The following is a 57,671-nucleotide window of genomic DNA, read 5'->3' as shown; positions in this document are numbered from 1 at the left end:
CCAAGTGGGAGGTGCTGGAGCGGCTGAACGCGCACAACATCCCGTGCGGGCCGATCCTGTCCACCAGGGAGATCATCGAGGACCGGTCGCTGGTCGCCAACGACATGGTCGTCACCGTGCCCCATCCGCAGCGGGGCGAGTTCGTGACCGTGGGCAGCCCCCTCAAGCTCTCCGACTCCCCCGTCGACGTGACCACCTCGCCGCTGCTCGGTGAGCACAACGAGGAGATCTACGTCGGCGAGCTCGGCCTCGGCGACGAGGAGCTGCGCCTGCTGAAGTCGAACGGAGTGATCTGACGTGATGGCCGAAGACCGGGTGCTGAGGGTGCGGTCGCTTCTCGAGGCCGTACGGGCCGAGGGGCGGACGGCGCTGACCGCTCCCGAGGGCAAGGTGGTCGCCGACGCGTACGGGATCGCCGTACCGGGCGAGGAGTTGGCGCGGGACGTCGAGGAGGCGGTGTCGTACGCGGCGCGTTTCGGCGGGCCCGTCGTGATGAAGATCGTCTCGCCGGACATCCTGCACAAGACCGATGCCGGCGGGGTGATCGTCGGAGTCGAGGGAGCGGCTGACGTGCGGGCCGCGTTCCACGGAATCATCGAGAACGCGCGCGCGTACGACGCGGGGGCCCGCATCGAGGGCGTGCAGGTGCAGGAGTTGCTGCCGAAGGGGCAGGAGGTCATCGTCGGCGCGGTCACCGACCCGACGTTCGGGAAGGTCGTGGCGTTCGGGCTCGGCGGGGTGCTCGTCGAGGTGCTCAAGGACGTCACCTTCCGGCTCGCTCCCGTCTCCGCCGACGAGGCCCTTTCGATGCTGGACTCGATCCGGGCGGCCGAGGTGCTGCGCGGGGTGCGCGGGCAGGCCGGCGTGGACCGGTGGGCGGTCGTCGAACAGATCCGGCGCGTGTCGCAACTGGTCGCCGACTTCCCGGAGATCGCCGAGGTGGACCTCAACCCGGTGATCGCCACGGCGGAGGGGGCCGTCGCCGCCGACATCCGCGTGATCCTCTCCGAGACTCCCGTCAAGCCGCGCCGCCGCTACACGCGCGAGGAGATACTCACCTCGATGCGCCGGTTGATGAAGCCGAGTTCGGTCGCCGTGATCGGCGCGTCCAACGAGCAGGGCAAGATCGGCAACTCGGTGATGCGCAACCTCGTCGACGGCGGTTTCGCCGGGGACATCCATCCGGTGAACCCCCGGGCCGATGACATTCTGGGCCGCAAGGCGTACAAGAATGTCACGGACGTTCCCGGAGAGGTGGATGTGGCGGTCTTCGCGATCCCCGCCAAGTTCGTGGCCGCGGCCCTGGAGGAGGTGGGACGCAAGAAGATCCCCAACGCGGTGCTGATCCCCTCCGGGTTCGCGGAGACCGGCGAGCACGCCCTCCAGGAGGAGATCGTGGCGATCGCCGAGCGGCACGGCGTCCGTCTGCTCGGGCCGAACATCTACGGCTACTACTCGACCTGGCAGGACCTGTGCGCCACGTTCTGCACGCCGTACGACGTCAAGGGCGGGGTGGCGCTCACCTCGCAGTCCGGCGGCATCGGGATGGCCATCCTGGGCTTCGCGCGGGCCACGAAGACCGGCGTTTCGGCGATCGTCGGCCTCGGCAACAAGTCGGACCTGGACGAGGACGACCTGCTGACGTGGTTCGGTGAGGACCCGCACACCGAGTGCATCGCGATGCACCTGGAGGACCTCAAGGACGGGCGCGCCTTCGTGGAGGCCGCGCGCGCGACCGTGCCGAAGAAGCCGGTCGTCGTGCTGAAGGCGGGGCGTACGGCGGCGGGCGCCAAGGCGGCAGGTTCGCACACCGGTGCCCTCGCGGGCGACGACGCGGTGTACGACGACATCCTCCGGCAGGCCGGTGTCATCAGGGCGCCGGGTCTGAACGACATGCTGGAGTACGCGCGCGCGTTGCCGGTGCTGCCCACCCCGCGCGGGGACAACGTCGTGATCATCACCGGGGCCGGCGGCAGCGGTGTGCTGCTGTCCGACGCGGTCACCGACAACGGCCTGTCCCTGATGGAGATCCCGGCCGACCTGGACGAGGCCTTCCGGAAGTTCATCCCGCCGTTCGGGGCCGCGGGCAACCCGGTGGACATCACCGGGGGTGAGCCGCCGTCGACGTACGAGGCGACGATCCGGCTCGGTCTGGAGGATCCTCGCATCCACGCGCTCGTCCTCGGCTACTGGCACACCATCGTGACCCCTCCCATGGTCTTCGCCGAGCTCACCGCGCGCGTGGTGGCCGATTTCCGCGAACGCGGCATCGAGAAGCCCGTGGTGGCGTCCCTCGCGGGTGACGTCGAGGTCGAGGAGGCCTGCCAGTACCTGTTCGAGCGGGGGGTCGTGGCGTACCCGTACACGACGGAGAAGCCGGTGGCCGTGCTCGGCGCGAAGTACCGCTGGGCGCGGGCGGCCGGGGTGTTGGGGGGCGGCTCATGAGGTGAGCCCGAGCGCGCACGAAAGGCACGGGACAGGGGGCGCTGGCCAGTTCTTTCGACGCAAGGGGTGCGACACGACATGACAACCACCGACTACTCCACGTCCGTCCCCTACCGGGAGGTGACGGACCGCAACGGCCGCGTGTACCGGATCGGCGAGTCCGACTTGGACGTCATGGGCCGCAAACGCAGGTGGATGGTCATCCTGCCCTGGGTGGGCATGATGGGCATCAGCTCCGCCGAGTACGCGTTCACGTCGGCGGAGGACACGCTCCACGAGGCTCACCTGTGGAGCGACGGACACATCTTCTGGCTGATGGGCGTCTGGGTGTTCTTCCAGGCGGCCGTGGCCTTCCCGGCCGGACAGCTGCGGGAGAGCGGCAGGCTGCCCGCCCGTACGGCCATGCTGATCGGCGCGGTGGGCACGCTGCTGGGCTATCTGTCACTGGCGTACGCGCCGAACGTGCTCGTCGCGTACTTCGGCTTCGGCATGTGCAGCGGCATCGGGGCCGGTCTCGTCTACGCGACCTGCGTGAACATGGTCGGCAAGTGGTATCCGGAGCGCAAGGGCGGCAAGACGGGCTTCGTCAACGGAGGGTTCGCCTACGGCTCCGTGCCCTTCGTGTTCCTGTTCACCTCGTACATGGACCTGGGCAACTACCAGGGCGTCCTGGTGACGGTGGGCGTCGGGCTGTGCGTGGTGGTGGCCACGGCGGGCTGGTTCTTCAGGGACCCGCCCAAGAACTGGTGGCCCGCGCACGTGGATCCGCTCACGGCGGCCGACGACCCGAAGGTCCGCCGGGCGCTGGAGAAGAACCCGCCTGCGGTCCAGCAGTACACCCCGGGAGAGGCCGCGCGGACGCCCGTCCTGTGGCTGATGTGGTTCTGTCTGCTGTGCACGGCCGGCATCAACATCTTCGGCATCGCCTTCCAGGTGCCGTTCGGCAAGGACATGGGCTTCGCGGGCGGCATCGTGGCCACGGCGATGTCCCTGAAGGCCATCGTCAACGGCACCGGGCGCGGTGTGATCGGCTGGATATCCGACCGCTGCGGACGTCGCAACACGCTGATCATCGTCTGCCTCGTGCTGGGCACCGCGCAGTTCGGCGTGCTGGTCTCCGGCCGGATGGGCAGCATGCCGTTCTTCCTGTTCTGCTCGATGGTCTCCGGATTCGGCGGCGGGGCGATCTTCCCGCTGTTCGCCGCCATGACGGCGGACTACTTCGGCGAGAACAACAACGCCAGCAACTACGGCATCGTCTACAGCTCGAAGCTGATCTCGGGGCTCGTGGGATCAGGCGTGGGGAAGGTCGTGGTCGACGCGTGGGACTACGAGGGCGCCTTCGTCATGGCGGGCTCCATAGGGCTGGCCTCCGCGGTGCTGGCGCTCTTCCTGAAGGCTCCGGGCAGGCCGAAGGCCCGGGGAGTCGTCCCCAACCCACAGCCCTTCGGTGAGGAGATGGCGTGACATGACGGCCGGCTGATCCGGTCGCGCCCCGTTCATGAGGCGGCCCTCCCCGGAATCCGACGCGGGGAGGGCCGCCTCACGCGCGCGTGCGGCTCAGCACCTCTCGCGCAGCGAGTGCAGGTGCTCACTCGAACGCCGCGCGAAGGTGAACGACTCGGTCGGGTTGTCGTGCTCGGCCTGCCAGTGGTGCGCCATGCGCTCGCCGCGCAGCCGGGTGACAGCGGAGATGAACCGCTGGTAGTCGATGTCGCCGTCGCCGACGTCGGTCATGCGGTAGCCGTACTGGTTCGCCGGATCGCTCACGCCGTCCTTCACGTGGAAGAGCGGGTAACGGTGCGGCTGCCTGAGGACGTAGTTCAGCGGTTCGAAGGGCGCGGGCGTGCCGTCGGGCCGCTTCGAGAAGCGGAACTGGCCCGAGTACGCCCAGAAGATGTCCATCTCCAGGAAGACCAGGTCGGGGTCGGTCTCGGCGAGCAGCACGTCGTACAGCCGCACCTTGGGGTTGTCGGTGGCGAAGGAGAACTCCTCGGAGTGGTTGTGCTGGTAGAACTTCATGCCGCGCGCCCGGGCCGCCGCGCCGTAGGTGTTGAACTCCTCGGCCGCGCGCTTCCACGCGTCGACGGTCGAGCCGTAGCGGAACGGTCCGGAGGCGGTGCCGATGTGCTTGAGGCCGAGCGCCTCGGCGTCGTCGAGGACCTTGGTGAGGTTCTGCGCGAAGGTGTAGGCGGCCGGGTCGCTGGAGTAGTAGCCGACGTGGCTGCCGATCGGGTTCAGGCCGTGATTCCTCGCCAGCCGCTTGAGCTGGGCGAGGGTGATGGGGCCCGCGGAGCCCTGGGTGTAGCCGGCGAACTCCACCTCGTCGTAGCCGTACTTCTCCAGTTCGGCGAAGACGGGGGCGAAGCCGAGCGTGGAGACCTTGTCGCGCAGGCTGTAGAGCTGGATGCCGAGCCGGCCGGATGGCAGGACGGGGCGGCCGCGGCCCGCCGGCGCGCTCGCGGTGTCCGTGCCGTCGGCGGCGGTGGCGGGGCTCGCGGCGGCGCCCAGCAGGGCGGCGGCGGAGGCGCCGGCGGCCACGCCGAGCATGCCTCGTCTGGTGAGCCGGTGGGTGAGTTCGGGGTCGGACCGGAAGGTGCGGCTCATGCTGGAACTCCTCGGGATCTGGGGCCGTTGTCAGTGGTGAGTGCTTCACTTGTGACCAGTCAGGACAGACCGGCCAGTCGGAGCAGGAGAGACTTCACGTCGGTGGCCGCGACACGGCCGCCGACAGCACGGGGGGTGGAGCAGATGAGGAGCGGACCGTCGTCGTCGCTCGCCGGAAGGCGGCCGTGGCTGCCGCGAATAGGTGAGGCGTCCAGGGGCACGACCGCCATGCGGTAACGCATGCCGAGCTTCTTGCGCGCGAGCGCCGCGGCCGCCTTGACCTTCACATACGGGTCGAGCGGATCCATGAAGAGCTCGACCGGGTCGTAGCCGGGTTTGCGGTGGATCTCGACGAGCCGCGCGAAGTCGGGCGCGTGGGCGTCGTCGAGCCAGTAGTAGTACGTGAACCAGGCGTCCGGTTCCGCGACGGCGACCAGTTCGCCGGAGCGCGGGTGGTCGAGATGGTGCTCCTTCTTGCCCTCGTCGTCGAGGAGTCGCTCGATGCCGGGCAGGTCGGCGAGCGCGGCCCGGGTGGCGTCGAGGTCCTCGGGGCGGCGCACATAGACGTGGGCGATCTGGTGGTCGGCGACCGCGAAGGCGCGGGACGCCATCGGGTCCAGGTACTCCATGCCGTCCTGCGTGTGCACCTCGAGCAGTCCGGCGCGGCGCAGGGCCCGGTTGATGTCCACGGGCCTGCTCACACGGGTGATGCCGTACTCGGACAGCGCGACGACGGTACGGCCCTCGGTGCGGGCGTCGTCGAGGAGCGGGGCGAGGGCCGCGTCCAGGTCGGCCGCCGCCTTCAGGGAGCGCGGGTCGTCGGGGCCGAAGCGCTGCAGGTCGTAGTCGAGGTGAGGGAGGTAGCAGAGCGTCAGGTCGGGGTGGCGGGTGCGGATGATGTGCCGGGTCGCGTCGATGATCCAGCTACTGGAGACGAGGTCGGCCCCAGGGCCCCAGAAGTGGAAGAGCGGAAAGGTGCCGAGCCGCGCGATGAGTTCGTCGTGCAGGGCCGGGGGCCTGGTGTAGCAGTCGGGTTCCTTGCGGCCGTCGGCGTAGTAGATCGGACGGGGGGTGACGGTGATGTCGGTGTCGGCGCCCATGGCGTACCACCAGCAGATGTTGGCGACCGTGTAGCCGGGGTGCGCCCGATGGGCCGCGTCCCACAGCTTGTCGCCGGTGACCAGGCCGTTGTGCTGCCGCCACAGCAGTACGTCGCCGAGCTCGCGGAAGTACCAGCCGTTGCCGACGATGCCGTGCTCCGACGGGAGGGTGCCGGTGAGGAAGGTCGACTGGGCGGCACAGGTGACGGCGGGCAGGACGGTGCCGAGCGGTGCCTGGGAGCCAGACCGGGCGAGGGCCTTGAGGTGAGGCATGTGGTCGAGGAGACGGGGGGTGAGGCCGACGACGTCCATGACGAGGAGAGGGGTGGGGCCCGGGGTGGGACTCATGGCAGCTCCTTCAGGCCGAGGTCGGTCAACAGGTCGCGGGCCAGGGAGAGTTCGGCGGCGATGCCGTCGGTCAGCTGAGCGCGGGCACGGGGGCGCAGCTCGGGTGGGAGTGCCTGCCAGGTGTAGGTCTCGACCTCCAGATGGCGGGTGAGCGGGTGCGGGCCGCCGACGAGCCGGGTCAGCGCGGCCTGCAGCACGGGGAGCGTGGAGGTGAGGGGCGCGGCGGGGGCCGCGTGCAGTGGGACGTGGAAATGGGCGCGCCAGGGTGTGGCGTCGGGCAGGGCGTCACCCTTGAGCGCCTCGCCCAGGTCGTCGGTGCCGCGCAGACCGGCGGCGATGGGGGCCCCTCCCGCTCGAACGGGGTTGAGAGCGGGGGACGCGCGGGTCTGGTGCAGGAAGCGGGGTTCGTCGAAGGTGGCGAGGGCCTCGCGGACATCGGGGAGGTGAGGGTGCTCGGCGTGCAGGGCGGCCGAGAGCTGGGACTTGACGATGGGGACGTCGGCTCGGGTGAGCGCGTCCAGGGCGGTGTGCGGATCTTCGAAGGAGGTGGCGAGGTGGCAGGTGTCGACACAGACGCCGATGCGGTCGTGGTCGATCGCGGTGAGCGGGGCGATGGCGTCGCCGGTGGTCTCGACGACACAGCCGGGTTCCGGTTCCAGGCCGACCCGGATGGAACGGCCGGTCAGCTCGGCGAGGGCGTCGAGGCGTTCGGCGAGGGCGCGCAGCGCGGCGAGTGCGGCGTCGGCGCGGCTGGGGTCCTGGGCGGTGCGCCAGGCGAGGGGCAGGGTGGAGACGCTGCCCTCGGTGACGTCGTCCGGGAGGAGCCCGGCGAGGACACGGGCCAGGGAGGTGGTGTGGTCGAGGCGTTCCGGGTCGGCCCAGTCCGGCTTGTACACGCGGTACTTGACCTTCTCGGCGCCGAATCCCTCGTAGGGGAAGCCGTTGAGGGTGACGACCTCCAGGCCGCGCCGGTCGAGCTCGGTGCGCAGACCGCGCAGCGCGGACGGGTCGCTGACGAGGGTGTGGGCCGCGTCCCTGGCGAGCCACAGGCCGATGCCGAGGCGGTCGCGGCCCAGGCGCCGGCGGACCGGCTCGCAGTGGTCGCGGAGCTGGGCGAGAACGCCGTCGAGGGTTTCGGCGGGGTGCACGTTGGTGCAGTAGGCGAGGTGGACGGTGGTGCCGTCGGGGTGGCGGAAGCGCATCGCTCACTCCACTCCGCGCAGAAGGGAGTTGCCCTCGTGGGTGGCGTCGGGGGCGCCGACGTCCAGGTGGAGACGGCCACTGAGGCCGTAGAAGGCGACGGGGTTGCGCCACAGCACCTGGTCCACGTCGTCGTCGCTGAAGCCCTCCGCCAGCATCAGGTCACCGACCTTGCGGGTCTTGAGGGGATCGCTCCTGCCCCAGTCGGCGGCGGAATTCACCAGGACCCGTTCCGACCCGAAGGCCTGGAGGATCGCCACCATCCGCCGCTCGTCCATCTTGGTGTCGGGATAGACGGAGAAGCCCAGCCAGCAGCCGCTGTCCCTGGCCTCCTTGACGGTGGTCTCGTTGAGGTGGTCGACCAGCACCCGCTCCGGGGGCAGCGCGGACTCGCGGACGACGTCGAGGGTGCGGCGCAGTCCCGCGAGCTTGTCGCGGTGCGGGGTGTGGACGAGCGCGGGCAGGCCGTGGTCGGCGGCGAGCTGGAGCTGGGTGGCGAGCGCCGTGTCCTCGGCGGGCGTCATCGAGTCGTAGCCGATCTCGCCGACGGCCACGACGTGGTCCTTGACGAGATACCGGGGCAGTTCGTCGAGGACGGGGACGCAGCGCGGGTCGTTGGCCTCCTTCGGGTTGAGGGCGAGCGTGCAGTGGTGGGCGATGCCGTGCTGGGCGGCGCGGAACGGCTCCCAGCCCAGGAGGGAGTCGAAGTAGTCGAGGAAGGAGGCGGGCGAGGTGCGTGGCTGGCCGAGCCAGAAGGAGGGCTCGACCACGGCGCGGACGCCCGCGGCGTGCATGGCCTCGTAGTCGTCGGTGGTCCGGGACGTCATGTGGATGTGGGGGTCGAAGATGCGCATCAGGACTCCTCGCCGTGGGAGCGGTCCGTGCGGGGCTCGGCCGGCGCGGACCGGGTGAGGGTGAGGACGCGGTGCAGGTCCGCGGGGACGGGGCGGTCGGCGGCGGTGCGTTCGGCGGCATAGTCGTCGAGCATGCGGGCCAGTTCGGGGTCGGCGCGGGCGCGGCGGTCGAGGTCGGTCACCTCGCCGACGGGGACACCGGTGAAGAGGCACTTCAGAACGGCATGACGCCAGGCGTGGGCGTCGAGGTGCCGGGCGCCGTAGGGGCCGAGGGCGGCGGCCACGAGGCGGGTGTCGTTGGTGCGCAGGGCGTCCTCGACGAGCGGGAGGGCGTCGGGGCCCGGCACCAGGTGGGGCAGGGCCTGGAGGACGGCGCGGCGTTCGGCCGCGGTGCCCTGGAAGTAGACCCGGGTCAGCGCGGTCGGATCGGCCCGGGCGGCGTGCAGGATGAGGACGCGCACGGCGTCGGCGTGTTCCGCACCGCATCGGCGCCCTGCCTCGGCGAGACGCAGCTCCCACACGGAGATGGGCCCGTGGAGACCGGGGTGGGCGGCGGCCTCGTCGAGAGCCCGGCCGAGCCAGGTGCGGGCGGGGGCGCCGAGGGTGGCGTCCAGGTGGGCGCGCACCTTGGGGAGGGGGGTGTGGGCGAGGGCGGGTGCGGAAGCTGGGGCGGGGGCATCGACGCCGGGGGCGGGTGTGGGCGCTCCGGAGGTGGACGCCTGGGAGGAGGGTGACCCGGGGTTCGGGTCCGTCGAGTCGGCCGGGCGGCAGGCCGGGTGGGCCGCGTGCGGGCGCGTCATGAGGGGTTCCCTTCTGGGGTGGCGGAGGGCTCGCCTGGGGGTGGGGCGGGCGGTGCTGCCGGTGGTCCGGTCGGTGCGGTGGTCCCTGGGGGCGTAGGCGGGGTGTCCGTCTGTGCCCGGGGGCGGGGAGGTGCGGTGGGTGGGGCGGCCGCCTGTCGGAGGAAGGGGAGGGAGAGTTCGGCGAAGTGAGGTCCGGCGTGGGAGTGGCGGGGCAGTTCGACGACGGTCAGGCCCTGGTAGCCGACGGCGACGAGGGCGGCCAGGACAGGTGGGAAGTCGATGTCCCCGTCTCCGAAAGGGAGGTGTTCGTGCACGCCACGGCGCATGTCCTCGATCTGGACGTGGCGCAGCCAAGGCGCGGCGGCGCGTACACAGGCGGCGGGAGAGAGGGGTTCGAGGCACCGGCAGTGGCCGATGTCGAGTGTGAGACCGAGGTGGTCCGGGTCGCCGAGGGCTCGGCGCAGGCGGTGGAAGTCGGCGAGGGAGGCGAGGAGGTGACCCGGTTCGGGTTCGACGGCGAGCGGGATGCCGGCGCTGGTGGCGGCGTCCAGGACAGGGGTCAGGGACTCGGCCAGCCGCTTCCAGGCCGTGTCCTCGTCGGTGTCCGGCGGAACGGCGCCGCTGAAGCAGTGCACGGCGTGCGCGCCGAGGTCGGCGGCGACCTGGACGGCACGGGTCAACAGGTCGACGCGGCGGCCTCGGTCGTCCGGGTCGGGGTCGAGGAGGGAGGGTCCGTGTTTGCGGCGCGGATCCAGGACATAGCGGGCGCCTGTCTCGACGGTGACCTCGAGACCGAGCTCGTCCAGCCGGTGGGCGAGACGCCGCGTGCGGGTGGCGAGGTCCGGGGCGAGCGGGTCGAGGTGCATGTGGTCGAGGGTCAGACCGACACCGTCGTAGCCGAGGTCGGCGAGGAGGGCGAGGGCGTCGTCGAGGCGGACGTCGGCGAGGCCGTTGGTGCCGTAGCCGAAGCGAAGGGGGCTGTTCAGGGGGACGGCCCGGCTGGAGGACCGAGGGCTCATGTGACGCTCACCTTCCTCGCGTATCGGCCGGCGACCGGGCCGAGGGCCGCGACGAGCAGAGCGGTGACGCCGGCCCCGGAGCGCGCGGCGAGCGCCGCCTGGAACGGGATCGTGGCGCGGATGCCGCCGCCCACGGCCCGTTGGGTGAGAGGCGGTGACGGGTTGAGGGCGGCGTGGAAGTACGGGCGCCCGGCTGTCGTGGCGTAGACGGCACCGAGGGCCGCGCCCAGGGCGCCGGCGACGGGCTGTGCGAGACGGCTGCCGGGCCCCGGCGGTCGGCGTACGGAGGCTCGTCGGCTCAGCCGGGGCAGGAGTCCGGTCAGCAGGGCGGTCGCGGTGAGGGCCGCCAACGGGGTCTGTGCCGAGCCGCCTCGGGTCTCGTGCCGGGAGACGGCGGTGACCGCGAGGGTGTGGGTGCCCAGGAGGCCGGCCGACGGGAGTGCCTCGCGGGTGTGGCCGGTGGTGGCCGCCGCGCCGAGGAGGAGGTCCAGGGCGCGCGCGGCGGCCATGGCCGCCGGGCCGGCGGGCGTGTGCTTCAGGGCGAGGTCGTACGCCCAGACGGTGGCCGCGAGCGGTGCGGCGACCGCGAGTGCCGGGCGTCCGGCGCGGGCCGCGAGGGCCAGTCCGCTCACCGTGAGGGCACAGGCCGCCGTCAGGGCCGCGGAGGGACGGACACGACCGGACGGGAGGGGGCGGTGTGGGCGCTCGGCGGCGTCCTCCGCACGGTCGGCCCAGTCGTTGAGGGCCATACCGGCCTCGTAGAGACACAGGGAGGAACCGATGGCGAGCAGGGTACGGGAATTGGGGCGCGTGGCGGTCGCCGCGGCGCCTGCCAGTGCGTCGCCGGGGACGGTGAACAGTGCGGGGAGACGGAGGAGTTCGGCCCAGGCGCGACGGCGGTGTCGCCTGCGGTCGCCCCGCGCCGGGGACACGTCGACGCCCCTGCTGTCCCGCCTCACTCCTCCTCCCCCGCGCCGGCGTCCCTCAGCCGGCGCGCGAGGCCGACCAGTGCCGCGTACTGCTCTCCCAGGGCCGCCGGACCGTCCCCCACCGGGTCCTTGAAGAAGAAGCCCAGGTCGGTGAGGGGGCCGGAGAGGCCTGCCTCGTGGGCGCGGGAGGTCAGGCGGGCGAGGTCGAGGACGAGGGGCGCGGCCAGGGACGAGTCGCAGCCCTGCCAGGTGGTCTGGAGGATCATGCGGGTGCCGAGGAAGCCGTCGAAGGCGATGTGGTCCCAGGCCGTCTTCCACTCGCCGAGCGCCGGTACGTCGTCGATGTGGACCTGGCCCTCGGGGGCGACGGCGAGGGTGTCGGTGAGGACACGTTCCTTGCCCGCGTTCTTCGCGGCCGCGGCGGCCGGGTCGGCCAGGGCCGCGCCGTCGCCGCCGCCCAGCAGGTTGGTGCCGGACCAGGCCCGGACCGCGAGGGCGCGGTGGGTGAACATCGGGCCGAGGACGGAGCGCAGCAGCGTCTGGCCGGTCTTGCCGTCGCGGCCGGCGTACGGCAGGCCGCTCGATGCGACGGCGGACGCGAGGGCGGGGTGGTGCAGGCCCGTCGAGGGGGTGAAGTTGATGTACGGACAGCCGACGCGCAGGGCTGCCGCCGCGTACAGCGAGCTCGGTGGGAGCGCGCCCGAGGTCGGCGACGGCTCGGTGGAGGCCACGTTCACCACCACCGCTCGCGCCAGACCCCGCCGTCGTACGAAGTCCCGTAGGTCGGACGCGAAGGTGGTGATCAGCTCCTCCGCGCCCCGGGTGTCGCCCGGGGCGGGTCCTCCCGGCCTGATCTCCCGCTCCGCCGCGTCGAGTTCGGCGGCGACGGCGGACGGCAGGCCGGGTGGCAGCACGCCGCCGGCCGCCAGTTCCTCCGCCCGTTTGGGCAGGGGGCAGTCCACCGTGTCGTGGCCGCCGAAGACTAGGGACGACAGCGCCGGAAGGCCGCTCTCCGCGAACTCGGGTGTCTCGGTGACCAGGCCGGTCGGCGCGTGCAGACCCGCGGTGACGGCCGCGCATCCCGCGACGACGGTGGTGGCGACGGAACCGCGCGCCCCGATCAGCCAGACACCGACGCGCGGTGCGGAAACGGACGCGGAAAGGGACACGGACACGGGCACGGACATGAGCAGCCTCCTTGTCGAGGGCACCGACACGGTCGGGAAGGGGACGGCGGGCGGGGGTCCGGCGTCCCCCGCCCGCCGCCGCTCAGTTGCCCCTGACGGGCAGTTCCTTGATCCGGACGTTGCGGAAGGACACCTGGTCGCCGGCCCCGTGGTTCTGGATGCCGAGGTGTCCGTCGCGCAGGCTCCGGGCCGGATCGGTGTTCGTGAAGTCGTTGATCTTCACACCGTTGAGCCAGACGCGGAGCCGTTCGCCCTCCACGCGGATCTCGTACGTGTTCCACTCCCCCGGCGGGTTCAGCGCGCGGTCGCGCTTGTCGAGGTCGGCGGACTGGAAGCCGTAGACGGATCCGGTGGTCTTCTCGGGCACGTCCGTGGCGTCGATCTGGATCTCGTAGCCGTTGTTCACAGCCGACCACGGGTCGTTCGAGGGCGGGAAGCCCACGAACACACCGGAGTTGTCGTCACCGGACGCACCGGACGCCCTCCAGTCGAGCTTCAGGGAATACCCCCCGAAGCTCCGGTCGGCGTACCACAGCAGGCCCATGCCGCCCGACGACGTCAGCGTGCCGTCGTCGCCGAGGGTGAAAGAGCCCGGCCCGGCCTGCTTCCAGCCGTCGAGCGAAGCGGCCGTGCCGTCGAAGAGCGGCCGATAGCCGTTCTCCGGGCGGCAGTCGGCCTGCGTGTCACCGATCGCCCAGCGGATTCCGCCCCACAGGTGGTCGAGGACGGCGGGTTCGGCGTACGACTCGACGGTGTGGCCGACGCCCGTGTAGAAGGCGCGGCCGCCCCGGTAGTTCTGGCACCAGGCGATCGGGTGATCGCCGTTCATGGTGCCGCCGGTGTACGAGGACTCGTCGAGCGAGGCCAGGACGTGGGCCCGGTCCCGGGGATTGGAGCGGTAGTTGTACCACTCGTCGGTGCGTTCCCAGGTCAGCGGCAGCCTCGAGGTCGCCGGGTGGGCCCGGTCCTCGACGTTGATTTGGGCCTGCTGGATCGCCGGGTGCGACTGGAAGTAGGCGCCGACGACGCCGCCGTAGAACGCCCAGTCGTACTCGGTGTCGGCGGCGGCGTGGACGCCGACGTAACCGCCGCCATGGCGGATGTAGCGCTCGAAGGCGGTCTGCTGGACCGCGTCGAGGACGTCTCCCGTCGTCGACAGGAACACGACCGCGTCATAGCGGCGCAGGTTGGCGGGCGTGAACGCGCTCGCGTCCTCAGTGGCCTCGACGGTGAAGCCGCCGCGTTCGCCGAGTTGCCGTACCGCGGCGATGCCGGCCGGGATCGAGTCGTGGCGGAAGCCGGCCGTCTTGGAGAAGACGAGCACGCGCCTGCCGTCGTGATCGGTCTGGGAGACGGCCGGGTGCGAGACGGCTCCGAGGAGCAGCGCCGCTCCCGCGACCGCGGTGGTCAGGTGGCCTCTTCGGGGCATGGGAGCCTCCTCTCAGCCGGTCGTGAAGGTGAAGTCGTCCACGTCGAACAAGGCGCCCGAGCCGCCCTTGAAGACCAGGTGGAGCGTGGTCGTGCCCCTCGGTGCGCGGGACAGGGCGGCAGTGACGTCCTGGAAGTTCTCCCAGCCGCCGGTCGACGGTACGGTCGCCTTCCCGAGCAGGGTGCCCTTCGGGGATCCGGCCCGGATCTCCAGCGTGCCGCCCGCGCCGCCGGAGGAGACGCGCGCGGTGATCCGCGTGGCGTTGTTCAGGACGTACGGCGTGAAGGAGATCCAGTCGCCGTTGTCGATGTCGCCGACGGTACGCCCGCCGTGCGCGGTGTCCTTCGTGACCACGGTGACGCCGGAGGAGGCGCCGAAGTGCTCGGCCTGGCGGTGGCGGGGCTGGGCGACGTTCTGGTCGTGCGCGGTGAGCGGGGCCTGGCCGCCGCCCCCGCCGTCGGTGTACTCGGCGTCGAGGACTCCGAAGATGTTGGCGTCCTCGTCGTGGCCGCCGTCGGCGCTGGTCTGGAGGGTGCCGGTGCAGCCCTGGGCGGAGGTCACCGGGTGGCCGTGGCTGTCGTGACCGAGGACGAAGGTGACCGTGACCTTGGAGCAGTCGATGCGTCGGTCCTCCGGGTCGGTGACCTTCACCTTGAAGGGGATCGCGTCGCCGAAGCTGAACAGCTGCCCGTCCTTCGGTGTCTCCAGCACGACCGTGGGCGCGGTGTTGCCGACGACGATCTGCACGCTGGCGCTGCCGGTGCGGCCGGTCGCGTCCCTCGTGGTCAGGGTCGCGGTGTACGTGCCGTTCTTGCGGTACGTGTACGTGGGGTCGGTGCGGGTCGACTTGCCGCCGTCGCCGAAGTCCCAGCTGTACGTGAGCGTGTCGCCGTCCTGGTCGCTGGTGCCCTCGGAGGAGAACCTCACCTTCAGCGGGGCCTGCCCGGAGGTGCGGCTGGCCGCCGCCTGCGGTACCGGGGAGTGGCCGTCGGTGGCGTTCTCGATGCGGTACAGGGCCGAGTGCTCGTCGCCGCCGAACCAGGAGACGCCGTAGTCGAGGACGTACAGCGCGCCGTCGGGGCCGAAGGCCATGTCCATGATCTGGGTGCCGGTCCACGGGATGTCGTTGATCGACTGCACGGTGCCGTTCGCGTCGCTGGTGATCCGCTTGATCCAGCGGCGGCCGAACTCCCCGGCGAAGAAGTCCCCGTCGTAGGCCTCGGGGAATTTCACGGGCGAGTCCAGTGCGGCGTCGTAGTGGTAGACCGGGCCGCCCATCGGGGACTCGGAGCCGCTGCCGAACTCGGGCACGGATGCTCCGTCGTACGGGATCCAGGCGGCCTGGGCCGGCGGCAGGTCGGTGAGGCCGGTGTTGTTCGGCGAGGTGTTCTTCGGGGCGGCGCAGTCGAAGGCGGCCCCCGAGGCGCCGGTGGCGAAGTCGTAGTCCACGTAGGGGTCGTTGGCGCCGGTGCAGTACGGCCAGCCGAAGTTGCCGGGGCCGGTCACGCGGGCGAACTCGACCTGGCCGGCGGGGCCTCGGGCCGGGTCGGCGGCACCCGCGTCGGGGCCGTAGTCGCCGACGTAGAGGATGCCGGTCTTCTTGTCGACACTGAAGCGGAAGGGGTTGCGGAAGCCCATCGCGTAGATCTCGGGACGGGTCTTCTCGGTGCCGGGTGCGAAGAGGTTGCCGTCGGGGACGGAGTACGAGCCGTCGGCGTTCACCTTGATGCGCAGGATCTTGCCGCGCAGGTCGTTGGTGTTGCCGGAGGAGCGCTGGGCGTCGAAGGCCGGGTTGCGGTTCGCGCGTTCGTCGATCGGGGTGAAGCCGTCCGACTGGAAGGGGTTGGTGTCGTCGCCGGTCGACAGGTAGAGGTTGCCCGCCGCGTCGAAGTCGATGTCGCCGCCGACGTGGCAGCACAGGCCGCGGGAGGCCGGCACGTCGAGGATCTTCGTCTCGCTGGCGGTGTCGAGCGTCCCGTCCGTCTTCAGGACGAACCGGGAGAGGCGGTTGACGCCGTCGAAGGGCGCGAAGTCCGCCGCGCTGCCGGTCTCGGGGGCGTCGCCGGCGGGGGTGTTGAGCGGGGGTGCGTAGTAGAGATAGATGAAACGGTTCTCCGCGAAGGCCGGGTCGACGCCGATGCCCTGGAGGCCCTCCTCGTCGTGGGAGTAGACGTCGAGCTTGCCGGCGAGCCGGGTGTTTCCGGCGGCGTCGGTGAGGCGGAGTTCGCCGTCGCGTGAGGTGTGCAGGACGGAGCGGTCGGGGAGGACGGCGAGCGACATGGGCTCGCCGACCTCCGCCTCGCCCTTGGCGAGGGTGACCTGCTGGAAGTCCTCGGCCGCGGCGGCGGACCCCTGGTCGGCGACGGCTGCGCCGGCCGGGGGTGAGGTGAGGGTGAGGGACGCGCCCGCCAGCAGCGCGCCGCTGATCAGCGCGGCCGCCTTGCGCCAGGACAGACGTCGTCGTCTGGGGGTCTTCGTTCGGTCGGTGCGGGTGGTGCGGTCGTTCCCGTGCACGGATGCCTCCAGGAAGGGGCCGGTTGTACGGGCGGGTGCGTGCGCCGGGATGCGCCGTCATCCCGGAGAGCTGAGAAACAGGAGAGTTGAGAGACAGGAGAGCTGAGACAGGAGAGTTGCGAGACAGTCAGTTCCCGAACGCCGCGTCGAAGGAGGCCGACGGCGGCTCGAAGTCGTACGCCTTGAGGCGGGTCAGGGCCTCCGGGGCGCCCTGGAGCCGGTCCATGCCGGCGTCCTCCCACTCCACGGAGACGGGGCCCTGGTAGTCGATGGAGCGCAGCATCCGGAAGACGTCCTCCCAGGGGACGTCGCCATGGCCGGCCGACACGAAGTCCCAGCCGCGGCGCGGGTCGCCCCAGGGCAGGTGGGAGCCGAGGCGGCCGTTGCGGCCGTCGAGGCGCTTGCGGGCCTCCTTGCAGTCCACGTGGTAGACGCGGTCGCGGAAGTCCCACAGGAAGCCGACCGGGTCGAGGTCCTGCCACACGAAGTGGCTGGGGTCGAAGTTGAGGCCGAAGGCCGGTCGACGGTCGACAGCATCCAGTGTGCGTACGGTCGTCCAGTAGTCGTATGCGATCTCGCTCGGGTGCACCTCGTGGGCGAACCGCACGCCCTCCGCGTCGAAGACGTCGAGGATCGGGTTCCAGCGTTCGGCGAAGTCCTCGTACCCGCGTTCGATCATCGACTCGGGCACGGGTGGGAACATGGCGACCAGGTGCCAGATCGCGGAGCCGGTGAAGCCGACCACGGTCTCGACGCCGAAGGCGGCCGCGGCGCGGGCGGTGTCGGCGATCTCGGCGGCGGCCCGCTGTCGGACGCCTTCCGGCTCGCCGTCGCCCCAGATGCGCTCGGGCAGGATCGCCCGGTGCCGCTCGTCGATGATGGCGTCACAGACCGCCTGGCCGACCAGGTGGTTGGAGATCGCCCAGCACTTCAGGCCGTACTTGTCGAGGAGTTGCTGGCGGGAGGTCAGGTACGAGGGGTCGGCGAGGGCCTTGTCGACCTCGAAGTGGTCGCCCCAGCAGGCGAGTTCGAGTCCGTCGTAGCCGAAGTCGCGGGCGAGGCGGCAGACCTCTTCGAGGGGAAGGTCGGCCCACTGGCCGGTGAAGAGCGTGAACTGGCGCGGCATGCGTGGGGCCTCCTCAGACCGCTATCGGGGTGTAGACGGAGTTCTTCTCGGCGCTCTCCTCCACCGCCGCGAGGACGCGCTGGACCTGGAGTCCGTCGGCGAAGGAGGGTTCGGGGCGGCGCCCCTCGGCGATGGCGTGCACCAGGTCGCGGGCCTGGTGGACGAAGGTGTGCTCGTAGCCGAGTCCGTGCCCCGGGGGCCACCAGGCGTCGAGGTAGGGGTGTTCGGGCTCGGTGACGAGGATGCGCCGGAAGCCGGCCTGTGCGGCGGGCTCCGAACCGTCGTGGAACCAGAGCTCGTTGAGACGCTCCAGGTCGAACGCCAACGAGCCGTGCTCGCCGTTGAGTTCGATGCGCAGGGCGTTCTTGCGACCGGTGGCGTACCGGGTGGCCTCGAAGGAGGCGAGGGCGCCGGAGGCGAAGCGGCCGGTGAACAGGGCGGCGTCGTCGACGGTGACCGTGCCGGTACCGGCGGTCGACACGGCGGCCAGTCCGCCGCTCGCACCCCCGCCGGGCAGCGGCCGCTGCCGTACGAAGGTCTCGGTGAGCGCGGAGACACCGGCCAGCCTCTCCCCGGCAAGGCACTGCGCCAGGTCGACGATGTGTGCGCCCAGGTCACCGAGTGAGCCGGATCCGGCGAGTTCCTTGCGCAGGCGCCAGGTCAGTGGGAAGTCCCGGTCCACCAGCCAGTCCTGAAGGTACGTCACCCGTACGTGCCGCAGGGTGCCGAGCCTGCCCTCGGCGACCATCCGGCGGGCCAGCGCGGTGGCGGGGACCCGGCGGTAGTTGAAGCCGACCATGGCCACCTGGCCGCGCGCGTAGGCCTCTTCGGCGGCGTACGTCATGCGCTCGGCCTCTTCGACGGTGTTCGCCAGGGGCTTCTCGCACAGGACGTGCTTGCCGGCCGCCAGGGCGGCGAGGGCGATTTCGGCGTGACTGTCGCCGGGGGTGCAGATGTCGACGACGTCGATGTCGTCCCGTGCGATCAGGGCGCGCCAGTCGGTCTCGGCAGCCGCCCAGCCGTGCCGGTCGGCCGCCGCGCGCACGGCCGCCGCGTCCCGGCCGCAGATCGCGGCGAGGACCGGGCGGCGGGGCAGCTCGAAGACACGGCCCGCGGTGCGCCAGCCCTGGGAGTGGGCGGCGCCCATGAAGGCGTAGCCGACCATGCCGACGCGCAACGGTGGCTTCTCGGCCTCCGGTCCTGCTGACTGCTGCGGCTGTTCCATGCAGAGGTCCTCCTCGTCGTCGTGGCGCGGTGGGGGGTGCGGGCGCCTCGGGGGAAGCCGGTCGCTTCAAGCCCGTGGACGGGCTCTCGGGGAGCGGCCGTAGGAGTCGAAGGCGGGGCTCACCGGAAGCCGGTGGACATGTACTGGTCGACGTTGTCCTTGTCGACGACGGCCGAGTACAGGGTGATCGAGGCGGGGATCTCGTACTCGGCGAGGCCGCCGACGCCCTTGCCCTGGCCGAGGGCGCGGGCGAGGTCGATGGCGGAGGCGGCCATGGTCGGCGGGTAGAGGACGGTCGCCTTGAGGACGCCGTTGTCCTGTTTGATGGCCTGGAAGGCGGAGAGCGCGCCGGCGCCGCCGACCATCAGGAAGTCGTCGCGCCCGGCCTGCGCCACGGCGCGCAGCGCGCCCACGCCCTGGTCGTCGTCGTGGTTCCACACCGCGTCGAACTGGGACTGGGCCTGGAGGAGCTGGGCCATCTTGGCCTGTCCGGACTCGACCGTGAAGTCGGCGGCCTGGCGGGCCACCTTCCTGATGTTGGGATAGTTCTTCAGCGCGTCGTCGAAGCCCTGGGTGCGCTGTTTGGTCAGCTCCAGGTTGTCGAGGCCGGCCAGCTCGATGACCTTGGCGTTCGACTTGCCCTTGAGTTTCTCGCCGATGTAGCGGCCGGCGTTGAGCCCCATGCCGTAGTTGTCGCCACCGATCCAACACCGGTAGGCCTGCGGGGTGTTGAAGATGCGGTCGAGGTTGACGACGGGGATGCCGGCGCGCATCGCCTTCAGGCCGACCTGGGTGAGTGCCTTGCCGTCGGCGGGCAGGACGACCAGGACGTCGACCTTCTTGTTGATGAGGGTCTCGATCTGGCCGATCTGTGTGGCGGTGTCGTTGGAGCCCTCGGTGATCTCCAGGGTGACGTCCGTGTACTTCTTCGCCCGGTTCTTGGCGTTGTCGTTGATGGCGTTCAGCCAGCCGTGGTCGGCCTGCGGACCGGCGAAGCCGATGGTGACCTGCTTGCCGGGCTTGTCGTCGGCCGCGGGCCGGTCGTCGGCGGCCGGCTTCTCGTCGCTGGGCTCGTTACTCGTGCAACCTGCGAGCAGGGCACCCGCGGACACGGCGGCGGTGCCGAAGAGCAGCCCTCTGCGACTGGTGAGGTGTGACATGGCGGTGAACCCTTTCCTCAGGTCGTGCTCGCGGTACGGCGCTGGACCAGCACGGCGGCGACGATGATCGCGCCCTTGGCGATCTGCTGGACGTCGCTCTGCAGGTTGTTCAGGGCGAAGATGTTGGTGATCGTGGTGAAGATCAGGACGCCGAGTACGGAGCCGGTGATGGTGCCGCGGCCGCCGCTGAGCAGCGTGCCGCCGATGATCGCGGCGGCGATGGCGTCGAGTTCGTAGAGGTTGCCGTTGGTGTTCTGGCCCGAGCCGGACAGGACGATCAGCAGGAAGGCGGCGATGCCGCAGCACAGCCCGGACAGCAGGTAGAGGTAGAGCCGCTGGCGGCGGACGTCGATGCCGGCGAGCCGGGCGGCCTCCGCGTTGCCGCCGACGGCGACCGTGCGGCGCCCGAAGGTGGTCCGGTTGAGCAGCAGCCAGCCGATGACCGTCACGGCCGCGAAGACCAGGACGAGCGGCGGGATCCCGAGCACGTAGGAGTCGCGCTCGCCCAGTTCGAGGATCCCGTCGACGGTGACGATCTGCGTCCTGCCGTCGGTGATCTGCAACGCCAGGCCGCGCGCCGAGGCCAGCATGGCGAGCGTGGCGATGAACGGGACCATCGCGCCGTAGGCGATGAGCAGTCCGTTCACCAGGCCGCAGCCGAGCCCCACGAGCACCGCGGTGAAGAGGATGCCCGCGAAGCCGAACTCCTGCGTGGCGACGGTGGTCGCCCACACCGAGGCGAGGGCGACGATCGCGCCGACGGACAGGTCGATGCCTCCGGAGGTGATCACGAAGGTCATGCCGACGGTGACGACACCGATCACCGAGGCCTGGGTGAGGACGAGTTGGAGGTTGCGGGTGTCGAGGAACTCGTCGGGCTTGGTGATCCCGCCGATGACGACCAGGACGGCGAGCACGCCGAGAAGGGACAGGGTGCGGACGTCGGCGCGGGCCATGAGGCCGCGCCAGGTGGGGATTTCGCCGACCGACGGCACCTTGTCGGTGCTGTCCCGGGGCGGGGAGACGGGCTGCGTCATGACGCCGGGCTTCCTTCCATGACGAGGTCGAGTACGCGGTGTTCGTCGAGCTCCCGGGCGGGCGCCGTGTGGACGACGCGGCCCTCGCGGAGCACCAGCACACGGTCGGCGAGGCCGAGCACCTCCGGCACCTCGCTGGACACCAGCAGCACGGCGAGCCCTTCGTCCGCCAGTCGTCGGACGACCGCGTACAGTTCGGCGCGGGCGCCGACGTCGACACCGCGGGTGGGTTCGTCCAGCAGCAGGACACGGCAGCCGCGCAGCAGCCAGCGGGCCAGGACGGCCTTCTGCTGGTTGCCGCCGGACAGCGTGCGCACGGGGACGGCCGGGTTGTCGGGGCGCAGCGACAGTTCCCGTGTCGCGGCCCACGCCGCGCCGAGTTCGGCGCTCCGGTCGATCCAACCCCCGCGTGAGAAGCGGGACATGGAGGAGACGGAGACGTTGCGGGTGACGGACTCCAGCATCAGCAGTGCCTGCGCCTTGCGTTCCTCCGGTGCGAGACCGAGACCGGCGCGTACGGCCGCGCGTACGCTGCCGGGTCGCAACGGCCGTCCGTCGACGAGGACTTGACCGGCGGTCGGCTTGCGGGCGCCGTAGACGGTCTCCAGGATCTCGGACCGCCCGGAGCCGACCAGCCCCGCGAGTCCGACGATCTCCCCGGGATGCAGGTCGAGGTCGAGGGGCGCGAACTCGCCCTCCCGGGCCAGGCCCCGCACCTGGAGGACCGGCGCCCCGGTCGGCACCGAGCCCGCTGCCGCCGGCCGCTCGGGGAAGACGTACTCCACGTTCCGTCCCGTCATCAGCGCCACGACCTCACGGGTCGGCGTCGACTTGGCGGGCAGCCCGCCCGCCACCGCGCGGCCGTCCTTCAGTACCGTCACGCGGTCGCCGATGCGGCGGATCTCCTCCAGGCGGTGCGAGATGTACACGACGGCGACGCCCGCGGCGGTGAGGTCTGCGACGATCCGGAAGAGGTTGTCGACCTCGTCGGGGTCGAGCGCCGCCGACGGCTCGTCCATGACGATGAGGCGTACGTCGTGGGAGAGCGCCCGCGCCATGGAGACGATCTGCTGCTGTGCCGCCGACAGCGCGCCGACGAGCCGAGACGGGTCGATCTCCGGGTGCCCGAGTCGCTTCAGCAGAGCGGCCGTCGACGCGCGCGCCGCCTTTCCCCGTACGACGAAGCCGGCGGCCGTGGGTTCGTGGCCGAGGTGCACGTTCTCAGCGACGGACAGGTGCTCGACCAGGTCGAGTTCCTGGTAGATGGTGGCGATGCCGAGGCGCATGGCGGCGATGGGCGAGCGGAGCGTGACGGGCTCACCGCGCCAGTGGATCGTGCCGGTGTCGGGCTGGTGGGCGCCGGCCAGGACCTTGATGAGGGTGGACTTCCCGGCACCGTTCTGACCGAGCAGACAGTGCACTTCTCCGGCCTGGACGTCCAGGTCGACGCCGTCGAGGGCGCGGACGCCGGGGAAGGACTTGGTGATGCCGGACATGGTGAGCAGCGGTGGTTCTGGTGCCATGTGGGTTCCCCTCGGCGGACGTGCGGGCCGGTTCCAGGGTGATTCGCCTGCCGCGCGGGCCTCTTGAGGCAGAGCAGACGTTCTTGTACAAACAGGGCAGAGCAGGGCGGAGCGACGCGCTGTACTGGTGAGCCGAACCGAAGTCGGGGTCTAGGCGGGCGAGAAGAGGTGGTCGCTGATGAGCCGGGCCGCGCCGATGACTCCGGCGGTCGGCCCCAACTCGCCGAGGACGATGGGCAGGTTGCCCGTCGCCAGGGGCAGTGACTGGCGGTAGACCTGCGTGCGGATCGCGGCGAGCAGGGTGTGGCCGAGTCCGGTCACGCCGCCGCCGATCAGCACCAGGCCGGGGTTGAAGAACGAGACGAGTCCGGCGATGACCTGGCCGACGCGGTCGCCGCCCTCACGGATCAGGTCGAGGGCGGTCGCGTCGCCCGCGGCGGCCGCGGCGGCGACGTCCACGGCGGTCAGGACGCCGTTGGTCTCCAGCCGGGTCGCGAGTTCGACGCTGAGGCCCTGCTGGGCCGCCTCCAGCGCGTCGCGGGCCAGGGCCGCTCCGCTGAAGTGGGCTTCCAGACAACCCCGGTTGCCGCAGGCGCAGGGGCGTCCGTCGGGCACGGCCTGGATGTGCCCGATGTCGCCCGCGCTGCCCGTCGCACCGCGGTGGACCTCACCGCCGACGACGATGCCGCAGCCGATGCCGGTGCCGATCTTGACGCAGAGGAAGTCGCCCACGGAGCGGGCGACGCCCGCGTGCTGCTCCCCCATCGCCATGAGGTTCACGTCGTTGTCGACCATGACCGGGCAGCCGAGTTCCTGGCTGAGCGCCTCCCGCACGGGGAAACCGTCCCAGCCCGGCATGATCGGCGGCGCGACCGGTACGCCCTCGGGGAAGCGGACCGGGCCGGGGACGCCGATGCCGGCGCCGTCGAAGCCCTCCGCGAGCCCCGATGCCCGCAACTTGGCGGCCATGGCCAGGACTTGCTCGAAGACCGCGACCGGTCCCTCGCGCACGTCCATGGGTTGGTTGATGTGGCCCAGGATCTCCAGTTCCGCGTTGGTGACCGCGACGTCGACGGAGGTGGCGCCGATGTCGATGCCGAGGAAGCGGAGGCCCGGCGCGAGCCGGATGTTGTGGGAGCGGCGCCCGCCGCGCGAGGCGGCGAGTCCGTCGGCCACGACGAGACCCGTCTCCAGCAGCCGGTCGACCTCCACGGCCAGCTTGGACCGCGACAGGTCGACCTGGTCACCCAGTTGGGCACGGGAGTTGGGCCCGGAATCACGCAACAGCTTGAGCAGCCGGGCCTGGTGCGCGTTGGCGGGGCGTGCCGTCATACGTCTCACGAACCCCTCCCCGCCTCGATCGGGCCACCCGTGTCGGGCTTTCGAGGGGAACGTAGCAGCGACTGCCGGGGCTGGGAAGAAGCCGTGCATGGATTGCTGCGAACTTTCTCCACTGACAGGACAAAGAAAGCGGCAGACAAGGGTGAGCCCGAGGTGAGGGGTCACGCAGGGTGAAGGGCCCGGCCGGACTCAGGACTTGGCGCGCTCGTGATACGACTTCCGCGTGTGCTCGGTGTGTTCGCGCATGAGGCGGGCGGCCTCCTGCTGGTCGCCGGCCACGATCGCGGTGATGAGTTCCGCGTGCTCCGCCCAGGACTTGTGTCCGCGCCGGCGGGCGACCGGTGTGTAGTACCAGCGGACGCGGCGGTCGACCTGGGCGGCGAGTTCGGCGAGGACGGCGTTGCCGGCCAGCTCCATGATCTTCGCGTGGAAGCGGGCGTTGAGGACGACGGCCGCGTCCACGTCGTCCTTGGCGACGGCCAACCGTCCCTGCGCGCACAGTTCGTCCAACGCGGCGATGCCGGCGCTGTCCGCGTTCACCGCGGCGAGCCGGGCGGCCTCGCCCTCCAGGAGCGTACGCACGGTGAGGAGTTGGTCGGCCTCCTCCTCGGTCGGCTCGTGCACGAACGCGCCCTGGGCGGGCCGCAGATCGACCCAGCCCTCGGTGTTCAGCCGCTGCAGTGCCTCACGCACCGGCTGGCGGGAGACTCCGAGGTGCCCGGCGAGTTCGCTCTCGACCAGGTGCTGGCCGGGCTGGAGAGCGCGGGTGGTGATGAGTTCGAGCAGCGCCTCGTAGACACGGTCGCGCAGCGGGCCGGGGCGTTCGAGTTTGGGCACCGCGCCCTGCGGCAGTCCTGTCGACAACATCGGTCGCTCCCCCTCCTGGACGGCGCCGGGCCGACCACGGCCGGACAATCAGTATCGATTGTCTTTCGTCTACAGTCTACGGCGCACAGTTACCAGAGCAGGGCGCGGTCGACCTCGTCACACGCCCCCTCACGGGCAGCGCACCACCTGCCCCGCATACGACAGGTTGCCGCCGAACCCGAACAGCAGCACCGGGTCGCCCGTGGAGATCCCGCCCTGCTCCACCAGCTTGGAGAGCGCCAGCGGGATGCTGGCGGCCGAGGTGTTCCCGGACTCGCACACGTCCCGCGCGACCACGGCGTTGACCGCGCCGATCTTCTCCGCGAGGGGCTCGATGATGCGCAGGTTCGCCTGGTGCAGGACGACGGCGGCGAGGTCCGCGGGGGCGAGGCCGGCCCGCTCGCAGGCCTGGCGGGCCAGGGGCGGCAGTTGCTGGGTCGCCCAGCGGTAGACGCTCTGCCCCTCCTGCGCGAACCGCGCGGGCTGCCCCTCGATGCGCACGGCGTGCCCCATCTCGGGCACCGACCCCCACAGCACGGGCCCGATGCCCGGCTCCTCACCCGGCGGACAGGCCTCCACCACGGCGGCGCCCGCGCCGTCCCCGACGAGCACGCACGTCGTACGGTCGGTCCAGTCGGTGACGTCGGACATCTTGTCGGCGCCGATGACAAGTGCACGGCTCGCCGCTCCCGCGCGCACGGTGTGGTCGGCGGTGGCCAGCGCGTGGGTGAATCCGGCGCACACCACGTTGACGTCCATGGCGGCGGGGTTCGGCACGCCGAGGCGGGCGGCGACACGGGCGGCCATGTTCGGGGAGCGGTCGACGGCCGTGGAGGTCGCGACCAGCACCAGGTCGATGTCGCCCGGCGTCAGCCCCGCCGTCGCGAGCGCTTTGGCGGCGGCGTGTGCGGCCAGCTCGTCGACGGGCTCGTCGGGACCGGCGATGTGCCGCGTGCGGATGCCCACCCGGGACGTGATCCACTCGTCGCTGGTGTCGACCAGGCCCGCCAGGTCCTCGTTGGTGAGTACCTTGGCGGGCTGGTAGTGGCCGACGGCGGCGATGCGCGAGCCGTTCATTGGGGGGTCCCCCTAAGTTGCTTCGGGTAGCGGGACCCACCAGTCTGATCAGTGACTCACGGGTACGACGGCAGGTGAAGCCACAGGAATCGGCCTCAGGTGTTGTCGGCTTCCATCAGGCCTCGGGCTCCCGGCCGCCCCCGGACACCTACCCGGTGAACAGCTGCTTCGCCTTCAGTACGAGTTCGTAGAGGCCGTAGGCGAGCGGCGCGCCGACCCACAGCCAGGCGAAGGCGATCAGTGGTCGCCGGTCAGGCGGACTCGGGCTGCTGTCGTGCGACATCGGCGGCCTCCCTCGGGGCGGGGACGTGGTGGCGGGCGTCGACGGGCCGGACGAGTTCGTTGGCGACGAAGCCGACGACAAGGAGTCCGATCATGATGCCGAAGGAGAGTCCGTACAGGGACGCGCCGTGCTTGCCGGCCTCCTCCTGCCGGTCGGCGATCCAGTTCACGATGAGCGGGCCGAGGACACCGGCCGTGGACCAGGCGGTGAGCAGCCGGCCGTGGATCGCGCCGACCTGGTACGTGCCGAAGAGGTCCTTGAGGTAGGCGGGGACCGTCGCGAAACCGCCGCCGTAGAAGGAGAGGATCACCAGCGCGCACAGGATGAACAGGGGCTTGGAGGAGTCCCCGAACAGAGCGATCAGCGCGTACAGCACGGCACCGACGCCCAGGTAGACGCGGTAGATGTTCTTGCGTCCGATCAGGTCGGAGGTGGAGGACCAGCCGATGCGGCCCGCCATGTTGGCCGCGGACAGCAGGGCGACGAAGCCGGCCGCGGCCGTCGCGGAGACCGGGGTCGAGGTGTCGGCGAAGAAGTCCGTGATCATCGGGGCGGCCTTCTCCAGGATGCCGATGCCGGCGGTCACGTTCATGCACAGCACGACCCACAGGCACCAGAACTGCGGGGTGCGCACGGCGCTGCGGGCCGAGACCTGCGGACCGGTCAGGACACCGGGCCCGCTGTCGACCGGCCGCTCGGTGCGCGGCACCCGCACCAGCAGCACGCCCAGCAGCATGAACACGGCGTACGACAGCCCGTGCACCAGGAACGCGAGCGCGATCCCGGAGTGGTCGGCGCCGAAGGACTCCAGCATCTGCGCCGACCAGGGCGAGGCGATGAGCGCACCGCCGCCGAAGCCCATGATGGCGATGCCGGTGGCCATGCCGGGTCGGTCGGGGAACCACTTGATCAGGGTCGAGACGGGTGAGATGTAGCCGATGCCGAGGCCGATCCCGCCGACGAAGCCGTAGCCGAGGACGATCAGCCAGTACTGCTCCGTCGCGGCGCCGAGCGCGGAGATCAGGAAGCCGGACGAGAAGCACACGAGGGCGACCGTCATCGCCCAGCGCGGCCCGTTGCGCTCCACGAGCGTGCCGCCGAACGCGGCGGACAGTCCGAGCATCACGATGGCGAGCTGGAAGGGCAGCGCGCTCTGGGTGCCGCTGAGGCCGAGCGCCGATTCCAGCGGCGGCTTGAACACGCTCCAGGCGTACGCCTGGCCGATGGAGAGGTGGACGGAGAGCGCGGCGGGCGGAACCAGCCAGCGGCTCCAGCCCGGGGGTGCGACAGGGGGACTCATGATGCCGAACGGTAGGAACCCTGAGGCCAGTTGAGAAGGCGGCGCGTCGACCGTATGCGATGAACGGTATTCCGGGCGCGCCGAACGGTCGGACCGACCGGTATCCCCACGCACGCGGGTGCTGCGCGAACCCTTGCTGGCCCAACCTCCATACTGTAGACAATATTTCGTCGACAGGATTCGGCAGAGTCCGGTCAGCGTTCGACAGTTCCTCGGTACCCTCGACCGAACGGAGCTCCCTCACCATGAAAGTCGCAGTTCTCGGCGCCGGTGCCATCGGCGCCTACGTCGGCGCCGGGCTCCACCGTGCGGGCGCCGATGTGCATCTCGTCGCCCGTGGACCGCATCTGGCGGCCATGAGGCGGGACGGAGTACGGGTTCTCAGCCCGCGCGGCGACTTCACCGCCCGCGCCCACGCCACCGACGACCCGGCCGAGATCGGCCCGGTCGACTACGTCTTCCTGGGCCTGAAGGCCAACTCGTACGCGGCGTGCGGGCCGCTGATCGAGCCACTGCTGCACGACACCACGGCGGTCGTGGCCGCCCAGAACGGCATTCCCTGGTGGTACTTCCACCGGCACGGCGGACCCTACGACGGCCACCGCGTCGAGAGCGTGGACCCGGGCGGCGCGGTCAGTGCGGTGATCGCGCCCGAACGGGCCGTCGGCTGCGTCGTGTACGCGGCGACAGAGCTGGCGGAGCCAGGAGTCGTACGCCATCTCGAAGGCACCCGGTTCTCCGTCGGCGAGCCGGACCGCACCGTGTCCGGGCGGTGCCTCGCCCTCAGCGAGGCCATGCGGGCCGGCGGGCTGAAGTGCCCGGTGGAGCCGGACCTGCGCAACGACATCTGGCTCAAGCTGCTCGGCAACATCTCCTTCAACCCGATCAGCGCGCTGGCCCGCGCGACCATGCGGCAGATGTGCCTGCACGGCGGCACCCGCAGGGTCATCGAGATCATGATGACGGAGACGCTCGCCGTCGCCGGGGCCCTCGGCTGCGAGGTCGGCGTCTCCATCGAGCGCCGCCTCGCGGGCGCGGAGCGCGTCGGCGACCACCGCACCTCCACGCTCCAGGACCTGGAGCGCGGCAAACCGCTCGAACTCGACGTACTGCTCGCCGCGGTCGTGGAGTTGGCGGACATCACCGGCGTGGAGGTGCCCACCCTGCGCACCGTCCACGCCCTCTCGGACCTGCTCGCGCTGAGGAGCGCCGCATGAGGAAACGCGACCGAAGCCCGAAGACCTACACCCGGCTCACCCATCCCCTGGTACGGGACTCACGCGACGAGCCCTTCCGGCAGGCGAGCTGGGAGGAGGCACTCGACCGCGCCGCCCGCGGCCTGGAGGCCGCACGTGGCGCGTTCGGCATGTTCTCCTGCGCCCGCGCCACCAACGAGATGAACTACGTGGCGCAGAAGTTCGCCCGCGTGGTCATGGGCACCAACAACGTCGACTCCTGCAACCGGACCTGTCATGCTCCCAGCGTCGCCGGGTTGTCCGCGGCCTTCGGCTCCGGCGGCGGGACGTCGTCGTACGAGGAGATCGAGCACACGGACGTCATCGTGATGTGGGGCTCCAACGCCCGCTTCGCGCACCCGATCTTCTTCCAGCACGCCCTGAAGGGGATCAGGAACGGCGCCCGGATGTACGCCGTCGATCCGCGCCGCACCTCCACCGCCGAGTGGGCGGAGAGCTGGCTCGGCCTCAACGTCGGCACGGACATCCCGATGGCGCACGCGATCGGCCGCGAGATCATCCACGCGGGCCTGGCCAACGAGGCGTTCATCGAGCGGGCGACCTCCGGCTTCGAGGAGTACCGGGCGCTGGTCGAGCCCTGGACGCTGTCCCTCGCCGAGAAGGTGACCGGCGTACCGGCGCGGGCCATACGGGAGTTGGCGCACGCCTACGCCCGCGCCGAGCGCGCCCAGCTGTGCTGGACCCTCGGCATCACCGAGCACCACAACGGCACCGACAACGTACGCGCGCTGATCAACCTGTCCCTGCTGACCGGGCACGTCGGCCGGTACGGCTCGGGTCTGCAACCGCTGCGCGGGCAGAACAACGTGCAGGGCGGCGGCGACATGGGCGCCATCCCCAACCGCCTCCCGGGCTTTCAGGACATCCTCGACCCCGAGACCCGGCTGAAGTTCGAGTCGGCGTGGGACACCGTCATCCAGCCGCACTACGGGCTGAACCTGACGGAGATGTTCGAGGCGATGGAGGAGGGCACGCTCAGGGCCGTCTACTGCATCGGCGAGAACCCGGCGCAGTCGGAGGCCGACAGCGAGCAGGCCGTGCGGCGCCTGCGGCAGCTGGACTTCCTCGTCGTGCAGGACATCTTCCTCACGAAGACCGCCGAGTCGGCCGACGTCGTCCTGCCCGCGACCGCCGGCTGGGCCGAGACCGAGGGCACCACCACCAACAGCGAACGCCGGGTTCAGCGGGTGCGCCGGGCGGTCACCCCGCCCGGCGAGGCCCGCGAGGACATCGACATCCTCTGCGACCTCGCGGCCCGGCTCGGTCACGACTGGAAGTACGCCGACTCCGAGGCGGTCTGGAACGAGCTGCGTTCGGTCTCGCCGGACCACTACGGGATGACGTACGCCCGGCTGGAGGAACACCAGGGCATCCAGTGGCCCTGTCCGAGCACCGATCGGCTCGAACCGACCTACCTGCACGGCCGGTTGTGGGAGAAGGACCCCGCCGAGCGTGGGATGCCGGCGCCGTTCGGGATCGTGCCGCACGACCCGCCGGTCGACCTCACCGACGAGGAGTACCCGATCCGGCTGACCACCGGACGGCGCCTCGACTCCTACAACACCGGTGTCCAGAGCGGGGGGTTCGCGTCCCCGCTGCGTCGCGGCGAGTACATCGAGCTGTGCCCCGAGGACGCCGAGCGCTACGGGGTCGTCGTCGGCGAGGAGGTCCAGGTGTCGTCGCGGCGGGGCGCGGTCGTGGCTCCCGTCTGGATCGACACGGCCCTCAGGCCCGGGCTCGCCTTCATGACCATGCACTTTCCCGACGAGGTGGACACCAACCGGCTGACGATCGAGGCCAATTGCCCGATCGCGGGGACGGCGGAGTTCAAGGCGTCGGCGATCCGGATCGAGAAGCTTCCCGTCGCGACCATCGTGAGGTGACCTGGTGGACCTGCACTTCGGCGACAGCAAGCCGACGGACGAGGAGCGGGCGGCGGTCGACGCGCTGCTCGGCCCGCCTCAGTCCTCGTGGGAGGGCGCCGCCCGCGACGAGATGCGGGCCGCCGACCTGAGGTGGGCACGCGGCGGCCGGGAGGCCCGGGACCGGCGCGACCTGCTGTTGCCGGGGCTGCACGCGATCAACGACCGGATCGGCTGGATCAGCGAGGGCGCCCTCGACTACCTGTGCCGGCGGCTGACCGTGCCGCCGGCGGAGGCGTACGGCGTGGCCACGTTCTACGCCATGTTCTCGGTCGGGCCGCGCCCCGCGACCGTGCTCCATGTGTGCACCGACCTCGCCTGCGCGGCGGCCGGGGCGTCCGAGCTGTGCGCCGGGGTCGAGGCACGGCTGGGCCCCGGCAGTGGCGTGCACGTCGAGCGCGGCCCCTGCCTCGGCCTGTGCGAGCGGGCTCCGGCCGCACTCGCGGTCAGGGCGGGGGATCCGGTGCGTACGGCGGTGTCGGCGCCGGCGAGCGTGCGGGAGGCCGTCCTCGCCGCGACCGCGCCCGACTCGGCGCCCCAGGAACCACCGGCCGTGCTGGCCGTGCCCCAGGCCGGGGACCCGTCACTGGTCCTGCTCCGCCGCGTCGGCGTCGTGGACCCGACGAGTCTCGACGACTACCGCGCCCACGGCGGGTACGCGGCCCTGCGCCGGGCCTTCGAGCTCGGTCCCGCCGGTGTCGTCCGCGAAGTCACCGACTCCGGTCTGGTGGGGCGCGGCGGAGCCGCCTTCCCGACCGGCCGCAAGTGGCAGGCGACGGCCTCCCAGCCCGATCGTCCGCACTACGTCGTCTGCAACGCCGACGAGTCGGAACCGGGCACCTTCAAGGACCGCGTGATCATGGAGGGCGACCCGTTCGCGCTCGTCGAGGCGATGACGATCGCGGCGTACGCGATCGGCGCCCACCGCGGCTACCTGTATCTCCGCGGCGAATATCCGCGGGCGCTTGGCCGTATGCAATATGCCGTCGACCGTGCACGAGCCCGGGGGCTGCTCGGGGACGACATCCTCGGCCAGGGCTACGCCTTCGACATCGAGATCCGGCGCGGCGCGGGCGCCTACATCTGCGGTGAGGAGACCGCGCTGTTCAACTCCATCGAGGGCTACCGGGGCGAACCCCGCTCCAAGCCGCCGTTCCCCGTGGAGAAGGGCCTGTTCGGCAAGCCGACGGTCGAGAACAACGTCGAGACGCTGGTCAACGTGCTGCCGATCCTGACGACGGGTGCGGCGGCGTACGCGGCGATCGGGACCCGGCAATCCACCGGGCCCAAGCTGTTCTGCGTATCGGGCAGTGTGGAGCGGCCCGGGATCTACGAGCTGCCGTTCGGCGCGACGCTGGGCGAGCTGCTCGAGAAGGCCGGCGTGCGCGAGCGGCTGCGGGCGGTGCTCCTCGGTGGGGCGGCCGGCGGCTTCGTACGGCCCGACGAACTCGACATCCCGCTCACCTTCGAAGGCACCCGGGAGGCCGGCACCACACTCGGGTCCGGGGTCGTCATGGCCTTCGACGACACCGTGCCGCTGCCCAGGCTGCTGCTGCGCATCGCCGAGTTCTTCCGGGACGAGTCGTGCGGGCAGTGTGTGCCGTGCCGGGTCGGGACCGTGCGCCAGGAGGAGGCGCTGCACCGGATCGTGGAGCGCTCGGGCGCGGCGGCCGCGGACGACATCGCCCTGCTCAGGGAGGTCGGCCGCGCGATGCGGGACGCCTCGATCTGCGGTCTCGGGCAGACCGCATGGAACGCCGTGGAATCCGCCATCGACCGTCTGGGGGCGTACGAATGACCGCGATACCGCTCGGAGTGCCGCGTCGCTTGGTCGAGTTCACGGTCGACGGGGAGGAGGCCAGGGTCCCCGAGGGTGCGACGATCCTCGACGCCTGCCGGGCCGCGGGGAAGGACGTGCCCACGCTGTGCCAGGGCGACACCCTCACGCCGAAGAACGCCTGCCGCGTCTGTGTGGTGGAGGTGGAGGGGTCCAGGACCCTCGTCCCGGCCTGCTCCCGCCGGGCCGAGCCGGGCATGGAGGTGCGGACGGACACCGAACGCGCCCGGCACAGCCGCAAGATCGTCCTGGAGCTGCTCGCCTCCTCGGTGGATCTGTCGACGACCCCGAAGGTCGCCGACTGGATCAAGGAGTACGACGCTAAGCCGGAACGGTTCGGCCTCGACGCGGCGCGCCTGAACGAGGAACCGCGGATCGACAACGACCTGTACGTGCGCGACTACGACAAGTGCATCCTGTGCTACAAGTGCGTCGACGCGTGCGGCGACCAGTGGCAGAACACCTTCGCGATCTCCGTCGCGGGGCGCGGCTTCGACGCCCGGATCGCGGTCGAGCACGACGCCGCGCTGACCGACTCGGCGTGCGTGTACTGCGGGAACTGCATCGAGGTGTGCCCGACGGGCGCGCTGTCGTTCCGGTCGGAGTTCGACATGCGCGCGGCCGGCACCTGGGACGAGTCGGCGCAGACGGAGACGACGACGGTGTGCGCGTACTGCGGAGTGGGCTGCAACCTGACGCTGCACGTGCAGGACAATGAGATCGTGAAGGTCACCTCGCCGCACGACAACCCGGTGACCCACGGCAACCTCTGCATCAAGGGCCGTTTCGGCTACCAGCACGTACAGAACCGGGGCTGATCAGGACATGGGACGAGTCACGGAACGACGCAAGGTACTGCGGATACGGGACGGGGCGGTCTCCAGTCGCCCGGACACGCTCGTCGCCGAGGAACCCCTGGAGATCAGGCTCAACGGGAAGCCGCTCGCGATCACCATGCGGACACCCGGCGACGACTTCGCGCTCGCCGCCGGGTTCCTGGTGAGCGAGGGCGTCCTGGCGACCGCATCCGATCTGCAGAACATCGTCTACTGCGCCGGGGCGACCGCGGACGGATCCAACACCTACAACGTGGTGGACGTGCGGACGGCCCCGGATGTCGTCGTCCCCGACATCACCCTGGAGCGGAACGTCTACACGACCTCGTCGTGCGGTCTGTGCGGCAAGGCGAGCCTGGACGCGGTGCGGACGACGACCCGCTGGCCCATCGCCGACACTACCCCGCTCCGGGTGGAGCCCGAGCTGCTGGCGAGCCTCCCCGACCGGCTGCGGGCGGCCCAGCGGGTCTTCGACCGGACCGGGGGCCTGCACGCGGCGGCCCTGTTCTCGGAGAGCGGGGAGCTGCTGGACGTACGGGAGGACGTGGGCCGGCACAACGCGGTCGACAAGCTGGTCGGCCGTGCCCTGCAGAACGGGGAGCTGCCGCTGTCGCGCACGATCCTGCTGGTGTCGGGGCGGGCCTCCTTCGAGCTGGCGCAGAAGGCCGTGATGGCGGGCGTTCCGATGCTGGCGGCGGTCTCGGCGCCCTCGTCGCTGGCCGTGGACCTGGCCGTGGAGACCGGTCTGACGCTGGTGGGCTTCCTTCGGGGCAGCTCCATGAACGTGTACGCGGGCGAGGACCGCGTCGCCCTGCGGGCCGCGGCCACCCAGGGCTGACCGGCTGCCCGCGACACGGCGGCGGGGCCCCGACCGGCGGGGAGCGCCCCCTGCGCCGCAGGGGCCCCGTCTCGGGGGTCGGCGGGTGCGTCGGCGGTCAGTCCGCCGTGCCCGAGATCCGGGTCAACAGCTCCATGAACCGCTCCCGTTCGGCCGGTGAGAGCGGTTCCAGCAGCGCGTCGTTCGCCTCGCGGGCGACCTTCTCGCAGCGGGTCAGCATCCTGGCGCCCTGGTCCGTCAGGGACACCGCGTTCTTGCGGCGGTCCCTGGGGTCCGGTTCACGCACGACGAGTCCGGCGGACTGAAGGTCGTTGAGGATGCCGACCAGATCCTTCGGATCGAGTCGGACTCCGCGGCCGAGGTCCGCCTGGGCGACGGGTGCGAGGTCACGGACGGCGGAGAGCACGACGTGGTGCCACATCTTCATCCCCTCCTCGGCCAGCGCCTGCGCCACCAGGGCCCGTCCCCGGGCGGCCGCCCGGCCGAGGAGCCAGCTGGGCAGTGAGCGGATCGCGGGGAGCGGTGCTTCGGCCATACCGGAAGCCTAACGAATGATTATTGGACTTCCCAATGATCGTTCGTTACCGTTGGGGCTCCCCACGATTTCATGGGTGTTCCCAACGAATGATGGAGCACCCGACGACTCCGGAGGTGTGATGCGCCGCGTCCGTTACGAGTCCCCCGGCGGCCCCCTCTTCCTCGAAGAGACCCCGGTCCCCGAGCCCGGCCCCGGTGAACTCCTCGTGCGCTGCGAGGCCGTCGGCGTCACCCTGCCGGTCGTCCGCAAGGTCACCGAAGCCGCCGAGCCGATCCCCCTCGGGGGCGAGATCGCCGGGGAGGTCGTGGCGGTCGGGGACGGCGCCACCCGCTTCCGGACCGGCGACCGCGTGACGGGGCTCTGCTTCGGACACGGCTACGCGGACTTCGCCACCCTGCACGAGGCGATGGCCTCGCCGGTGCCCGCGGACGCCTCCGCCGTCGACGCGGTCGCCCTCGTCCGCAGCGGACTGGTGGCCCTCGGCGCGCTCACGGCGGCACGCCCACAACCTGGTGAATCGGCCCTGGTAACGGCCGCCGCGAGTGGCGTCGGGCACCTGGCCGTGCAGCTCGCGCGCCACCGGGGCGCCGCCCGGGTCGTCGGCGCGGTCTCCGACCCGGCCAAGGCCGGCTTCGTGCGCTCGCTCGGCGCGGACGAGGTGATCGGCTACGGCGACGAGAGCTGGGGCGAGCCCGTCGACTACGCCCTCGACGCGGTGGGCGGCGACCTGCTCACCCCGGCTGTCGCGGCCCTCGCGCCCGGCGGGCGGCTGGTGGCGTACAGCTCGGGCGGCGGGACGATCCGGGCGTACGACCTTCTGGTGGGCGCCAAGTCCGTGATCGGTTTCCAGATGGCGCGGATCGCGCGCGGCGAGCCGGAGTTGTACGAGCGGTGGCTGCGGGAGCTGTGGCAGCTGTTCGCCGACGGGTCCGTACGGCCCACCGTGCACGCGGAGTTCGCCCTGGAGGACGCGGCCGAGGCCCACGAGGCGATCGAGTCGCGGGCCAACACCGGCAAAGTCGTACTGATCCCCTGACGCACGCTTCTTGTGAGGCGCCGAAGACCCCAACTAACGTCTGTGGCGCGCACGTTGGACGTAGAATGTCCGGATGTCCAGACGCTGAAGGGCAGGTCGTACCATGCCGTCAAGTGTTCGCGGAGGACTCAGAATCACCCTGGCCGCCCTGATCGCGGCGGCCGCCGCACTGGTCTCGCTCCCGGGCCCGGCAGCACAGGCCCAATCCGGCACCCCCCAGCCCCAGTTCGAGCAGCAGATCCTCTTCAAGGCCTCCCAGGACCCCGGTTACGCCTGCTTCCGCATTCCCGCGGTGGTGCGGACGACCGACGGCACACTCCTCGCGTTCGCCGAGGGCCGGGTCCTCAACTGCGGTGACGCCGCCGACATCGACATCGTGCTCAAGCGGTCCACCGACGGCGGCCGCACCTGGGGCCCGCTCCAGGTGGTCAACGAGGGCGACGGCGACACGCACGGCAATCCCGCCCCGGTCGTGGACCGTGAAACCGGCCGCATCCTGCTGGCGGAGACCTACAACACGGGCCGTACGGACAGCGCGGGCTGCGAGGTGCCCTGCGACCGCACCCCGCACCTGCAGTACAGCGACGACGACGGCGCGACCTGGTCGGAGCCGCGCGACCTGAGCGACGAGATCCTGCCCGGCAACTGGAACTCCTGGTACGCCACCGGCCCCGTCCACGGCATCCAGCTGACCCGGGGCAAGCACGCCGGGCGGCTGGTGTTCGGGGTCAACACCGAGACGTGGAACGGCAGTCGGGTGAGCGCCAACCACGCGGCGCTGATCGTCAGCGACGACGGCGGCGACCACTGGAAGGTCGGTGCGACCGACTCGTGGCCGATAGGAGCCGACGGACTCTTCCGCCAGAAGCCGTCGGAGGTGACGCTGGCGGAGCGCGCCGACGGCTCGGTCCTCGTCAGCGGCCGCGAGCAGGACGGCACCGACCTCGGCCACCGCACCCAGGCCGTCAGCCGCGACGGCGGCAACAGCTTCACCGCCCCCTTCCAGGACCTCCCGGACCTGTACACCCCGCAGGTCCAGGGCTCGATGCTGCGCCTCGGCAACCGCATCCTGCTGGCCTGCCCGGGCGACCCCGACCGGCGCCGCACCATGATGATCCGCTCCTCCTACGACGGCGGCCGCACCTGGGACAGCGTGGACCGCGGCACCGTCGTCACCACGGACTGGTCGGGCTACTCCGACCTGGTGCACATCGGCGGGGACGCGGTGGGCCTGCTGTACGAGGGCGGTGCCGTCGACGCCCGGGACGAGATCCGCTTCGCCCGCTTCACCGAGGACTGGCTGAAGCCGCGCCGCGGCCCGGACCCGACCACGCTCGACCTGGCGTCGCCCAAGAAGCCCGCCGCCGTCCTCGGGGGCGTCGAGGAGACGGACGGCGTGTTCGGCGGCGCGCTCTCCTTCGACGGCGCCGACGACGCCGTACGCCTGCCGTACCGCGGCGGACTGCCGCTCGGCACGAAGGACTTCACCGCCTCGCTGTGGTTCCGCTACACCGCCACCACCGGCGAACAGCCCCTGCTGTGGATGGGCGGCATCGGCACGAACCAGCCGCAGGTCTGGCTGCGCGCCGAGCCCGCCAACAACCGCCTCCAGGGCCTGATCACCGTACGCGACGGCGCCTCGCCCCCACGGTCGGCGTACGTGCGCACCGACGGCGCCTACAACGACGGCGCCTGGCACCACCTGGCGCTGCGGCGCGGCGGGGGGCAGCTCACCCTGTTCGTCGACGGTACGGCGATCAGCGCGGCGGACGTGCCCGGCTCGGTCAGCCGCAACTCGCCGTTCGGTGTGCACGTCGGCCAGCGCATGGACAGCCGGGCCTTCTTCACCGGCGCCATCGACGACGTGCACGTGTGGGACCGGGCCCTGAGCGACACCGAGCTGACAGATCGTCAGCACCTCGGCACCGGCCGGGGCAGTGTCCTGTGGCTGCCCCTGGACCGGGTGCGGGGCGGGCGCTGACGTACGGCATGCCTCAGCGCGACGGCGACCCCGTGCCCACCGTGGTGCGGGGTCCTCGCGTCGGCTCCGCCACCCCGGCCGACTCCGCCTCCGGGTCGCGCGCCCGGCGCTTGGCGATCACCGCGCAGACCATCAGCTGCATCTGGTGGAAGAGCATCAGCGGCAGCACCGCCAGTGAGGCGTGCGCGCCGAACAGGACGCTCGCCATGGGCAGTCCGGAGGCGAGGGACTTCTTGGAGCCGGCGAACTGGATCGCGATCCGGTCCTCCCGGCCGAAGCGCAGCGCCTTGCCGCCGTACCAGGTCAGCAGCAGCATCACCGCGAGCAGGACGGCCTCGACGACGAGCAGAGCGCCGAGCCGGACCGCGCTGACCCGGTGCCAGATGCCCTGGACCATGCCGGCGCTGAACGCGGTGTAGACGACGAGGAGGATCGAGCCGCGGTCGACCAGGCCGAGGACCTTCTTGTGCCGGGTGACGAAGCCGCCGATCCACCGGCGCAGCAGCTGTCCCGCCATGAACGGCACGAGCAGCTGGAGCACGATGGACAGGAGGGAGCCGGCGGAGAACCCGCCGGCGCTGCTGCCGAGCAGCGCGGCGGCGAGCAGCGGGGTGACGACGATGCCGACGAGGGAGGAGAAGGAGCCCGCGCAGATCGCGGCGGGCACGTTGCCCCGGGCCATGGAGGTGAAGGCGATCGACGACTGGACGGTCGACGGGACCAGGGTCAGGAAGAGCAGGCCCTGGTAGAGCGGCTGGGTCAGCAGGACCGGGACCAGGCCGCGGGCGGCCAGGCCCAGCAGCGGGAAGATCACGAAGGTACAGGCCAGCACGGTGACGTGCAGCCGCCAGTGCTTGAGCCCGTCGAGCGCCTCGCGGGTGGACAGGCGGGCCCCGTACAGGAAGAACAGGAAGGCGATCGCCGCGGTGGAGGCGCCGGAGGCGATGTCGGCGCCCGTGCCGCGCGCGGGGAAGAGGGCCGCCAGGCCCACCGTCCCGAGCAGCAGCAGGATGTACGGGTCGATCGGCAGCCGGCTCGGCCAGCGCAGGCGTTTCACGGTGCTCCACTTGCTCGTTCGTTCACGGTGCTGGGCCCAGGGGGCCCCTCTCCATCGTGCTCCTCGAACCCGTGATCGGGAATCCGTCATACCGCTCTGACTGTCATCGCGTTCCATGATGACCGGGTACCGTGGTACGCGTGTACGACCCCTCTCATCTGCGCACCTTCCTCGCGGTGGCCCAGACGCTGAGCTTCACGCAGGCGGCCCGGCGGCTGGGCCTGCGTCAGTCCACGGTCAGCCAGCACGTGCGGCGGCTGGAGGACGCGACCGGACGGCAGCTGTTCACCCGGGACACCCACTCGGTGGAGCTCACCGAGGACGGTGAGGCGATGCTCGGCTTCGCGCGGCGGCTCATGGAGGTGCACGAGCAGGCGACGGCGTTCTTCACCGGCACCCGGCTGCGCGGCCGGCTGCGCTTCGGCGCCTCGGAGGACTTCGTGCTGACCCGGCTGCCGGAGATCCTCGAGGGGTTCCGCCACGACCATCCCGAGGTCGACCTGGAGCTGACCGTCGAGCTGTCGGGCACGCTGCACGAGCAGCTCGCGGCCGGGAAGCTGGACCTCGTGCTGGCCAAGCGGCGCCCCGAGGACCCGCGCGGGGAGCTGGTCTGGCAGGACGAGCTGGTGTGGATCGGGGCGGAGCGGCTCCGCCTGGACCCCGCCCGACCGGTCCCGCTCATCGTCTACCCGCCGCCCGGCATCACCCGCGCGCTCGCCTTCGAGGCCCTTCAGCGGCAGGGCCGCGAGTGGCGCGTGGCGTGCACCAGCGGCAGCCTGAACGGGCTGATCGCGGCGGCCCGGGCGGGGCTGGGCGTGATGGCGCACTCACGCGGCCTGATCCCGCCGGGCCTGGTGCGGGTGCGTGAGCGGGCGGGGCTGCCGGAACTCGGCGGTGTCGACTTCGTCGTGGTGCACGGCCGTCGCCGCGCCTCCGCGCAGGGCGCGGCGGACGCGCTGGCGTCGGCGATCCTGGCCGGCGGGAACCGGCTGGTGACTACGGGGTCGCGGCCTCCCAGAGGTCGTTGAAGCACGACAGGAAGGACTGCTTCGGTCCGGGCCGGCACCGTCTGATCATGGTGCTGCCGCTCTGACCGTCCGCCCCTGCGCGTTCCGGTCGGGCCGTTGGTACGTCAACTGTTTGACCCGGCGCAGGAACGGGCTCGACTCGACGTGCTGGACGCCCTCCAGTCGCCCGATCGGGCCGCTGAGGTAGGCGTACAGGCCCGCGGTGTCACGCACGACGGTCGTGACGACGATCTGGGAGGGGCCGGCCGTGGCGGCGGCGAAGGCGACCTCGTCGTGGCCGGCGAGGGCCTCCCCCACGGAGTGCAGGGCGCCGGGCGTGGTGGTGATCCACAGGGCGGCCGCGAGGGGGTAGCCGACGGTCTCGGAGTGGTACTCCACATCGATGTACACGGCGCCGGAGGCGAGCAGCGCGGCGAGGCGGCGTTTGACGGCGGACTCGGAACGGCCGGTGGCGCGCTGGAGTTCGGGGTAGGAGGCGCGGCCGTCGCGTTCGAGGACGGCGAGCAGGGCTTCGTCCTCCGGTTCGAGGCGGGCCGGTCCTGTGGGGGGCCGTAGGTCGGGGCGCAGGGCGTCGAGCTGGTCGTCGGTGAGGGCGCCGAACTTGCGCGTCCAGCCGGTGGGGCCGCCGTAGAAGCGGTGGAGCAGTTGCTGGGCGCGGATCTCCACGACACGTGGGGTGCGGGGCAGTTTGCCGAGGAGGAGGTCGTCGTGGTCGCCCGGGTGGCGCGGCCGGGTCATGCAGACGATCTCGGTGCCGCCCGAGGCGAGTCCGATCCAGGAGGTGTCGAACCGCTTGGCCAGGGCGTCCGCGATGACGGCGGCACTGTCCGGGGCGCAGCGCAGGCGCAGCATCCACTGGTCCTGGCCGAGCCGTTCGGCGTCCCGGAGGGCGACGACCCTCAGGCCCGCCTCGGCGCACAGCTTGCGGTAGCGGCGCGCGATCGTCTGGTCGGAGACACCGAGGACCGCTCCGAGACGGCTGAAGGAGGCCCGGCCGTCGACCTCCAGGGCGGCCAGCAGTTGGAGGTCCAACGCGTCGAGAGTGTCGAATTCCATCTTCATCGTGGCCTCCGGTGTCGGGTTCCGGCGACCGTCGGGCCATGTCCACTGCGATCGTCCGTCCGCCACCCATCGTACGGGCTTACGCATCCGTCAACGAGGGAGTGGGACATGCGCACATGGGGGCCGCTGACGGCGGTCTGTCTGGGGACGTTCATGCTGTTGCTGGACGTGACGATCGCGATCGTCGCGCTGCCGGACATGGCGCGGGCGCTGGACGCGTCGCTGAGCGATCTGCAGTGGGTGATGGACGGGTACGCGCTGGCGCTGGCCGCGTTGCTGCTCGGGGTGGGGGCGGCGGCCGACGTTCTGGGGCGGCGCCGGGTGCATGTGGTGGGTGTCGCGGTGTTCGCGGTGGCCTCGCTGCTGTGCGGGCTGGCCGGCGGCCCGCGGATGCTGGTCGCCGCGCGGGCGGTGCAGGGGCTGGGCGCGGCGGCGATGTTCGCCACGACGCTGCCGCTGCTGGGCTCGGTCTACCAGGGGAAGCGGCGGTCGGTGGCGCTCGGGGTGTGGGGCGCGGTGAGCGGCGCCGCGGCCGCGGTCGGGCCGGTGCTCGGCGGGCTGCTGACCGACGGGCCGGGCTGGCGGTGGATCTTCTATGTCAACCTTCCGGTGAGCGTGGCCGCGTTCTGGCTGACGCTGCGGGTGGTTCCCGAGTCGCGGGGACCGCGCGGCCGCCGGGTCGACTGGGCGGGCACGGCGACCTTCGCGGCGGCGGCGGGCGCGGTGACCTACGGGGCGGTACGGGCCGGTGCGCAGGGCTGGACGGAGAGCGGCACGCTGGTGTCGTTCGCACTCGCGGCGGTGGCGCTGGTCTGCTTCGTCGTGGTCGAGCGGCGGGGCTCCGACCCGCTGCTGGATCCGCGGCTGTTCCTGAAGCCGGCGTTCTCCGGGGTGATGGTGGGAGCGTTCGCCTTCAACGCGGCGGCGTTCGGCGCCCTGGCGTACACCTCGATCTGGTTGCAGACCGTGCTCGGGATGAGTCCGGTGCGCGGCGGGGCGGTCTTCCTGTGGCTGTCGCTGGCCTCGTTCGTGGTGGCGCTGGCCGGGGGCCGACTGCTGCACGGGGTGCCGGCGCGGTTCACCGTCGGGGGCGGGCTGCTGCTGACGGGCGCGGGCCAGTTCTGCATGGCGGGGCTGGACGCGGGGTCGGGGGCGGGCGCGCTGGTGCCGGGGTTGGTGCTGGTCGGCGTCGGGACGGGGCTGGCGATGCCCGCGATCGCGGGAGCCGCGCTGGCCGCGGTGGCACCGGAGCGGGCGGGGATGGCGGGTGGCGCGGTCAACACCTTCCGCCAGCTGGGCTACGCGCTCGGGGTCGCCGTCTTCGGCACGGTGCTCACGTCGGACATGCGGGGGACCCTGCCGCACGACGCGGCGCACGCGCTGGCGGGCGGCGCCGCCGGAGCCCTGCGCGGCACCTTCCCCGAACACACCCTTCGGGGCGCCTTCGCCTCGGGGCTCGGCACCGTCGCGGTGACGGCGGGGCTGGTGGCCACGGTCGCCGGGATCCTGGTCCTCGCCCTGGTCAGGACACCGCGCGCCCAGCGGGTGGGCGTAACGGAATCCGCTGTTCCGACGCTGGGGGAAGAGGAGGTGGCGCCCCGTCCCTGACCTCCGCGAAGGGGCTCACATGCCGTGATCGGGTCGTGCTGATTCGGTGGAGATTGCGGCACCGAAACTTACTCAATCGTCAGTTTTCTGTCCGACCCTTCCGTATGTGAGCCCATTTCGCGGCACTGACCAGCTCATACAGGGGCGTTGCCCGCCTTCACGCCCCTCCCGCCCCGACACCGGGTGGGGTAGCTTTCACGGCGCTGTGCGGAGCGTCAAGAGCGGGAGCGGGTTTGCGCGAGTACACCAACCCTCCGTTGACGTTGGCACCGCCGGTGGGCGGTCTGGCCGACGTCGTCTTCCAACACGCCCAGGAGGACCCGCTGTCCATCGCGCTCGGCCGCAAGGACGAGCTGGGCCAGTGGCGGGACGTGACCGCCGCCGAGTTCCGCGACGAGGTGCTCGCCCTGGCCAAGGGGCTGCTGGCCCGGGGCATCCGCTTCGGCGACCGGGTCGCCATCATGTCCCGTACCCGCTACGAGTGGACGCTGTTCGACTACGCGCTGTGGACGATCGGCGCCCAAGTGGTGCCGGTCTACCCCACGTCCTCCGCCGAGCAGTGTTTCTGGATGCTGTACGACGCCGAGGTGACCGCGGCGGTCGTGGAGCACGAGGACCACGCGATGACCATCGCCACGGTCATCGGCCGGCTGCCGCAGCTGCGCGAGCTGTGGCAGCTCGACTCCGGCTGCGTCCAGGAGCTCTACGACTCCGGCGCGCACGTCGGCGACGACGTCGTCCACCGGCACCGGCAGGCGGTCACCCCCGAGTCGGTGGCGACCATCATCTACACCTCGGGCACCACGGGCCGCCCCAAGGGCTGTGTCATCTCGCACGGCAACTTCATGATGGAGGCGGACACGGTCCGCGCGCGCTGGGAGCCGGTGTTCCACTCCAAGCGCGGTGACGAGGCGGCGACCCTGCTGTTCCTGCCCCTCGCGCACGTCTTCGGGCGGATGGTGCAGGTCGCCGCGATCCGCGGCAAGGTCCGCTTCGGCCACCAGCCACAGCTGAACGCGGCGGCGCTGCTGCCCGATCTGGCCGCGTTCCGGCCGACGTTCTTCCTCGCGGTGCCGTACATCTTCGAGAAGGTGTTCAACGCGGCCCGCCGCAAGGCCGAGCGGGAGGGCAGGTCCGGCCCGTTCGAGAAGGCCGTCGACATCGCCGTGAAGTACGCCGAGGCGATAGAGGCGAAGGCCTGGGGCGTCGGCCCCGGCCCGTCTGCGGGTCTGCGCGTGCAGCACCAGCTCTTCGACAAGCTCGTCTACTCCAAGGTGCGGGGCGCGATGGGCGGCCGGGTCCGGCACGCCATGTCCGGCGGTTCGGCGATGGACCGCCGGCTCGGGCTCTTCTTCGCGGGCGCGGGCGTGCAGATCTTCGAGGGCTACGGCCTCACCGAGTCGACCGCGGCCGCGACCGCCAACCCGCCCGAGCGCACCCGCTACGGCACCGTGGGCCAGCCCATCCCCGGGATGACCGTGCACATCGCGGACGACGGCGAGATCTGGCTGCGCGGCGACAACATCTTCCAGGGCTACCTCAACAACCCCAAGGCCACCGACGAGGCCCTGCACGACGGCTGGCTCGCCACCGGCGACCTGGGCGCCCTCGACGAGGACGGCTACCTCACCATCACCGGCCGCAAGAAGGAGATCCTTGTCACGTCCGGCGGCAAGAGCGTGGCTCCCGGACTGCTCGAGGAGCGCGTCCGGGACCATCCGCTGGTCAACCAGTGCATCGTCGTCGGCAACGACCGCCCGTACATCGCGGCCCTGGTCACCCTCGACCAGGAGGCCGTCGAACACTGGCTCCAGATGCGGAACAAACCACAGCTGACCTCCGCCGAACTGGTGCGCGACCCGGACCTGGAGACGGAGGTGAGGCGCGCGGTGGTCGCCGCCAACACCCTGGTCTCGCAGGCCGAGTCGATCCGCACCTTCCGTATCCTGGCCCAGCCGTTCACCGAGGAACACGGCCTGCTGACCCCGTCCCTGAAGCTGAAGCGGAAGGCCATCGAGGACGCCTACGCGGGCGAGGTCGAGGCGCTGTACCGGGCCTAGAAGGCCGGCAGGCCTGGGCCTGCCGCGGCACTAGCTGATGCCGACCCGGAAGATCTTGTCCGAGCCGTCCGGCTCACCTCCGTTGTTGTCGCTGTTGGTGGTCGACAGCCACAGTTGGTCGGCGCCCGGCACCTTGGTGACCGTCCGCAGGCGGCCGTAGGTGCCGACGTAGTACGCCGTCGGGGTGCCGACGCTCTCGTTGTCGCCGTTGATCGGGATCCGCCACAGGCGTTCGCCGCGCAGGGACGCCATGTAGACGACGTTGCGGACGATGGCGATGCCGCTGGGCGAGGCCTCGGAGACGTTCCAGGTGGCCTTGGGGTTCGTCATCCCCGAGACGTTGCAGTTGCCCTCGCAGGTCGGCCAGCCGTAGTTGGCGCCCGGTTTGATCAGGTTCAGTTCGTCCTTGGAGCTGTTGCCGAACTCCGCCTCCCACAACCGGCCGTTGCGGTCGAAGGCGAGGCCCTGCGGGTTGCGGTGCCCGTAGCTGTAGACGTAGTTCCCGAACGGGTTGCCGGGGGCCGCTTTCCCGTCCGTCGTCATGCGCAGGATCTTGCCGTTGAGGGAGTTCTTGTCCTGGGCGAGATCGGGTGTCTGGGCCTCGCCGGTGGAGACGTAGAGGTAGCCGTCGGGGCCGAAGGCGAGGCGGCCGCCGTTGTGGTAGCGGTTCTTCTTGATGCCCTGGAGCAGCACCGTGTAGTCGCTGAGCTTCGTGCCGTCGTACGTCATACGGACCACGCGGTTGCCCTCGGACGCGGTGTGCATGAAGTAGACGCGGTGGTTGGTCGCCCACTTGGGGTCGACGGCGACGCCGAGGAGCCCGCCCTCGCCGTTGGTCGTGACGGCGTTGGGAACGGTCCCCACCTGGGTTTTCGCGCCGGCCTTCGTGACCTTCCAGACGCGGAAGTCGTCCCGCTCGGTGACCAGGGCGGACTGTCCGTCGGGCAGCCAGGAGGTGCCCCACGGGATCGTCCAGCCAGTGGAGAGGGTGGCGACGGACGACGGGACGCCGCCGTCGGTGGCGCACGCCTTGGTGGTGAAGCCGACCGTGTCGCTCTGCGGGGAGACGTTGCCCGCCGCGTCGCGCGCGACGACGTTCAGGGTGTACGGGCTGTCGCAGGCGAGCCCGGTGAGGGTGGTCGAGGTGCCGCTGGTGACCGTCTTGTAGACCGTTGTGGCGCTGCGCACGTCGTACGCGACGACGGCCCGGTCGTCCGTGGAGGCGCCCCAGGTCAGGTCGACGGCGTTGGAGGTGATGCCGGCCGCGGACAGCGTGCCGGGTCGGGTCGGCGGTGTGGTGTCGGAGCTCGGCCTGGTCCGGCAGTCGACGACCGGGCTGGCGGGGGACGTGTTGCCGGACGCGTCCCGGGCGATGACGGTGAGGTTGTACGTCGTGTCGGGCGTGAGACCGGTCAACGCCTTGGAGGTCGAACTCCCCGGCGCCTCATCGATCTTGTTGCCGTGCTCGTAGATGTCGTACGCCGTCACGCCCACGTTGTCCGTGGCGGCGCCCCAGGCGAGGGTCAGGCCGTTCTCGCCGATGTCCGGGCAACTGGGCGGGCCGGGGCGGGTGGGCGCCTGGGTGTCGGCCGCCGCCGCGACGCCGGCGCGGTCCAGGTTGGGGCCGCCGGCGTCGCTGGTGGCGGTCGCGCGGATCTTGTTGGAGCCCGCCTTCAGCGGCACGTCGACGGTCTTCGTCGCCCAGGTGTCCCAGTCGGCGGTGGCCGGGAAGGAGACGCCGGAGGCGACGACGGTGCCGTCCACGGAGATGTCCATCGGCCGGTCGGTGGCCGTGCCGTTGGCGTACCGGAGGGCGAGCGACGAGGCCCCGGCTGCCGTCGCGCTCACCGTGAACTCGACGTAGGAGCCCTTGACGTTGGTGTAGTCGACGAAGCCGGTGCCCGTGTAGCCGGTGTGGTTGGTGGCGACGGCGCCCTGGGAGATGGCGGCGTCCTCGGCCTGGTAGTCGGTGGCCGCCCGGGCACCGCCCCCGGTGAGGCCGACGAGCGGCACGGCGAGGGCCAGGGGGAGACCCCACGCCAGTGGTCTGGTGGATCGGGTGGGTCGTTTCATGGTGGTGTCCCCTCAGCCCGTGTACCGGGTGAAGACCTTGAGGTAGTCGTACGGTTGCTGCGAGACGCCGCTGCACGCGTCGCCGTCGGTGCCCGAGCCGCAGGCGCGGTCACGGTTGACGGACCAGTAGGTGAGGCGCCCGATGTGGTGCTGCTGGGCGTAGGCGAGCATGGTCTGGAAGTCTGCGACGCGGACGCGTTCACCGGAGTCGTCGGTCTTGCCGTTCATCGAGGACAGCCCGATGTGGGCGTAGGCGGTGGCGTCGCTGTAGCCGTACGCCGACTTGACCCGCGCCTTGAGGCCCTCCATGGCCTGCGTGGTGAGGGTGCCCATGTTCGTGGTGCCGCCGCCGAAGTCGAACGGCATGACGCACCAGACGTCGTTCGCCAGACCGGAGTTCGCGGCCCGCTTGATCATGTCGACGCCGGTGGAGTCGGGGCCGCTGGTGGTGGTGCCGAAGGTGATGACGGTCTTCAGGCCGGGGTTGTTCGCCTTCACGGTCTTCAGCGCGTCGACGACTCGCTGCCGCACGGTGGCGTTCGACCACTCGGTGTTCTCGATGTCGATGTCGAGGGCCTTCAGCCGGTACGCGTCGATCACCTTCTGGTACGCGCCCGCCAGCGCCGAGGCGCTGGAGCACTTCTCGCCGAGCTTGTTCCCGCTCCAGCCGCCGACGGAGACCATGACGTCACCTCCGGCGGATCTGATCGCGTCGATCCTCGACTGGTCGGTGCCGCCGGTCAGCGGGCGGGAGCCGTCCCACTTCGGGTTGCAGCCGCCGTCGGAGAGGATGAACGCGAGCGTGAACCACTTGACGCCGGTCGCCGACATCACCGAGGTGGGGTTCGGCGGGTTGCCCCAGCCGAGGTACTCGTAGGGGGCGACGGCCATGCCTGGTGAAGCGGCCGCGCTCTTCAGGGAGTTGACGGGCTTCACGCGGATCAGCCGGGTCTCGCCGGGCCGCAGGCTCGCGCTGTAGGAGTCGTCGATCACACCCTTGTGGGAGCCGGACCACAGGTCGGTGACGTCTCCGGAGCCCGCGAAGCCGACCTTGGACCAGTCCACGGCGACGGTCGCGTTGCCGGACGTACCGGTGTTGAACAGGGCCACCACGTACTGGCCGTCGCTCTCCTTCTTGCTCCAGACCTGCTTGACCCCGCTGTTCACGATCCGCTGGGCGGCGACGCCGTCCTGGTCGACTCCGATGAGCCGGTCGTTCGTCAGCATCGCCTTGTCGACCGGGTCGAGATCGGTCAGGTCGGTGCCGAGCAGCAGCGGCGAGGCGGCCATCGCCCAGAGGGTGAAGTGGGACCGGCGCTGGTCGGCGGTGAGGCCGACCCGGTCGCCGTTGCCTATCTCCAGGGAGTCGAGGTCGTTCCAGCCGCCCGGACCGGCGTACGGCTGCCAGGAGGCCGCCGAGTTGAAGCGGGAGGAGACGTGCGACCAGTCGGTGAGCGGATAGCCGCTGCCGTTGTCACCCGGACCGCAGTAGCACTCCACGTCGCCCTGGGTACGCCAACTGTTCGCGTGCTTGCGCCAGGTGGAGGCGTCCGCGATCGCGAGGTTGTTGGACAGCGCGTAGGTGATGGGCCGCCCGGTGGCGCGCAGGGCCTTGTCCCAGGCCTGGACGTCGGGAATGTCCTGGCTGCCCACTCCGTCGATCTTGAGGTAGTCGACTCCCCAGGAGGCGAACTGCCGTGCCCAGGAGTTCACGAACTCCTGCGCGCCCGGCTTCCCGTAGTCGATGTAGTACATGTTCTTGCAGTTGTAGTTCTTCTCCGTCCTCGACGTGTCCGCGATGTCCTTGGCGTGGTACGAGGTTCCCTCGATCGGCGTGTTCCTGGTGACGGCGTTCTTGGCTATGCCGGGCGTCACGTAGAAGCCGAACTTCAGGCCCTTGGAGTGGATGTAGTCGGCCAGTGCCTTGATGCCGCCGGGGAACTTGGCCGTGTCCACGGTCCAGCGGCCGTAGGAGTCGACGACGAAGCCGTTGTCGTCGCACTTCTGCCAGAAGTCGTCGAGGTTGACGTGGACGAAGCCGTGGTTCTTGAGTCCGCCGGCCACGAGCGCGTCGGCCTGCGCCTTGATCTTCGCCTCGGTCGGCCATCGGCGCGTGAAGCTCCAACTGCTCCAGCCCATCGCGGGCCGGACCGACTGACCGTTGTCGGAGGCGGCCGCCGGGCGGGTGGCGGCCAGCAGCGGGACCACTGAGGCGATCAGCAGCCCGACCACGGTCAGGACCAGTGATCTGACGCGGGTGACGCGGGTGATGCCGGTCATGACTGTCCCCTCTTCGCGGACGTCGCGTACGAGGTGCCGATCCACACCTCGTCGATCCGCAGCCGCTGGTAGCGGGTCGTGTCGGTGGACGCGGCCCAGGTGGAGTCGACTTCGAGGCGTACGTAACGGGCGGTGGCGGCGGTCAGGTCGATGCCCTGCATGCCGCGGCGGCTCGGCAGCTGGCCGGTCTTCACCGGGCTGCCCCAGGTCGAGCCGTCAGCGCTCAGGTACACCTTGTAGTCCTTGATCCGCGCCGACTGCTCGGTGTCCGAGCGGGCGTAGGCGACGGAGTCCTCGCGCTGGTTGAGCCCGAGGTACTGGACCTTCTTCGAGCTGCCCAGGTCGAAGGTGAGGTTCACCGGGAGGGTCTTGTTGTTGTCCCAGTAGGTGCGGTAGTCGCCGTCACCGGCTGCCGAGCCCGCGTGCGAACTCGCCGAGGCGCTCGCGCTCACCTTGACGCCGGAGAGGATCCCCTGACGGCCGGCCGTCGTGACCTTGAACACCGTGTCGTACGGGTCCCAGTTCCCGAGCCCGGTGAGGGTGAGGACGCCGCCCGACTGCGACCACGAGACCGCCGCGCCCGTACGGAGGTTGGTGACCGACGCGACGCGGTAGCCGTTGTCGCGGACCCGCAGGGTGCTGGTGCTGGGCGGGGTCAGGACATGAATGTACTGGCGGTTGGCGTTGGTCTTGCTGATCGTGGTCACGCCGTGGGCGCCGTCGTTCCAGAAGCCCGGCTTGAGACCGCCGTACAGGTAGCCGCCGCCCTCGGTGCCGTGCAGGGACTCCCAGATGGGGCCGAGGTAGGAGTTCGCGAAGTTGTTGAAGTCGGCCTGGTTCGCCGGGAACTTGCCGTTGACCTGGGCGGTCTCGGCCATCAGTGCCTTCACGGACGAGCCGGCGTTGGTGACGAGGCGGCCGAGGGTGAGCATCTTGTCGACGGCCGGGTCGGTGCCGCCGTACCACCAGGAACCCGTGGAGGGCAGCTTGAAGTCGGCCTCGGTGAGACGGGGCTGAGCCGTGTAGACCGCCTGCGGGTAGTCGTACGCCGGCGTCATCCCGGTCTTCTGCTCGTTGCTGATCATGTCCATGATCGGCGTGTCTTCGTTGTTGTTGCTGATCGTGTAGTTCGGGCGCTTCTGGTAGATCTGCGCGTAGAGGCTGTTGCTCTCCCAGTACGCGTTGTCGTTGTCGATCCAGAAGCCGCCGAGGTCGGGGTAGCGGTCCATGACCTCGAAGAAGTTGTCGTAGCTGAATTGCCCGAAGCCGTCCCGGGTGGTCAGGTCGACGTCCTTGTTCTTGTACGAGGAGTACGCCGCCGAGTCGAGCCACTCATGGCCGCCCTCGGCGTGCCACTGCGGGTCGTCGGTCATGTAGAGGATGACCTTCAGCCCTTTGGCCTTCGTGGCGCTGACCAGCTCGCCGAGGAAGTCCCGCTTGGTGGAGCAGGAACCGGGGATCTTCGACGGCCAGGCGCGGGCGTAGCCGAGGCGGCTGTGGAAGGAGGCGAGGACGATGTACTGCGTGTGCAGCTTCTGGGCCTCCTTCACCCAGTAGTCGGCGTTCCAGCCGCCGTCGGTGACGTCCTTCTCCCAGTCGGTGCAGCTGGTGTGGGCGGGCGCGGTGCGCAGGCCCCAGTGCAGGAAGAGGCCGCCGACGGAGTCGCGCAGGAATTCCTGGCGGGGGTTCTCCAGGTCGAGCGGCTTCGCCGGCGCGGCCGCGCAGTTCTCGCTCGACCCGCTGCCCGACACCCGCAGCGCGCCACCGGAGGTGTTCTGACTGTCCGTCAGACAGTAGCCGGTGACGTTCTGGAAGCCCACGTCGTACGGGGAGCCGCTGCCGCGCTGGACGGTGAGGCCGGTGAACCTGATTCCGCTCGCCGCGTTCGCGATGACCGCGGGGCGTCCGTCGTCGGCCGCGGACCTCACCGAGCTGTCGGTGAAGGTGACGTTGTCGGCGTTGTGCAGGTACCAGCCGTACGCCGGCCGGGTGCCGATGGCCTTCGGGTTGTAGTCGGCCGGGTCGTTGCTCGGCACCGCGGTGGACATGGTGCCGTTGCCGCCGGGGACCGTGATGTCGACGTCGGTGAACGTCACACCGTTGATGCGGTGGCCGTTCTCGCCCCACAGGGTGGGGCTGAAGGACGGGCTGGTGCCGGTGGCCGTGATGTTGTCGTACGTGACGTTGCTGATGGAGCCGACGCCCGGGTTGTTCCCGCAGCGTTTCCGGGTGCCGATCTTCTGCATGATCGGCGAGTGGACGCCGGTCATCGTGATGTCGCGGTAGTGGACGTCGGAGATCTTCGCGCCGTCCATCGACACCATGCCGAGGCCGGACTTGTCGGCGCCCTCGATGCGGATGTTCTCGAATCGGTAGTCCGAGAAGTCGCCGCAGGTCTCGGAGCCGAACATCAGGGCGTTGCAGCAACGGGCGGACAGATACGAGTCGTTGACCCGGACGTGTCCGTTGGCGAGCTTGGCGCCGAGGGCGTAGTCGCTCTTGAAGGCCAGTGCGTCGTCGTTGGCCTTGATGCTGGCGTTGGTGATCGTGACGTTGGTGGTGGAGATGATGTTCCAGCCATCGCGGTCGCTCGCCGTGTCGATGGTCAGGCGGTCCGAGACGACGTTCTTACAGCCGTTGATGAGGGCCGCGAAGTGGCCGCCGCGGCGGAGCGTGAGGCCGTCCCCGAGGCGCAGTCCGTCGCACCGGGTCAGCGAGATGATCTTGTCGGCCTCCCCGGAGTCCGGGTTGCCGGTGATCAGGTTGCCCATGCCGTCGATGACGCCCTGGCCGACGAAGGCGATGTCGGTGAGCCGGTCGCCGTAGATCATCGCGTCGCGGAAGTGACTGTGCCCGTAGTCCTGGTAGGCGTCGTTCGGGTTGGACTCGGCCTTGTCGTAGCTGTCGGCGCTGGAGCCCTGGATCGTGGCGCCCTTGTCGAGCTGGAGCGTCACGTGGCTCTTCATGTGGATGGTGTTCTTGGACTTGTAGTCGCCCGCGGGGAAGCGGACCGTGGCGCCGCCGCTCGTCGAACCGGCCGCGGTGATGGCCTTGTTGATGGCGGGCGTGTCGTTGGTGGAGCCGTCTCCCTTGGCGCCGTAGTCGCGGACGTCGAGGACGGTGGCGGCGACGGGAGCGGTTGACGGGGCGGCGGGAGCGGCGGGATGGGTGAGCCCGAGGACCACGGCGAAGGCGAAGAGAACGATGGCCGCGACCCTGTGCCCGGGAACGGTGGGGGGTCTCATCGGGCGTCGCTCCTCATACGAGCTGGTAGCCACGGAGGTTGGTGAGCAGGAGGTAGGTGTTCTGCAGGGATCCGGAGGTGTCGCCGAGGGAGCGGTAGATGCCCCACTTCGGGCGCACCCGGTCGGCGAGGAAGGTGTCGACGCCGGTCTTCGACGCGTCGATGACGGTCGAGCCGCCGCTCTTGAGGATCCAGCGGACCGAACCCGCCGACCCGTTACCGACCTTGATCTGGAAGTCGACGTCGGTCCATGTGTCGTGCAGGGGGTCCAGATCGGTGCGCCCGATGAGGATGTCGTCGATGGCGAGCTTCAGCTCGATGGTCTGCTTGCCGTTGACCCGGCGCAGGGACTGCACGACGATCGGCGAGCTGCCGGCGCCCGGCTGCTTCATCTGCATGATGTGCGTGAAGGTGGTGGTCGCCTTCAACGAGCTAGGGATGTACATGGAGTACGTGACTCGCCAGGTCTGGCCCTGAGTCCACTTGAGGTAGCTGCTGCCGCTGGTGCGCAGTCCGGTGACCTCCTGCCGCTGCCGGTCGGTCGACGTGTCACGGTCGACCGTGTGCATGTTGAAGCGCCAGTTGTTGCCGGTGGCGTAGATGTGCGGCGCTCCGGCGGTGTGCGAGTCGGCGCGGTCGTCCTCGATCGTCTCGAAGGCGCCCAGGCCGTCCTCGCTCGCGGACGGCGCCCACTTCTGCTGCCAGGAGGCGGCGTGCGCCGTGGTCGCGGCCGGGAGACCGACCGCGGCTCCCGCCGCGCCGCCGAGGGCGGCACCCAACAGCCTCCTTCTGGATGTGCTCATGACACTAATCACCTCGCAGCTGTTCGTTCATGATCAGGAATGCGCCCAGCCCGTGGAAGTCGTTGGTGGCCCGGGTGCGGGCGATGTAATACGCGTAGTCCCCGACGTTCGTGCCTTCGGAGATGTCGGCGAGCTCGGTGCGGCCGTCGGTGCCGACCGAGAGCTTCGCCAGGACGCCCTGATAACCGCGGCGGGCGACGGCCTTGTAGTGCCGGTCGAGGTACCCCTGTCGGGCGCCGCGGTCGAGGGCGTAGGTGAACATGCTGGAGCAGGACGTCTCGGTCCAGTTGCCGCTGCTGCCGCCCTTGTCGATCACCTGGAACCAGCGCCCGGTCGCCGGGTCCTGGTACGCCTCCAGGCCGACCGCCAACTTGCGGAGGATCTTGAGGAGTTGGGCCCGGCGGCGGTGGTTGGCGGGGATCGCGTCGAGCACGTTGGTGATCGCCATGGAGTACCAGCCGACCGCTCGGCACCAGTGCTCGGGGGCGAGCCCGGTCTGCGGGTCCGCCCAGCTCACGCTCTTCGACTCGTCGTAGGCGTGCTTCAGCAGGCCGCTCGCGACTTGGAGGTGGCTGCCGTAGAGGGAGAGCTGCTTGGCCGCCTCGTCGTCGGCGTACGCCTGGTCGCCGAACTCCTTGCCGTACTCGACGAGGAACGGGTTCACCATGTAGACGCCGTCCGCCCAGAGTTGGTTGGCGCGGCTGGCGGTGTCGGCGTGCCAGAAGCCGCCGTCGGAGGTGCGCGGAAAGGTGTTCAGGCGGTCGCGGATCTTCTTCGCCGCCTTGCGGTAGCGGTCGTCACCCGTCTCGTGGTGCAGGATCACCAGCAGGCGGCCGGCCTGCATGCTGTCCAGGCTGTTGAAGGGCTGGTCCATGGAGCCGTCGCTCTTCACGAAGCGGTCGACGTAGTCCTTGATGTAGGTGAGGTAGCGGGCCTCGTGCGTGCGCCGGTAGGTGAGGTACTGGCCGTAGAGGTAGAGGCCGACCGGGTAGGACCAGCTGCCGATGGTGCTCGGGGTGTAGCGGGCCATGGTGGAGTCGACGAGGGCCACGGACCAGTCGGGGGCGGCGGCCGGGCGGCTCCCGGGCCGCGCGTCCGCGGCGGCGGCGGCCGGGGACGGGGCGGCCGCCGGCAGAGCGGACAGGGTGACGGCGGCCAGGGCGATGGTGGTCAGCGCCGTGGACATGCGTCGGCGTGTCATGTTCCTCCCTTTCGAATGAGGCCTTGCGGCGGGGGCCTTCGCGGCAGAGGGCATGGCCTGCCGGACCCTTTCATCCGATGTCTGGCGAACGGGAGCCTCCGTCTACGCGGTCGGCGGCGTGGTCTTGCTCATGGATGTGACCTGCTTTCCGGAAGGTGGGGGGCATGGAAAGTCCAGGACAGCACGGCGTTCACATAGGTGTACTGAATTCAGCGACTCGTTCGACAGCGCCATACAGATTTGCGGCACGAAGCCACGTGGTCAATGGTCCGGACCGAAGACGTCGGATGCATTTCCGGCCAATCTCCGGCCGATCCCGCACTGCTGACACTGACTCACCGGTCAGCCACGAGGGATCCGGATCGATTCGGACGGATATATCGATTCAGACGGATATGGTGGTCAGGAATTCCTCGCGGCGCGTGATCGTTGAGTATGGGAGTGCCATCTGACGACAACCGTAAGGATCAAGAGCTCGTGAGCAGCAAGGTCCCCCCGATCATCCTGAACAACGGCGTCGAGATGCCCCAGCTGGGTTTCGGCGTCTGGCAGGTGCCGGACGACGAGGCGCAGCAGGCGGTCACCACCGCGCTGGAGGCCGGGTACCGCAGCATCGACACAGCGGCGATCTACGGCAATGAAGAGGGCACCGGCAAGGCCATCGCCGCCTCCGGAGTCCCGCGCGAGAATCTCTTCGTCACCACCAAGCTCTGGAACAGCGACCAGGGATACGACGCCACCCTGCGCGCCTTCGACACCTCGCTGGAGAAGCTCGGCCTGGACTACGTGGACCTGTACCTGATCCACTGGCCCACCCCCTCCCGGGACCTGTACGTCGACACGTACAAGGCGTTCGAGAAGCTGCACGCCGACGGCCGGATCCGGGCGATCGGGGTCTCCAACTTCGAACCCGAGCACCTGGAGCGGCTGATCGCCGAGACGTCCGTCGTCCCGGCCGTCGACCAGATCGAGCTGCACCCGCATCTGCAGCAGGCCAAGGCCCGCGAGTACCACGCGGAGCAGGGCATCGCCACCGAGGCCTGGTCGCCGCTCGGCCAGGGCAAGGGCCTCCTGGAGGTCCCGGCGATCGTGGCCATCGCGCAGAAGCACGACCGCACGCCGGCCCAGGTCGTGCTGCGCTGGCACCTCCAGCTCGGCAACGTGGTGATCCCCAAGTCCGTGACGCCGTCCCGGATCAAGGAGAACATCGAGGTGTTCGACTTCAGTCTGGACACCGAGGACCTCGCGGCGATCAGCGCCCTGAACGAGGACCGGCGCCTGGGCCCCGACCCGGTGACGTTCAACCAGGCCTGAGCCGTTCGCCCCAGCGCCCCGGGACCGCCATGGCGGTCCCGGGGCGCTGTCGTACCCGGGGCGCGGTCGCGCCCGGCCTGTGAACGGAAGTCGCGAGGGACCGGCGTCCAGAGACTTGACGAGGCCATGCCGAGAGGGCACCTTGGTTCCCGCCAGGTAAGGAAACTTTCCTAACAGAAGGGGGCCCCACAGTGCGTATGCGACCACTGACCCTCGTCGTGACCTGCTCGGCCGCCCTGCTCACCGCCGGAGTGCTCCCCGCGACGGCCACCGGCGCCCCCTCACCGACATCCGCCCAGGAGGGCACGGTCAGCGCGGCCGACCTGCTCGCCAAGGTGTCGGGCTGCTCGCAGCTCTCCAACGGCAAGTACCGGACCGACGACGAGACCTCGGCCACGGTCCCCGTGTGCGGCAAGAACGGCGCGGTGTTCTGGAAGGCCGACATGGACATCGACTGCGACGGTCAGCGCACCTCGAAGTGCAACGAGGACACCGACCCCTGGTACCAGGACGACACGGCGTTCCACCAGTCCAACGGCAAGCCGCTGAAGGCCGACTCACTGCCGTACGTCGTCGTGCCCAGCTCCAGCAGCATCTGGAACTACTCCGGCGCCGGCATCAAGGGCGGCGGCGTGGTCGCCGTGATCTACAACAACAAGGTCGAGTACGCGGTCGTCGGCGACACCGGCCCCACGAAGATCATCGGCGAGGCCTCGTACGCCACCGCGAAGGCCCTCGGCATCGACCCGGACCCGGAGTCCGGGGGAACCGACTCCGGGGTGACCTACATCCTGTTCAAGAACTCCCAGGTGTCCCCCATCGAGAACCACAACGCGGCGGTCACCCTCGGCAACCGCCTCGCACAGCAGTTCCTGCGGGACAACTGAGCGCCTGAGCACGTCAGTTGGGCTGCCCGATCGGCCGTACGACGACGGTGTTGACGTCGACTCCCTCGGGCTGCCGCATCGCCCACACCACCGAGTCGGCGATCTGGTCGGCGGTGAGGAGGTGGCCGGGCGGCAGGCTGCCGAGGTCGTCCCAGAACGGGGTCTCCACCCGGCCGGGAGCGACCAGCGTGACGCCGATGCCCCACTCGGTGACCTGACGGCGCGTGTTCTCGGCGAGACCGGTCACCGCCCACTTCGTCGCCCCGTAGAGGTTGCCCGGCGTGGGCACGAACCCGGCGACACTGCCGACCAGGACGATCCGGCCGCGGGACTCCTTCAGCGCCTCGACGGAGGCCCGGATGAGGAACGCGGGCCCGAGGACGTTGGTCAGCACCATGTCGGTCCAGCCGGCCGGGTCGCCCTCGGCGACCGAGTCGTGGGTGGCGGAACCGGCGTTGGCGACGACGGTGTCCAGTCGCCCGAACTCCTTCAGCGTACGGTCGACCGCCGACCGTATGTCGTCGTACTCGGCCGTGTTGCCGACGACCGTCAACAGCCCCTCCGGGTTGCCGAGTTCTTCGGCGAAGCCGCGCAGCCGCTCCTCACCGCGGCCGGTGACGGTCACCCGCCACCCGGCCTCCAGCAGCTGCCGTGCGACAGCGGCGCCGATGCCGCTGCCGCCGCCGGTGATGAGTGCGACCCGAGAGTCGGTCATGGTGTGGTGCCCCCTGTGTGGTGGTGAACGCGGGTGAGTCCATCACTTGGAGCGCTCTCGAAGTCAAGGGCCGACCTGCCGCACGGGGTGCGGCTACTGCGCCCGGACCGCCGTGTACACGGTGTGCGCCGCCAGCACGAACACGTCGGACCGCCGGTGCACGCTCGCCTCGTCGTCCGCGTCCAGGAGCCGGTCGAGGGTGGCGCGGTCGTCGGCGTCGAGGGCGTCGGCCAGGCCGTCGCGCAGCCGGGACAGGGAGGCGGCGACGTAGGCGCGGGCCCGGTCGGAGGCCGGGGCGGGCAGGTCGAGGAGGAAGCTGCGGGTGCGGGTGTGCTTCAGGCCCGCGGCGGCCAGCAGGGCCGGCCAGTCCTCGGTCTCGGCGACGGAGCCCGGCAGGTCGTCCCGCATCCGGTTGAACCACTCCTGCTCCGCCGCCTCCAGCCGCGCCTGCAGGCCGGGGCGGCCGATGCCGATGTCGCGGGGCAGGAACCGCGGGGAGAGGCCGCCCTCCATGAGCGCCACCGTCCCGCCGGGTGCGAGCCGCTCGGCGAAGGCGGTGAGGGCGGTGCGCTGGTCGCCTAGGTGGTGCAGGCTGCGGCCCGCCCACAGGAGGTCGGCCGGGTAGTCCAACTCACCGAGTACGTCCGGCAGTTCACCGGCCAGAGTGTCGAAGCGGTCGCCGTACCCGAGCCGCTCGGCCCGCGCCTGGGCGCGGTCGAGGAGG

General features: G+C 70.8%; 45 protein-coding genes (2 of these 45 cut by a window edge). 15 read left to right on the top strand and 30 right to left on the bottom strand.

From position 1 onward, the window contains the following. From frc to ACGFNV_RS01215, 3 genes are all read left to right on the top strand, one after another. Nucleotides 1-296 carry the final stretch of a formyl-CoA transferase gene (frc, locus tag ACGFNV_RS01225; protein WP_393618392.1) on the top strand. 946 nt of this gene lie to the left of the window's left edge, so 296 of the gene's 1,242 nt are visible here — the last part of the coding sequence; the start codon falls outside the window, past its left edge; it ends in the stop codon at nt 294-296. A gap of 4 nt (nt 297-300) precedes the next feature. Next, nucleotides 301-2,445, top strand: coding sequence for an acetate--CoA ligase family protein (locus ACGFNV_RS01220; RefSeq protein WP_393619958.1), 2,145 nt, complete (start codon nt 301-303; stop codon nt 2,443-2,445). A 78-nt stretch (nt 2,446-2,523) separates the two neighbouring features. Continuing rightward, nucleotides 2,524-3,912, top strand: coding sequence for an OFA family MFS transporter (locus ACGFNV_RS01215; RefSeq protein ID WP_393618390.1), 1,389 nt, complete (start codon nt 2,524-2,526; stop codon nt 3,910-3,912). 93 nt (nt 3,913-4,005) lie between these two features. Here ACGFNV_RS01215 and ACGFNV_RS01210 read toward each other — a convergent pair whose 3' ends face one another. The 20 genes from ACGFNV_RS01210 to ACGFNV_RS01115 form a co-directional block, all read right to left on the bottom strand. Then, on the bottom strand, nt 4,006-5,052 hold the full coding sequence (locus ACGFNV_RS01210; RefSeq protein ID WP_393618388.1) for a sugar phosphate isomerase/epimerase family protein: 1,047 nt from the start codon (nt 5,050-5,052) through the stop codon (nt 4,006-4,008). A gap of 59 nt (nt 5,053-5,111) precedes the next feature. Then, entirely contained in the window at nt 5,112-6,500 is a 1,389-nt protein-coding gene (locus ACGFNV_RS01205; protein ID WP_393618386.1) for an alkaline phosphatase family protein, read from the bottom strand. After that, entirely contained in the window at nt 6,497-7,702 is a 1,206-nt protein-coding gene (gene eboE, locus ACGFNV_RS01200; RefSeq protein ID WP_393618385.1) for a metabolite traffic protein EboE, read from the bottom strand. The genes ACGFNV_RS01205 and eboE overlap by 4 nt, the downstream gene beginning before the upstream one ends. A 3-nt stretch (nt 7,703-7,705) precedes the next feature. Next, nucleotides 7,706-8,554, bottom strand: coding sequence for a TatD family hydrolase (locus tag ACGFNV_RS01195; protein ID WP_393618384.1), 849 nt, complete (start codon nt 8,552-8,554; stop codon nt 7,706-7,708). Continuing rightward, nucleotides 8,554-9,354, bottom strand: a complete 801-nt coding sequence (locus ACGFNV_RS01190) for an EboA domain-containing protein (protein WP_393618383.1) — start codon at nt 9,352-9,354, stop codon at nt 8,554-8,556. The genes ACGFNV_RS01195 and ACGFNV_RS01190 overlap by 1 nt, the downstream gene beginning before the upstream one ends. Beyond that, on the bottom strand, nt 9,351-10,373 hold the full coding sequence (locus ACGFNV_RS01185; protein WP_393618381.1) for a sugar phosphate isomerase/epimerase family protein: 1,023 nt from the start codon (nt 10,371-10,373) through the stop codon (nt 9,351-9,353). Before ACGFNV_RS01185 ends, ACGFNV_RS01190 begins: the two co-directional genes overlap by 4 nt. Continuing rightward, nucleotides 10,370-11,332 (bottom strand): SCO3242 family prenyltransferase, encoded by a 963-nt coding sequence (locus ACGFNV_RS01180; protein WP_393618380.1) that lies wholly within the window; start codon nt 11,330-11,332, stop codon nt 10,370-10,372. Before ACGFNV_RS01180 ends, ACGFNV_RS01185 begins: the two co-directional genes overlap by 4 nt. Next, entirely contained in the window at nt 11,329-12,489 is a 1,161-nt protein-coding gene (locus tag ACGFNV_RS01175) for an inositol-3-phosphate synthase (protein ID WP_393618378.1), read from the bottom strand. The genes ACGFNV_RS01180 and ACGFNV_RS01175 overlap by 4 nt, the downstream gene beginning before the upstream one ends. A gap of 82 nt (nt 12,490-12,571) precedes the next feature. Continuing rightward, nucleotides 12,572-13,918, bottom strand: a complete 1,347-nt coding sequence (locus ACGFNV_RS01170; RefSeq protein WP_393618376.1) for a ThuA domain-containing protein — start codon at nt 13,916-13,918, stop codon at nt 12,572-12,574. Between the two features lie 12 nt (nt 13,919-13,930). Then, nucleotides 13,931-16,432, bottom strand: coding sequence for a PQQ-dependent sugar dehydrogenase (locus ACGFNV_RS01165; RefSeq protein WP_393618375.1), 2,502 nt, complete (start codon nt 16,430-16,432; stop codon nt 13,931-13,933). Between the two features lie 127 nt (nt 16,433-16,559). Then, nucleotides 16,560-17,558, bottom strand: a complete 999-nt coding sequence (locus tag ACGFNV_RS01160; protein ID WP_393618373.1) for a sugar phosphate isomerase/epimerase family protein — start codon at nt 17,556-17,558, stop codon at nt 16,560-16,562. Between the two features lie 13 nt (nt 17,559-17,571). Next, the gene (locus ACGFNV_RS01155) at nt 17,572-18,783 is read right to left on the bottom strand and encodes a Gfo/Idh/MocA family protein (RefSeq protein ID WP_393618372.1); all 1,212 of its coding nucleotides are present in this window, start codon (nt 18,781-18,783) and stop codon (nt 17,572-17,574) included. A gap of 119 nt (nt 18,784-18,902) precedes the next feature. Next, entirely contained in the window at nt 18,903-19,943 is a 1,041-nt protein-coding gene (locus tag ACGFNV_RS01150; RefSeq protein ID WP_393618370.1) for a substrate-binding domain-containing protein, read from the bottom strand. A 17-nt stretch (nt 19,944-19,960) separates the two neighbouring features. Further along, nucleotides 19,961-20,980: an ABC transporter permease gene (locus tag ACGFNV_RS01145; protein WP_393618369.1), complete on the bottom strand. Its 1,020-nt coding sequence runs from the start codon at nt 20,978-20,980 to the stop codon at nt 19,961-19,963. Beyond that, nucleotides 20,977-22,503, bottom strand: a complete 1,527-nt coding sequence (locus ACGFNV_RS01140; RefSeq protein ID WP_393618367.1) for a sugar ABC transporter ATP-binding protein — start codon at nt 22,501-22,503, stop codon at nt 20,977-20,979. Before ACGFNV_RS01140 ends, ACGFNV_RS01145 begins: the two co-directional genes overlap by 4 nt. A 150-nt stretch (nt 22,504-22,653) precedes the next feature. Further along, nucleotides 22,654-23,835: an ROK family protein gene (locus tag ACGFNV_RS01135; RefSeq protein WP_393619956.1), complete on the bottom strand. Its 1,182-nt coding sequence runs from the start codon at nt 23,833-23,835 to the stop codon at nt 22,654-22,656. A 198-nt stretch (nt 23,836-24,033) separates the two neighbouring features. Then, the gene (locus ACGFNV_RS01130) at nt 24,034-24,711 is read right to left on the bottom strand and encodes a GntR family transcriptional regulator (protein ID WP_393618366.1); all 678 of its coding nucleotides are present in this window, start codon (nt 24,709-24,711) and stop codon (nt 24,034-24,036) included. Between the two features lie 129 nt (nt 24,712-24,840). Next, a complete protein-coding gene (locus tag ACGFNV_RS01125; RefSeq protein WP_393618365.1) occupies nt 24,841-25,788 on the bottom strand; it encodes a beta-ketoacyl-ACP synthase III in 948 nt (315 codons plus the stop codon). A 148-nt stretch (nt 25,789-25,936) separates the two neighbouring features. Continuing rightward, nucleotides 25,937-26,071: a hypothetical protein gene (locus tag ACGFNV_RS01120; protein ID WP_267882582.1), complete on the bottom strand. Its 135-nt coding sequence runs from the start codon at nt 26,069-26,071 to the stop codon at nt 25,937-25,939. After that, nucleotides 26,040-27,371: an OFA family MFS transporter gene (locus ACGFNV_RS01115; RefSeq protein ID WP_393618363.1), complete on the bottom strand. Its 1,332-nt coding sequence runs from the start codon at nt 27,369-27,371 to the stop codon at nt 26,040-26,042. Before ACGFNV_RS01115 ends, ACGFNV_RS01120 begins: the two co-directional genes overlap by 32 nt. A gap of 245 nt (nt 27,372-27,616) precedes the next feature. On the opposite strand from ACGFNV_RS01115, the gene ACGFNV_RS01110 reads away from it, so the two are divergent. The 5 genes from ACGFNV_RS01110 to fdhD are packed head-to-tail and all read left to right on the top strand — an operon-like array spanning nt 27,617 to nt 34,060. Then, entirely contained in the window at nt 27,617-28,588 is a 972-nt protein-coding gene (locus tag ACGFNV_RS01110) for a 2-dehydropantoate 2-reductase (RefSeq protein WP_393618362.1), read from the top strand. Then, a complete protein-coding gene (locus ACGFNV_RS01105; RefSeq protein ID WP_393618360.1) occupies nt 28,585-30,510 on the top strand; it encodes a molybdopterin oxidoreductase family protein in 1,926 nt (641 codons plus the stop codon). Before ACGFNV_RS01110 ends, ACGFNV_RS01105 begins: the two co-directional genes overlap by 4 nt. Before the next feature lie 4 nt (nt 30,511-30,514). Continuing rightward, a complete protein-coding gene (locus ACGFNV_RS01100) occupies nt 30,515-32,347 on the top strand; it encodes an NADH-ubiquinone oxidoreductase-F iron-sulfur binding region domain-containing protein (RefSeq protein ID WP_393618358.1) in 1,833 nt (610 codons plus the stop codon). Then, nucleotides 32,344-33,204, top strand: a complete 861-nt coding sequence (locus ACGFNV_RS01095; protein WP_393618356.1) for a 2Fe-2S iron-sulfur cluster-binding protein — start codon at nt 32,344-32,346, stop codon at nt 33,202-33,204. Before ACGFNV_RS01100 ends, ACGFNV_RS01095 begins: the two co-directional genes overlap by 4 nt. A 7-nt stretch (nt 33,205-33,211) precedes the next feature. Further along, nucleotides 33,212-34,060: a formate dehydrogenase accessory sulfurtransferase FdhD gene (gene fdhD, locus ACGFNV_RS01090; protein ID WP_393618355.1), complete on the top strand. Its 849-nt coding sequence runs from the start codon at nt 33,212-33,214 to the stop codon at nt 34,058-34,060. A 97-nt stretch (nt 34,061-34,157) separates the two neighbouring features. Here fdhD and ACGFNV_RS01085 read toward each other — a convergent pair whose 3' ends face one another. Further along, entirely contained in the window at nt 34,158-34,595 is a 438-nt protein-coding gene (locus ACGFNV_RS01085; protein ID WP_393618353.1) for a MarR family winged helix-turn-helix transcriptional regulator, read from the bottom strand. A gap of 121 nt (nt 34,596-34,716) precedes the next feature. Here ACGFNV_RS01085 and ACGFNV_RS01080 point away from each other — a divergent pair, with 121 nt between their 5' ends. Both ACGFNV_RS01080 and ACGFNV_RS01075 read left to right on the top strand, forming a co-directional pair. Continuing rightward, complete coding sequence (locus ACGFNV_RS01080; protein WP_393618352.1) at nt 34,717-35,634, top strand: zinc-binding alcohol dehydrogenase family protein; 918 nt, start codon at nt 34,717-34,719, stop codon at nt 35,632-35,634. A 103-nt stretch (nt 35,635-35,737) separates the two neighbouring features. Continuing rightward, a complete protein-coding gene (locus ACGFNV_RS01075) occupies nt 35,738-37,615 on the top strand; it encodes an exo-alpha-sialidase (RefSeq protein ID WP_393618350.1) in 1,878 nt (625 codons plus the stop codon). 13 nt (nt 37,616-37,628) lie between these two features. On the opposite strand, the gene ACGFNV_RS01070 is transcribed toward ACGFNV_RS01075, so the two are convergent. Continuing rightward, nucleotides 37,629-38,645, bottom strand: coding sequence for a bile acid:sodium symporter family protein (locus tag ACGFNV_RS01070; protein WP_393619954.1), 1,017 nt, complete (start codon nt 38,643-38,645; stop codon nt 37,629-37,631). Between the two features lie 167 nt (nt 38,646-38,812). Between ACGFNV_RS01070 and ACGFNV_RS01065 the strand changes: the two genes are divergently transcribed. Beyond that, nucleotides 38,813-39,700 carry a LysR substrate-binding domain-containing protein gene (locus ACGFNV_RS01065; RefSeq protein ID WP_393618348.1) on the top strand — a complete coding sequence of 296 codons (888 nt, stop codon included), beginning with the start codon at nt 38,813-38,815 and terminating at the stop codon, nt 39,698-39,700. A 45-nt stretch (nt 39,701-39,745) separates the two neighbouring features. Here ACGFNV_RS01065 and ACGFNV_RS01060 read toward each other — a convergent pair whose 3' ends face one another. Further along, nucleotides 39,746-40,762 (bottom strand): Lrp/AsnC family transcriptional regulator, encoded by a 1,017-nt coding sequence (locus ACGFNV_RS01060; protein ID WP_393618346.1) that lies wholly within the window; start codon nt 40,760-40,762, stop codon nt 39,746-39,748. Between the two features lie 108 nt (nt 40,763-40,870). Between ACGFNV_RS01060 and ACGFNV_RS01055 the strand changes: the two genes are divergently transcribed. Next, the gene (locus ACGFNV_RS01055) at nt 40,871-42,370 is read left to right on the top strand and encodes an MFS transporter (RefSeq protein ID WP_393618345.1); all 1,500 of its coding nucleotides are present in this window, start codon (nt 40,871-40,873) and stop codon (nt 42,368-42,370) included. A gap of 233 nt (nt 42,371-42,603) precedes the next feature. Continuing rightward, nucleotides 42,604-44,430, top strand: coding sequence for an AMP-dependent synthetase/ligase (locus ACGFNV_RS01050; protein ID WP_393618343.1), 1,827 nt, complete (start codon nt 42,604-42,606; stop codon nt 44,428-44,430). 30 nt (nt 44,431-44,460) lie between these two features. Here ACGFNV_RS01050 and ACGFNV_RS01045 read toward each other — a convergent pair whose 3' ends face one another. The 5 genes from ACGFNV_RS01045 to ACGFNV_RS01025 are packed head-to-tail and all read right to left on the bottom strand — an operon-like array spanning nt 44,461 to nt 54,031. Then, complete coding sequence (locus tag ACGFNV_RS01045) at nt 44,461-46,503, bottom strand: PQQ-dependent sugar dehydrogenase (protein WP_393618341.1); 2,043 nt, start codon at nt 46,501-46,503, stop codon at nt 44,461-44,463. Between the two features lie 12 nt (nt 46,504-46,515). Continuing rightward, on the bottom strand, nt 46,516-48,783 hold the full coding sequence (locus ACGFNV_RS01040; RefSeq protein ID WP_393618339.1) for an alpha-galactosidase: 2,268 nt from the start codon (nt 48,781-48,783) through the stop codon (nt 46,516-46,518). After that, the gene (locus tag ACGFNV_RS01035; protein WP_393618337.1) at nt 48,780-52,028 is read right to left on the bottom strand and encodes a glycosyl hydrolase family 28 protein; all 3,249 of its coding nucleotides are present in this window, start codon (nt 52,026-52,028) and stop codon (nt 48,780-48,782) included. The genes ACGFNV_RS01040 and ACGFNV_RS01035 overlap by 4 nt, the downstream gene beginning before the upstream one ends. 13 nt (nt 52,029-52,041) lie before the next feature. Then, nucleotides 52,042-52,830 carry a Tat pathway signal sequence domain protein gene (locus ACGFNV_RS01030; protein ID WP_393618335.1) on the bottom strand — a complete coding sequence of 263 codons (789 nt, stop codon included), beginning with the start codon at nt 52,828-52,830 and terminating at the stop codon, nt 52,042-52,044. 4 nt (nt 52,831-52,834) lie between these two features. Then, nucleotides 52,835-54,031 carry a glycoside hydrolase family 105 protein gene (locus ACGFNV_RS01025; RefSeq protein ID WP_393618333.1) on the bottom strand — a complete coding sequence of 399 codons (1,197 nt, stop codon included), beginning with the start codon at nt 54,029-54,031 and terminating at the stop codon, nt 52,835-52,837. 477 nt (nt 54,032-54,508) lie between these two features. Between ACGFNV_RS01025 and ACGFNV_RS01020 the strand changes: the two genes are divergently transcribed. Further along, nucleotides 54,509-55,345 (top strand): aldo/keto reductase, encoded by an 837-nt coding sequence (locus ACGFNV_RS01020; RefSeq protein ID WP_393618332.1) that lies wholly within the window; start codon nt 54,509-54,511, stop codon nt 55,343-55,345. Nucleotides 55,346-55,536: 191 nt separating this feature from the next. Beyond that, entirely contained in the window at nt 55,537-56,232 is a 696-nt protein-coding gene (locus ACGFNV_RS01015) for a glycoside hydrolase family 75 protein (RefSeq protein WP_393618331.1), read from the top strand. 13 nt (nt 56,233-56,245) lie between these two features. Here the strand turns inward: ACGFNV_RS01015 and ACGFNV_RS01010 are convergent, their stop codons facing one another. Both ACGFNV_RS01010 and ACGFNV_RS01005 read right to left on the bottom strand, forming a co-directional pair. Then, nucleotides 56,246-56,947 (bottom strand): SDR family oxidoreductase, encoded by a 702-nt coding sequence (locus ACGFNV_RS01010; RefSeq protein ID WP_393618330.1) that lies wholly within the window; start codon nt 56,945-56,947, stop codon nt 56,246-56,248. 93 nt (nt 56,948-57,040) lie between these two features. After that, nucleotides 57,041-57,671 carry the 3' portion of a class I SAM-dependent methyltransferase gene (locus ACGFNV_RS01005; protein WP_393618328.1) on the bottom strand. Its footprint extends 254 nt past the window's final position, so only the last 631 of its 885 coding nucleotides appear in the window; its start codon lies beyond the right edge, outside the window; its stop codon occupies nt 57,041-57,043.

This window comes from Streptomyces sp. NPDC048751 (genome assembly GCF_043198595.1).
Taxonomy (GTDB): Bacteria; Actinomycetota; Actinomycetes; order Streptomycetales; family Streptomycetaceae; genus Streptomyces.
This window is presented reverse-complemented; position numbering and strand designations above follow the sequence as displayed.

What these genes read in the sequence shown, in the direction of transcription:
- ACGFNV_RS01025 (WP_393618333.1), bottom strand. Translation starts at nt 54,031, where the DNA reads ATGACACGCCGACGCATGTCCACGGCGCTGACCACCATCGCCCTGGCC.
- ACGFNV_RS01220 (WP_393619958.1), top strand. Translation starts at nt 301, where the DNA reads ATGGCCGAAGACCGGGTGCTGAGGGTGCGGTCGCTTCTCGAGGCCGTA.
- ACGFNV_RS01055 (WP_393618345.1), top strand. Translation starts at nt 40,871, where the DNA reads ATGCGCACATGGGGGCCGCTGACGGCGGTCTGTCTGGGGACGTTCATG.
- ACGFNV_RS01130 (WP_393618366.1), bottom strand. Translation starts at nt 24,711, where the DNA reads ATGTTGTCGACAGGACTGCCGCAGGGCGCGGTGCCCAAACTCGAACGC.
- ACGFNV_RS01085 (WP_393618353.1), bottom strand. Translation starts at nt 34,595, where the DNA reads ATGGCCGAAGCACCGCTCCCCGCGATCCGCTCACTGCCCAGCTGGCTC.
- ACGFNV_RS01110 (WP_393618362.1), top strand. Translation starts at nt 27,617, where the DNA reads ATGAAAGTCGCAGTTCTCGGCGCCGGTGCCATCGGCGCCTACGTCGGC.
- ACGFNV_RS01030 (WP_393618335.1), bottom strand. Translation starts at nt 52,830, where the DNA reads ATGAGCACATCCAGAAGGAGGCTGTTGGGTGCCGCCCTCGGCGGCGCG.
- ACGFNV_RS01170 (WP_393618376.1), bottom strand. Translation starts at nt 13,918, where the DNA reads ATGCCCCGAAGAGGCCACCTGACCACCGCGGTCGCGGGAGCGGCGCTG.
- ACGFNV_RS01215 (WP_393618390.1), top strand. Translation starts at nt 2,524, where the DNA reads ATGACAACCACCGACTACTCCACGTCCGTCCCCTACCGGGAGGTGACG.
- ACGFNV_RS01045 (WP_393618341.1), bottom strand. Translation starts at nt 46,503, where the DNA reads ATGAAACGACCCACCCGATCCACCAGACCACTGGCGTGGGGTCTCCCC.
- ACGFNV_RS01185 (WP_393618381.1), bottom strand. Translation starts at nt 10,373, where the DNA reads ATGAGCCCTCGGTCCTCCAGCCGGGCCGTCCCCCTGAACAGCCCCCTT.
- ACGFNV_RS01140 (WP_393618367.1), bottom strand. Translation starts at nt 22,503, where the DNA reads ATGGCACCAGAACCACCGCTGCTCACCATGTCCGGCATCACCAAGTCC.
- ACGFNV_RS01060 (WP_393618346.1), bottom strand. Translation starts at nt 40,762, where the DNA reads ATGAAGATGGAATTCGACACTCTCGACGCGTTGGACCTCCAACTGCTG.
- ACGFNV_RS01135 (WP_393619956.1), bottom strand. Translation starts at nt 23,835, where the DNA reads ATGACGGCACGCCCCGCCAACGCGCACCAGGCCCGGCTGCTCAAGCTG.
- ACGFNV_RS01195 (WP_393618384.1), bottom strand. Translation starts at nt 8,554, where the DNA reads ATGCGCATCTTCGACCCCCACATCCACATGACGTCCCGGACCACCGAC.
- ACGFNV_RS01040 (WP_393618339.1), bottom strand. Translation starts at nt 48,783, where the DNA reads ATGACCGGCATCACCCGCGTCACCCGCGTCAGATCACTGGTCCTGACC.
- ACGFNV_RS01080 (WP_393618352.1), top strand. Translation starts at nt 34,717, where the DNA reads ATGCGCCGCGTCCGTTACGAGTCCCCCGGCGGCCCCCTCTTCCTCGAA.
- ACGFNV_RS01075 (WP_393618350.1), top strand. Translation starts at nt 35,738, where the DNA reads ATGCCGTCAAGTGTTCGCGGAGGACTCAGAATCACCCTGGCCGCCCTG.
- ACGFNV_RS01035 (WP_393618337.1), bottom strand. Translation starts at nt 52,028, where the DNA reads ATGAGACCCCCCACCGTTCCCGGGCACAGGGTCGCGGCCATCGTTCTC.
- ACGFNV_RS01105 (WP_393618360.1), top strand. Translation starts at nt 28,585, where the DNA reads ATGAGGAAACGCGACCGAAGCCCGAAGACCTACACCCGGCTCACCCAT.
- ACGFNV_RS01010 (WP_393618330.1), bottom strand. Translation starts at nt 56,947, where the DNA reads ATGACCGACTCTCGGGTCGCACTCATCACCGGCGGCGGCAGCGGCATC.
- ACGFNV_RS01150 (WP_393618370.1), bottom strand. Translation starts at nt 19,943, where the DNA reads ATGTCACACCTCACCAGTCGCAGAGGGCTGCTCTTCGGCACCGCCGCC.
- ACGFNV_RS01120 (WP_267882582.1), bottom strand. Translation starts at nt 26,071, where the DNA reads ATGTCGCACGACAGCAGCCCGAGTCCGCCTGACCGGCGACCACTGATC.
- ACGFNV_RS01125 (WP_393618365.1), bottom strand. Translation starts at nt 25,788, where the DNA reads ATGAACGGCTCGCGCATCGCCGCCGTCGGCCACTACCAGCCCGCCAAG.
- ACGFNV_RS01160 (WP_393618373.1), bottom strand. Translation starts at nt 17,558, where the DNA reads ATGCCGCGCCAGTTCACGCTCTTCACCGGCCAGTGGGCCGACCTTCCC.
- eboE (WP_393618385.1), bottom strand. Translation starts at nt 7,702, where the DNA reads ATGCGCTTCCGCCACCCCGACGGCACCACCGTCCACCTCGCCTACTGC.
- ACGFNV_RS01115 (WP_393618363.1), bottom strand. Translation starts at nt 27,371, where the DNA reads ATGAGTCCCCCTGTCGCACCCCCGGGCTGGAGCCGCTGGCTGGTTCCG.
- ACGFNV_RS01095 (WP_393618356.1), top strand. Translation starts at nt 32,344, where the DNA reads ATGACCGCGATACCGCTCGGAGTGCCGCGTCGCTTGGTCGAGTTCACG.
- ACGFNV_RS01210 (WP_393618388.1), bottom strand. Translation starts at nt 5,052, where the DNA reads ATGAGCCGCACCTTCCGGTCCGACCCCGAACTCACCCACCGGCTCACC.
- ACGFNV_RS01175 (WP_393618378.1), bottom strand. Translation starts at nt 12,489, where the DNA reads ATGTCCGTGCCCGTGTCCGTGTCCCTTTCCGCGTCCGTTTCCGCACCG.
- ACGFNV_RS01190 (WP_393618383.1), bottom strand. Translation starts at nt 9,354, where the DNA reads ATGACGCGCCCGCACGCGGCCCACCCGGCCTGCCGCCCGGCCGACTCG.
- ACGFNV_RS01205 (WP_393618386.1), bottom strand. Translation starts at nt 6,500, where the DNA reads ATGAGTCCCACCCCGGGCCCCACCCCTCTCCTCGTCATGGACGTCGTC.
- ACGFNV_RS01145 (WP_393618369.1), bottom strand. Translation starts at nt 20,980, where the DNA reads ATGACGCAGCCCGTCTCCCCGCCCCGGGACAGCACCGACAAGGTGCCG.
- ACGFNV_RS01155 (WP_393618372.1), bottom strand. Translation starts at nt 18,783, where the DNA reads ATGGAACAGCCGCAGCAGTCAGCAGGACCGGAGGCCGAGAAGCCACCG.
- fdhD (WP_393618355.1), top strand. Translation starts at nt 33,212, where the DNA reads ATGGGACGAGTCACGGAACGACGCAAGGTACTGCGGATACGGGACGGG.